Annotated in this window: 54 protein-coding genes and 1 pseudogene (2 of these 55 cut by a window edge); 25 read left to right on the top strand and 30 right to left on the bottom strand. The window is 69.3% G+C overall.

Features of this window, described 5'->3' with window-relative positions; translation table 11 throughout:
* The 9 genes from rnc to rsmD form a co-directional block, all read right to left on the bottom strand.
* A protein-coding gene (rnc, locus tag LCL61_RS33020) for a ribonuclease III (protein ID WP_340683369.1) crosses the window boundary here: on the bottom strand, window positions 1-706 show its 5' portion. 41 nt of this gene lie to the left of the window's left edge; only the first 706 of its 747 coding nucleotides appear in the window; the start codon lies at window positions 704-706; its stop codon lies beyond the left edge, outside the window.
* Between the two features lie 15 nt (window positions 707-721).
* The gene (rpmF, locus tag LCL61_RS33025; protein ID WP_005160412.1) at window positions 722-904 is read right to left on the bottom strand and encodes a 50S ribosomal protein L32; all 183 of its coding nucleotides are present in this window, start codon (window positions 902-904) and stop codon (window positions 722-724) included.
* Window positions 905-976: 72 nt separating this feature from the next.
* The gene (locus tag LCL61_RS33030) at window positions 977-1,594 is read right to left on the bottom strand and encodes a YceD family protein (protein WP_340683370.1); all 618 of its coding nucleotides are present in this window, start codon (window positions 1,592-1,594) and stop codon (window positions 977-979) included.
* Between the two features lie 795 nt (window positions 1,595-2,389).
* Window positions 2,390-3,115, bottom strand: a complete 726-nt coding sequence (locus tag LCL61_RS33035; RefSeq protein WP_034323487.1) for a DivIVA domain-containing protein — start codon at window positions 3,113-3,115, stop codon at window positions 2,390-2,392.
* A 126-nt stretch (window positions 3,116-3,241) separates the two neighbouring features.
* Window positions 3,242-4,012, bottom strand: a complete 771-nt coding sequence (locus tag LCL61_RS33040) for a hypothetical protein (RefSeq protein ID WP_340683371.1) — start codon at window positions 4,010-4,012, stop codon at window positions 3,242-3,244.
* Complete coding sequence (locus tag LCL61_RS33045) at window positions 4,012-4,527, bottom strand: SigE family RNA polymerase sigma factor (RefSeq protein ID WP_340683372.1); 516 nt, start codon at window positions 4,525-4,527, stop codon at window positions 4,012-4,014. Before LCL61_RS33045 ends, LCL61_RS33040 begins: the two co-directional genes overlap by 1 nt.
* Window positions 4,528-4,596: 69 nt before the next feature.
* Window positions 4,597-5,289, bottom strand: a complete 693-nt coding sequence (locus tag LCL61_RS33050) for a ribonuclease domain-containing protein (RefSeq protein WP_340683373.1) — start codon at window positions 5,287-5,289, stop codon at window positions 4,597-4,599.
* Between the two features lie 99 nt (window positions 5,290-5,388).
* Window positions 5,389-5,871, bottom strand: coding sequence for a pantetheine-phosphate adenylyltransferase (gene coaD / locus LCL61_RS33055; protein WP_016336395.1), 483 nt, complete (start codon window positions 5,869-5,871; stop codon window positions 5,389-5,391).
* A gap of 53 nt (window positions 5,872-5,924) precedes the next feature.
* A complete protein-coding gene (gene rsmD / locus LCL61_RS33060; protein WP_034323500.1) occupies window positions 5,925-6,479 on the bottom strand; it encodes a 16S rRNA (guanine(966)-N(2))-methyltransferase RsmD in 555 nt (184 codons plus the stop codon).
* 122 nt (window positions 6,480-6,601) lie between these two features.
* On the opposite strand from rsmD, the gene LCL61_RS33065 reads away from it, so the two are divergent.
* A complete protein-coding gene (locus LCL61_RS33065) occupies window positions 6,602-8,716 on the top strand; it encodes a HelD family protein (protein WP_340683374.1) in 2,115 nt (704 codons plus the stop codon).
* Between the two features lie 291 nt (window positions 8,717-9,007).
* Here the strand turns inward: LCL61_RS33065 and LCL61_RS33070 are convergent, their stop codons facing one another.
* Complete coding sequence (locus LCL61_RS33070) at window positions 9,008-12,802, bottom strand: hypothetical protein (RefSeq protein WP_340688737.1); 3,795 nt, start codon at window positions 12,800-12,802, stop codon at window positions 9,008-9,010.
* A gap of 185 nt (window positions 12,803-12,987) precedes the next feature.
* Between LCL61_RS33070 and LCL61_RS33075 the strand changes: the two genes are divergently transcribed.
* The 12 genes from LCL61_RS33075 to LCL61_RS33130 all read left to right on the top strand — a co-directional run bounded on the left by LCL61_RS33075 (window position 12,988) and on the right by LCL61_RS33130 (window position 24,274).
* Complete coding sequence (locus LCL61_RS33075; RefSeq protein WP_340683375.1) at window positions 12,988-13,983, top strand: LLM class flavin-dependent oxidoreductase; 996 nt, start codon at window positions 12,988-12,990, stop codon at window positions 13,981-13,983.
* Between the two features lie 401 nt (window positions 13,984-14,384).
* Window positions 14,385-15,179 (top strand): ABC transporter permease, encoded by a 795-nt coding sequence (locus tag LCL61_RS33080; protein WP_340683376.1) that lies wholly within the window; start codon window positions 14,385-14,387, stop codon window positions 15,177-15,179.
* Window positions 15,179-16,030, top strand: a complete 852-nt coding sequence (locus tag LCL61_RS33085) for an MlaE family ABC transporter permease (RefSeq protein WP_038509575.1) — start codon at window positions 15,179-15,181, stop codon at window positions 16,028-16,030. Before LCL61_RS33080 ends, LCL61_RS33085 begins: the two co-directional genes overlap by 1 nt.
* Entirely contained in the window at window positions 16,027-17,286 is a 1,260-nt protein-coding gene (locus LCL61_RS33090; RefSeq protein ID WP_340683377.1) for an MCE family protein, read from the top strand. Before LCL61_RS33085 ends, LCL61_RS33090 begins: the two co-directional genes overlap by 4 nt.
* Window positions 17,283-18,290 (top strand): MlaD family protein, encoded by a 1,008-nt coding sequence (locus tag LCL61_RS33095; protein WP_340683378.1) that lies wholly within the window; start codon window positions 17,283-17,285, stop codon window positions 18,288-18,290. Before LCL61_RS33090 ends, LCL61_RS33095 begins: the two co-directional genes overlap by 4 nt.
* Window positions 18,287-19,276, top strand: coding sequence for an MCE family protein (locus LCL61_RS33100; protein WP_340683379.1), 990 nt, complete (start codon window positions 18,287-18,289; stop codon window positions 19,274-19,276). Before LCL61_RS33095 ends, LCL61_RS33100 begins: the two co-directional genes overlap by 4 nt.
* Window positions 19,273-20,265: an MCE family protein gene (locus LCL61_RS33105; protein ID WP_340683380.1), complete on the top strand. Its 993-nt coding sequence runs from the start codon at window positions 19,273-19,275 to the stop codon at window positions 20,263-20,265. Before LCL61_RS33100 ends, LCL61_RS33105 begins: the two co-directional genes overlap by 4 nt.
* Window positions 20,265-21,320, top strand: coding sequence for an MCE family protein (locus tag LCL61_RS33110; RefSeq protein ID WP_340683381.1), 1,056 nt, complete (start codon window positions 20,265-20,267; stop codon window positions 21,318-21,320). Before LCL61_RS33105 ends, LCL61_RS33110 begins: the two co-directional genes overlap by 1 nt.
* Entirely contained in the window at window positions 21,320-22,513 is a 1,194-nt protein-coding gene (locus LCL61_RS33115) for an MlaD family protein (protein WP_340683382.1), read from the top strand. The genes LCL61_RS33110 and LCL61_RS33115 overlap by 1 nt, the downstream gene beginning before the upstream one ends.
* Entirely contained in the window at window positions 22,498-23,001 is a 504-nt protein-coding gene (locus tag LCL61_RS33120) for a hypothetical protein (RefSeq protein WP_340683383.1), read from the top strand. The genes LCL61_RS33115 and LCL61_RS33120 overlap by 16 nt, the downstream gene beginning before the upstream one ends.
* Entirely contained in the window at window positions 22,998-23,564 is a 567-nt protein-coding gene (locus LCL61_RS33125) for a hypothetical protein (protein WP_340683384.1), read from the top strand. Before LCL61_RS33120 ends, LCL61_RS33125 begins: the two co-directional genes overlap by 4 nt.
* A gap of 50 nt (window positions 23,565-23,614) precedes the next feature.
* Complete coding sequence (locus LCL61_RS33130) at window positions 23,615-24,274, top strand: hypothetical protein (RefSeq protein WP_340683385.1); 660 nt, start codon at window positions 23,615-23,617, stop codon at window positions 24,272-24,274.
* A gap of 140 nt (window positions 24,275-24,414) precedes the next feature.
* On the opposite strand, the gene LCL61_RS33135 is transcribed toward LCL61_RS33130, so the two are convergent.
* Complete coding sequence (locus tag LCL61_RS33135; protein WP_340683386.1) at window positions 24,415-25,329, bottom strand: hypothetical protein; 915 nt, start codon at window positions 25,327-25,329, stop codon at window positions 24,415-24,417.
* A 345-nt stretch (window positions 25,330-25,674) separates the two neighbouring features.
* Here LCL61_RS33135 and LCL61_RS33140 point away from each other — a divergent pair, with 345 nt between their 5' ends.
* From LCL61_RS33140 to LCL61_RS33155, 4 genes are all read left to right on the top strand, one after another.
* Window positions 25,675-26,301, top strand: coding sequence for a DUF6801 domain-containing protein (locus LCL61_RS33140; RefSeq protein ID WP_340683387.1), 627 nt, complete (start codon window positions 25,675-25,677; stop codon window positions 26,299-26,301).
* Between the two features lie 73 nt (window positions 26,302-26,374).
* Window positions 26,375-27,751, top strand: coding sequence for a DUF6801 domain-containing protein (locus tag LCL61_RS33145; protein WP_340683388.1), 1,377 nt, complete (start codon window positions 26,375-26,377; stop codon window positions 27,749-27,751).
* 58 nt (window positions 27,752-27,809) lie between these two features.
* Window positions 27,810-28,007 (top strand): hypothetical protein, encoded by a 198-nt coding sequence (locus LCL61_RS33150; RefSeq protein WP_340683389.1) that lies wholly within the window; start codon window positions 27,810-27,812, stop codon window positions 28,005-28,007.
* Between the two features lie 44 nt (window positions 28,008-28,051).
* Window positions 28,052-28,390, top strand: a complete 339-nt coding sequence (locus LCL61_RS33155; protein WP_340683390.1) for a hypothetical protein — start codon at window positions 28,052-28,054, stop codon at window positions 28,388-28,390.
* 293 nt (window positions 28,391-28,683) lie between these two features.
* Here the strand turns inward: LCL61_RS33155 and LCL61_RS33160 are convergent, their stop codons facing one another.
* From LCL61_RS33160 to LCL61_RS33180, 5 genes are all read right to left on the bottom strand, one after another.
* A complete protein-coding gene (locus tag LCL61_RS33160; RefSeq protein WP_340683391.1) occupies window positions 28,684-29,967 on the bottom strand; it encodes a helix-turn-helix domain-containing protein in 1,284 nt (427 codons plus the stop codon).
* A 220-nt stretch (window positions 29,968-30,187) separates the two neighbouring features.
* Entirely contained in the window at window positions 30,188-30,982 is a 795-nt protein-coding gene (locus LCL61_RS33165; RefSeq protein WP_340683392.1) for an arginase family protein, read from the bottom strand.
* Window positions 30,983-31,082: 100 nt separating this feature from the next.
* On the bottom strand, window positions 31,083-34,460 hold the full coding sequence (locus LCL61_RS33170) for a pyruvate carboxylase (protein ID WP_340683393.1): 3,378 nt from the start codon (window positions 34,458-34,460) through the stop codon (window positions 31,083-31,085).
* Window positions 34,461-34,548: 88 nt separating this feature from the next.
* Window positions 34,549-35,448 carry a S8 family peptidase gene (locus LCL61_RS33175; protein WP_425342075.1) on the bottom strand — a complete coding sequence of 300 codons (900 nt, stop codon included), beginning with the start codon at window positions 35,446-35,448 and terminating at the stop codon, window positions 34,549-34,551.
* 70 nt (window positions 35,449-35,518) lie between these two features.
* Window positions 35,519-36,679 carry an erythromycin esterase family protein gene (locus tag LCL61_RS33180; protein ID WP_340683395.1) on the bottom strand — a complete coding sequence of 387 codons (1,161 nt, stop codon included), beginning with the start codon at window positions 36,677-36,679 and terminating at the stop codon, window positions 35,519-35,521.
* 31 nt (window positions 36,680-36,710) lie between these two features.
* Here LCL61_RS33180 and LCL61_RS33185 point away from each other — a divergent pair, with 31 nt between their 5' ends.
* Window positions 36,711-37,319 (top strand): TetR/AcrR family transcriptional regulator, encoded by a 609-nt coding sequence (locus tag LCL61_RS33185; protein ID WP_340683396.1) that lies wholly within the window; start codon window positions 36,711-36,713, stop codon window positions 37,317-37,319.
* A gap of 287 nt (window positions 37,320-37,606) precedes the next feature.
* Here the strand turns inward: LCL61_RS33185 and LCL61_RS33190 are convergent.
* Window positions 37,607-38,733: pseudogene (locus LCL61_RS33190) on the bottom strand (DUF222 domain-containing protein).
* 200 nt (window positions 38,734-38,933) lie between these two features.
* Between LCL61_RS33190 and LCL61_RS33195 the strand changes: the two are divergent.
* Window positions 38,934-39,341 (top strand): hypothetical protein, encoded by a 408-nt coding sequence (locus tag LCL61_RS33195; RefSeq protein ID WP_340683397.1) that lies wholly within the window; start codon window positions 38,934-38,936, stop codon window positions 39,339-39,341.
* Here the strand turns inward: LCL61_RS33195 and LCL61_RS33200 are convergent.
* The 5 genes from LCL61_RS33200 to LCL61_RS33220 all read right to left on the bottom strand — a co-directional run bounded on the left by LCL61_RS33200 (window position 39,331) and on the right by LCL61_RS33220 (window position 46,066).
* A complete protein-coding gene (locus LCL61_RS33200) occupies window positions 39,331-39,834 on the bottom strand; it encodes a GNAT family N-acetyltransferase (RefSeq protein ID WP_340683398.1) in 504 nt (167 codons plus the stop codon). The genes LCL61_RS33195 and LCL61_RS33200 overlap by 11 nt on opposite strands.
* A 2-nt stretch (window positions 39,835-39,836) precedes the next feature.
* Window positions 39,837-41,864 (bottom strand): caspase family protein, encoded by a 2,028-nt coding sequence (locus LCL61_RS33205; protein ID WP_340683399.1) that lies wholly within the window; start codon window positions 41,862-41,864, stop codon window positions 39,837-39,839.
* On the bottom strand, window positions 41,861-42,241 hold the full coding sequence (locus LCL61_RS33210) for a hypothetical protein (protein ID WP_340683400.1): 381 nt from the start codon (window positions 42,239-42,241) through the stop codon (window positions 41,861-41,863). Before LCL61_RS33210 ends, LCL61_RS33205 begins: the two co-directional genes overlap by 4 nt.
* A gap of 83 nt (window positions 42,242-42,324) precedes the next feature.
* Window positions 42,325-44,478: an ATP-dependent DNA helicase RecG gene (gene recG / locus LCL61_RS33215; protein WP_340683401.1), complete on the bottom strand. Its 2,154-nt coding sequence runs from the start codon at window positions 44,476-44,478 to the stop codon at window positions 42,325-42,327.
* 4 nt (window positions 44,479-44,482) lie between these two features.
* Window positions 44,483-46,066, bottom strand: coding sequence for a DAK2 domain-containing protein (locus LCL61_RS33220; protein ID WP_340683402.1), 1,584 nt, complete (start codon window positions 46,064-46,066; stop codon window positions 44,483-44,485).
* Window positions 46,067-46,199: 133 nt separating this feature from the next.
* On the opposite strand from LCL61_RS33220, the gene rpmB reads away from it, so the two are divergent.
* A complete protein-coding gene (gene rpmB / locus LCL61_RS33225; RefSeq protein ID WP_007031450.1) occupies window positions 46,200-46,391 on the top strand; it encodes a 50S ribosomal protein L28 in 192 nt (63 codons plus the stop codon).
* 213 nt (window positions 46,392-46,604) lie between these two features.
* On the opposite strand, the gene LCL61_RS33230 is transcribed toward rpmB, so the two are convergent.
* Genes LCL61_RS33230 through LCL61_RS33240 form a run of 3 tightly spaced genes read right to left on the bottom strand, consistent with a single transcriptional unit; the run spans window position 46,605 to window position 48,303 of the window.
* Window positions 46,605-47,282, bottom strand: coding sequence for a uracil-DNA glycosylase (locus tag LCL61_RS33230; protein ID WP_034320386.1), 678 nt, complete (start codon window positions 47,280-47,282; stop codon window positions 46,605-46,607).
* Between the two features lie 11 nt (window positions 47,283-47,293).
* The gene (locus LCL61_RS33235; RefSeq protein ID WP_340683403.1) at window positions 47,294-47,824 is read right to left on the bottom strand and encodes a gamma carbonic anhydrase family protein; all 531 of its coding nucleotides are present in this window, start codon (window positions 47,822-47,824) and stop codon (window positions 47,294-47,296) included.
* 8 nt (window positions 47,825-47,832) lie between these two features.
* Window positions 47,833-48,303: a GNAT family N-acetyltransferase gene (locus LCL61_RS33240; RefSeq protein WP_340683404.1), complete on the bottom strand. Its 471-nt coding sequence runs from the start codon at window positions 48,301-48,303 to the stop codon at window positions 47,833-47,835.
* Window positions 48,304-48,354: 51 nt separating this feature from the next.
* Between LCL61_RS33240 and LCL61_RS33245 the strand changes: the two genes are divergently transcribed.
* A complete protein-coding gene (locus LCL61_RS33245) occupies window positions 48,355-49,101 on the top strand; it encodes a GNAT family N-acetyltransferase (protein ID WP_340683405.1) in 747 nt (248 codons plus the stop codon).
* Here the strand turns inward: LCL61_RS33245 and LCL61_RS33250 are convergent.
* Window positions 49,098-50,054 carry a thiamine-phosphate kinase gene (locus LCL61_RS33250; protein WP_340683406.1) on the bottom strand — a complete coding sequence of 319 codons (957 nt, stop codon included), beginning with the start codon at window positions 50,052-50,054 and terminating at the stop codon, window positions 49,098-49,100. The two genes, LCL61_RS33245 and LCL61_RS33250, sit on opposite strands and share 4 nt — an antisense overlap.
* Window positions 50,055-50,187: 133 nt before the next feature.
* On the opposite strand from LCL61_RS33250, the gene LCL61_RS33255 reads away from it, so the two are divergent.
* Window positions 50,188-50,421: an Lrp/AsnC family transcriptional regulator gene (locus LCL61_RS33255; RefSeq protein ID WP_007031456.1), complete on the top strand. Its 234-nt coding sequence runs from the start codon at window positions 50,188-50,190 to the stop codon at window positions 50,419-50,421.
* Window positions 50,422-50,440: 19 nt separating this feature from the next.
* Window positions 50,441-50,983, top strand: coding sequence for a DUF3515 domain-containing protein (locus tag LCL61_RS33260; protein WP_340683407.1), 543 nt, complete (start codon window positions 50,441-50,443; stop codon window positions 50,981-50,983).
* 4 nt (window positions 50,984-50,987) lie between these two features.
* Here the strand turns inward: LCL61_RS33260 and LCL61_RS33265 are convergent, their stop codons facing one another.
* Both LCL61_RS33265 and LCL61_RS33270 read right to left on the bottom strand, forming a co-directional pair.
* A complete protein-coding gene (locus tag LCL61_RS33265; protein ID WP_340683408.1) occupies window positions 50,988-51,956 on the bottom strand; it encodes a zinc-binding dehydrogenase in 969 nt (322 codons plus the stop codon).
* A 33-nt stretch (window positions 51,957-51,989) separates the two neighbouring features.
* Complete coding sequence (locus LCL61_RS33270) at window positions 51,990-53,348, bottom strand: PLP-dependent aminotransferase family protein (protein WP_340683409.1); 1,359 nt, start codon at window positions 53,346-53,348, stop codon at window positions 51,990-51,992.
* Window positions 53,349-53,439: 91 nt separating this feature from the next.
* On the opposite strand from LCL61_RS33270, the gene LCL61_RS33275 reads away from it, so the two are divergent.
* Window positions 53,440-54,093: a pyridoxamine 5'-phosphate oxidase family protein gene (locus LCL61_RS33275; protein WP_340683410.1), complete on the top strand. Its 654-nt coding sequence runs from the start codon at window positions 53,440-53,442 to the stop codon at window positions 54,091-54,093.
* Window positions 54,094-54,174: 81 nt separating this feature from the next.
* Here the strand turns inward: LCL61_RS33275 and LCL61_RS33280 are convergent, their stop codons facing one another.
* Window positions 54,175-55,611 carry a HAMP domain-containing sensor histidine kinase gene (locus LCL61_RS33280; protein ID WP_340683411.1) on the bottom strand — a complete coding sequence of 479 codons (1,437 nt, stop codon included), beginning with the start codon at window positions 55,609-55,611 and terminating at the stop codon, window positions 54,175-54,177.
* Window positions 55,608-56,303 carry a response regulator transcription factor gene (locus tag LCL61_RS33285; protein ID WP_340683412.1) on the bottom strand — a complete coding sequence of 232 codons (696 nt, stop codon included), beginning with the start codon at window positions 56,301-56,303 and terminating at the stop codon, window positions 55,608-55,610. The genes LCL61_RS33280 and LCL61_RS33285 overlap by 4 nt, the downstream gene beginning before the upstream one ends.
* A 180-nt stretch (window positions 56,304-56,483) precedes the next feature.
* Between LCL61_RS33285 and LCL61_RS33290 the strand changes: the two genes are divergently transcribed.
* Window positions 56,484-56,709: the 5' end (the start) of a ferredoxin reductase family protein gene (locus LCL61_RS33290; RefSeq protein ID WP_340683413.1), read on the top strand. Its footprint extends 1,121 nt past the window's final position; 226 of the gene's 1,347 nt are visible here — the first part of the coding sequence; its start codon is at window positions 56,484-56,486; its stop codon lies beyond the right edge, outside the window.

Raw genomic sequence — 56,709 nt, forward strand, 5'->3', positions numbered from 1 at the left:
AAAGCTGTCGCCAGGCCGTCTCGGCGGCCTTCTGCTCGGCTTCCTTCTTGGTCGTTCCCGAGCCGTAGCCGAGTTCACGCCCGCCGACGAGGACGGTGGCGCTGAACTCCTTGCGGTGATCGGGCCCGGTGTCCTCGACCTTGTACTCGGGCACGCCGAGCCCGGCCGACGCCGTCAGCTCCTGGAGGCTGGTCTTCCAATCCAGGCCGGCGCCACGCAGCGGCGCCTCGGCAAGCAGGTCGTCGAACAGGTGGTGCACGAGCTTGCGCGCGATGTCGATCCCGTGCTGCTGGTACGCGGCGCCGATGACGGCTTCGAGCCCGTCGGCGAGGATGCTCGCCTTGTCCCGGCCGCCGGTGAGCTCTTCGCCCTTGCCCAGCAACAGGTGCTTGCCCAGCCCGCCCTCACCGAGGCCGCGCGCGACCCTGGCCAGCGCGTGCATGTTGACCACGCTGGCCCGGAGCTTCGCGAGCTGTCCCTCGGCCAGTTCGGGATGGGTGTTGTAGAGGTGGTCGGTGACGACCAGGCCCAGCACCGCGTCGCCGAGGAACTCCAAACGCTCGTTCGGCGGCAACCCACCGTTCTCATAGGCATAAGAACGGTGGGTCAGCGACAGCGTCAGCAGCTCGGGTTCGATCGTGATCCCGAGAGCTTCGAGCAGTGGCGCGGGGTCCGCGGGTGGTCCACCGGCAGATTTGCCCCCCATGTCGTCGGCTGCCGATCAGGCGGGCTCGACGACCTGGCGACCGTTGTGCTGGCCGCAGGCCGGGCACGCGATGTGCTGGAGCTTCGGCTGCTTGCAGGCGCGGTTGGAGCAGGGCACCAGCTGAACCGGAGCCGCCTTCCACTGGCTGCGGCGCGCGCGGGTGTTGGATCGCGACATCTTCCGCTTCGGGACGGCCACGAGTAGATCTCCTTCAGACGGTCTGCCCGCGGTCGCGAGCGAACTTGCTTCTCCGGAACGAGCTGGTGCTCGTCAGGCTTGCTTTCCGGGGCCATCGGCCTGGTCATCGCCCGTTTCGTCATCGAAACGATCGACCAGCGCGGCCCACCGAGGGTCTATCTTCTCATGCCCGTGCCCGGGCTCGAGATCGGCCCACTTGACACCGCATTCGGTGCACAGTCCCCGGCAGTCCTCGGCGCACAGAGGGGCCAGCGGCAGCGCCAGCACCACCGCGTCGCGGACCGTCGGCTCGAGGTCGATCCGGTCGTCCACCAGGCGAGGGATCTCGTCCTCGTCGGTGGTCTCCTCGGTCGCGGAGCCGGGGTAGGCGAAGAGCTCGGTCAGGTCGACCTCGACATCCTCGGTGATCGGGTCGAGGCATCGCGAGCAGTGCCCCGTCGCGACGGCGGACGCCGTGCCGCTGACGAGCACACCCTCGACGACGGACTCGAGCATCAGGTCGAGTCCGAGGGTGGAACCGGCGTCGATGGTGATGACGTCGGGCACACCGAGCGCGGTCTCGATGGGGATCGAGCGTTGGACGGCCTTGCTCAGGCCGGCGTGACGGCCGAGTTCGCGGGTGTCGAGCACCCACGGGTTCCGGTCGTCCAGTTGCGCAGGCCTGGCCTGCGGAGACTTGTTCTCAGACATCGGTCACCAGGGTACGCAGGTACCGCCACTCACTTTCGGGTGGCCGGGACCCGTGAGGTCCGTGAGGCCTCCTTTGGGATCGGACGAGTGCGCCCAATGTGGCATTGGGGACACTGAGCGTCTCCGATGCCACATTGGGCGCACCGGCTGAGGCCTGCGTTGTCTCGGCGCCGGATGGAGCCGCGACTCTGGGAACGCTGGTAGCAGGTAAGTCCGTGAAGGCACCCTTCACTGCGTCTAGCGCCAGGGGCCCGGCAAAGTCTGATCGCTGCGGGGGGGGCGTGAGTGGCGATTCGGGTTCTGACCAAAGGTGTCTCAGGTGCCGACGTGGATTCCGGCTGCGGTTGGCTTCAGACCCGGTCCGTGAAGGCCTCCTTCACTACCTTCAGGGTCAGGGGCCCGGCGAAGTCGCCTAAACGCTGGCCGGTGCCGTTCTTGGTGATTCGAGGTGGACCTCCCGAACGGGGCCGATGACAGAGGCCCTGAACGGACGATGTCCACAAAAGACGCCAGAGGACAGATGAATGTCCGTTTGATATCTATCTGTACGGTTCTGACCGGGGTCGTGAGCGATAAGGACGGCTCTAACCCTCCTTATCGCTCACGACCCTTTCGCAAAACGCCCGAATCGGGCACGGTCACCCCGAAAGCATCCCCTGCGGACAGTCGAGAAGTGTCAGGCCACTGTGATGAGCCCTTCACCACCCACTTGGGCAGCGTGAACACGACTTTGCCGGGACCCTGGCGTCTAGCGCGGCGAAGGGGGCCTTCACGTACGTGAAGGCGCCCAGGCGATCAGGACTGGTAGTCGTACAGCGAGGTCCGGCTGTTGCCCGGCAGGTTGACCGGGGACCGCAGGTGGTTGCGCCCGGAGTCGACCGTCCGCAGCGTGGTCGCCAGCAGTTCGGAGAACTCGGCAAGCTTCCCGTCGACGTAGGCGTCGCAGTCGCCGCGCTGCTTGTCGGCCTCGACGTGCGCCTCGTCGACGATGCGGGCCGCTTCGCCGTGCGCGGCCTGGACGACCTCGGTCTGGGCGACGAGCCGGGCCTGTTCGGCGCGGCCGTCCTCGATGGCGCGCTCGTAGGCGTCGCGGCCCGCCTGGATCATCCGCTCCGACTCGGCGCGGGAGCGGTCGGTGAGGTTCTGGAACTCGGCCTGCCCGGCGGCGACCATGCGCTCGGCCTCGGCGTGCGCGTCGCTCATCATCTGCTCGGCGCGGGCGCGGGCGTCGGCGAGAATGCGCTCGGCCTCGGCCTGCGCGTCGGCGACCGTGCGGTCGGCCTCGGTGTTCGCCGTGGTGATCGTCTCCGCCGCTTCGGTGCGGGCGGTCTGGATCAGCTGGTCACGCTTGTCCAGGACGTCCTGGGCGTCGTCCACCTCGCCCGGCAGCGCGTCGCGGATGTCGTCGAGCAGTTCCAGGGTGTCCCCACGCGGGACGACACAACTGGAGGTCATCGGCACGCCGCGGGCTTCCTCCACGATGGTGACGAGCTCGTCGAGCGCCTCGAAAACCCGGTACACGGCCCACTCCCTACCTACTGCTACAGCGATCCCCACATTCCCTGAGATCAGTTTGCCCTCATCACCGCCGTAAGGGGTGAAAGCGCGCGGTACCGGGCGTGTCCCCGCCGGTACCGCGCGCCATGATCACCGGAAGGTGAAGGCCGGGTCGGTGACGAGCTTGATCAATTGCTCGTCGGTGAGCGCCGGTCCGGCGTCCGGCGAATCCCACGAACCGAGGTCGATCACGTTGACCGAACCTCCCCCCGACGGCCAGGCGATCGCGCTGCGGCCGACCACCTTCCCGGTGGAAAAGCCTTGGCCGACCACGGTCGGCTCCCCCACCTGATCCGGGTTCTTGCGCGTGGTCTCGGAGATGACCACCGGTATCCCGGCCGGGGTCACGAGCTCTTCGCACCGCGTCGGCTTCCGGTCGGGCCCGACGGCATCGGCCCTCTTCCCCAGATCGCAGCGGCCTTCGCGGGGATAGCCCTCCTTTGTGGTCACCGGACCGCTGATGGTCAGGTTGAGCTGCCGTTTCACCCCGGCGGCGTCGGTGTACCTGACCTCCGATGTCATCAGGTCCCAGTCGTTCACCTGCACGAAGTCACGGACGTCGATGTCCTTGGCGTCGACCAGGATGCCCGGCAGCACTTCCTTCAGATGCCGGAGATCACGCGCCTTCTGCTCCGCCCGGCTGAGCGGCGCGGCGGCCGGTGCCACTTCCACCGGCTCGTTCGCCGGCGCCACGAACACCACCGCCGCCGCGATCACCGCCAGCGTCGCGGCCCCGGTGGCGAGGATCCCTCGCCGATTCCGCGCCTTCTTCGCCGCCGTCCCGGCGACCTCGTCCGGGTCGAAACCGAGCGGGGGCTCGGCCAAGGTGATCCCGCGCAGCCTGTTTTCGAGTTCGTCCATCACGCGCTCCTCCCGGAGACAGCCTCGTCGTGCTGTCTCTGCAGGGCCGCGCGGAGGACGTCAAGTCCTCGCGCGGCCTGGCTCCTGACCGTTCCTTCCGAACAGCGCAGCGCGACGGCGACCTCCGCGACCGGGAGATCGGCGCAATAGCGCAGCACGACGGCGACGCGCTGTTTCGGGGGAACTTCGGCGAGGGCGCGAAGCAGCGAATCCGAGATCCCGGTATCAGCCGGGACGGCGGGCTCTTCGGGGACGACGCCGTCGCGGTTCTCTCTGCTCCGCCATGGTCGTCGCCGCTCGTCGAGCCAGCAGCGCATCAGAATCTGCCTCGTGTAGTTGTCGACAGGCCCTTTCCGGCGAACCTTCGGCCAGACCCGGTAAAGGCGGATGAGCGCGGTTTGGACCAGATCCTCCGCGAGATGCCAGTCGCCGCAGAGCAGATACGCCGTCCGCCTGAGCGGTAGCGCCTTGTCCCTGGCGAATTCCCTGAAGCTCGCGTCATCCCCAGACCGCATCGTGCCTCCTCGTCCGTGTTCCGGTGTATCTCACGGACGGGGAGGCACGAAATGTTGCACGGGGGCGGATCAGCCGGCGAGGTTCACCAGTTTGAAGGTCGCGTAGCGGTCCGGCGTGTAGACGATCTCGCCGCCCTTGCCGGAGATCACGCGGTCGCTCGTGCCCACCGGGAACAGCTGGTAGTAGCCGGAAGCGCACGAGGGCAGGACACCTTCGCGGTTCTCGTAGACCGTGCCGGTCGCGCCACCGCGGGCCTTGTCCACCACGGACTTCGCGGCGGAAGACAGCGTCGAGTAGCCGACCTTCGCGAGCTTCGAGGTGTCGCCGCAGGACGGCGCCGGGGTGCCGTCGGCGTCGATCACGGAGAAGGTCTTGTAGTGGTCTGCGGTGTAGAAGTGCTCACCGGCGTTACCGGTGACGATGCGGCGCGCACCGCGATCGGGCGAGCCCGGTGTCGGGACCGTGTACTCGCGGTAGTAGCCCGACGCGCACTTCGGGAGGATGTTCTCGCGGTTGGAGAAGACCGTGCCGTCCTTGTCCGGGTACGGGAACGGGCCACCCTTCTGAATGAGGTTGTAGGTCGTCGTCGCCTCGGCGGGCAGCGACGACAGCGACACGTGCTTGAACCCGGTGAGATCCCCGCACGGGTTCTGCTGGACCGAGACGGGGGCGGCCGTGGCCTGCGCGGCACTCAGCCCACCGAAGAAGGTGACAAGCAGAACGAGCAGCGCGGCGGCGATCCGCGATCGTTTGTTGGTCATTTTCGGACCGTAACCCGATCGTGTATTCACCAGAAGGCGTCGAGATGAACTCTTCATCCCCGCTCACCAGCGCCCGACCAACGGCTTCGGCCGTTCGGGTCAACCTCGTTCGGAGTACTTCTCCGAGAGGCGTTTGAACACTATCGGCGGCACCAGGTGCTCGATGTCGCCGCCGAGCGCGGTGACCTCCTTGACCAGCGAACTCGACACGAATCCGTACGCCGGGTTGTTGGCCATCAGCAGCGTTTCGAGCCCGGTCAGCTCGCGGTTCATCTGCGCCATCTGGAGCTCGTAGTCGAAGTCGCTGACCGATCGCAGCCCCTTCGCGACCGCGATGATGTCGTTCTCGCGGCAGTAGTCGACCAGGAGTCCCTGCCACGAGTCGACGCGGACGTTCGGGAGCTTCGCGGTGATCTCGCGAAGCATGTCCATCCGCTCCTCGGTGGTGAACAGGCCCTTCTTGCTCTTGTTCACCCCCACCGCGACGACGACCTCGTCGAACAGCTTCGCCGCCCGCTCGATGATGTCGAGATGTCCATTGGTGGCCGGGTCGTAGGACCCGGGACAGACCGCACGCCGCATGGCGCGGACGCTACCAAGGCGAGGATCGTCCTGCGCGTTCTGCGCGTTCTGCGTCACACCTGATATTCGGCCCAGTAGAGCGCGGTGTCGCCGTAGCGCTTCGTCCGCATCGGCTCGAAGCCCGGCGGCCAGTCCGGCTCGCCGTCCCTAGCGGCCCGCTCGATCACCACCAGCGCGCCGTCCGTGACCCACCGGCCCGCCGCGAGCGCGGCCATGACCTCCCCCAGACGGGTGGAATCCACAGCGTAGGGCGGATCGGCGAGGACGATGTCGAACGTTTCCGGCGCCGGCGCGGCCACGACGGACTCGACGGCCCCGGCCCGGACCGCGCCGCCGAGCCCCAGCGCGGCGACGTTCCCCTTGAGCACTTCGACCGCGCGCCGGTCCGACTCGACGAACAGTGCGCCGGACGCGCCGCGGGACAACGCCTCCAGCCCGAGCGCGCCCGAACCGGCGTAGAGGTCGAGGACCTGGGCACCCTGGAGCTCGCCTGCGACCTCCAGCGCGTTGAACAGCGCCTCGCGCACGCGTTCCGACGTGGGCCTCGTGCCTTTCGGCGGGACCTTCAGCCGCCTGCCGCCCGCGGTCCCCGCCACGATCCTGGTCATGCGTGCATCGTGCCTCAACGCCTTCCGCCGTGACGTTGGCCGGGACTTGGTGAAGCCGCCGCCCAGCTCGCGTAGAGTCGTCCTTCGCCCTCGGAGGCGATAGAAGCGTTTAGGAGCGTTGCGTGTCCGAACCTCGGGTCAGACGGGCCGAGATCGCCATCGAGCAAGCCCATGTGGACACCGTCTACACCCGGCTCGCCGAATTGCGAGCCCAGGCTGAGGCCATGCGTACCAAGGGCTATGAGATCGGCCATGGCGCCGGGCGGGAAGCCATCTTCGAGCAGGCGTCCATGCTGTTCGAACGGGACATGATGGTGTACCACGCCAATCAGACCCTCCAGACCCTCGACGCGGAGTACGAGGGGCTGGTGTTCGGCAGGCTCGACCACCTCGACAACGACCACATCTACGTGGGCCGCCTCGGCATCCGCGACGCCGAGTTCGACAACCTCGTCACCGACTGGCGCGCGCCCGCGGCCGCGGCGTTCTACCAGGCGACGGCCGAGGAGCCGATGGACGTTGTCCGGCGCCGGGTGATCCGGTGCTCCGGCCAGACCGTGCTCGACGTCGACGACGACGTCCTGATCGCGGACGCGGTCCCCGACGGCATGCAGATCGTCGGCGAAGGCGCGTTGATGGCCGCGCTCGGGCGGTCGCGTGGCGAGAAGATGCGGGACATCGTCGCCACCATCCAGAAGGAGCAGGACGAGGTCATCCGGGCGCCGTGGCGCGGGGTCACGGAGATCACCGGCGGCCCCGGCACCGGCAAGACCGCGGTCGCGCTGCACCGCGCGGCGTACCTGCTCTACCGCCACCGGCGCCAGCTCGGCGGCGCGGGCGTGCTGGTGATCGGCCCGTCCGGGGTGTTCACCAGCTACATCTCGCGGGTGCTGCCGTCGATGGGTGAGACGAACGTCGAACTGCGCGCGCTCGGCGAGGTCCTCGACGGTCTCGAAGCGACCCGCCAGGACCCGGCGCCGCTCGCGGCGATCAAGGGATCGCTGCGGATGCGCAAGATCCTGCTGCGCGCGCTGCGGGACACGCCGGAAGACGCGCCGGAGGACATGAAGATCGTCTACCGCGGCGAGGTGCTGCGGCTCAACGCGCGCGAGCTCGACAAGGTTCGCCGCAAGGTGCACACCGCGGGCGGGCCGCCGAACCGGTCGCGGATCCGCGCCGCCGAACTACTGCTCGACGCGCTCGCCGCGAAGGCCGACCAGCACGCGAAGGACGACGGCCGTCAGATCGACAAGGCCGAGCTGATCACCGAACTCGGTGAGCGCATCGAATTCCACCGGTTCCTGGTGGTCTGGTGGCCGATCCTGTACCCGGCGCAGATCCTGCGGTGGCTCGGCGACGAGAAGCGGCTCGCGTCCGCGGCGAAAGGCCTGCTCAACCGCGGCGAGATCAGCATGCTCGCGGCCGATTTCGCCGATCGCTCGCGCGGCTGGACCATCGCGGACGTCGCGCTCCTCGACGAGCTGCGCGTCCTGATCGGCCCGCCGCCCAAGAGCCGCCGGACCCGCCAGAACGTCGAGGTCAACCCGGAACGCGGCGGCGCCCCGACCCGGCCCGAGCACTACGACGAGTACTCGCACGTGGTCGTCGACGAGTCGCAGGACCTCTCGCCGATGCAGTGGCGGATGGTCGGGCGGCGCGGCAAGTACGCGAGCTGGACCGTGGTCGGCGACCCGGTGCAGAGTTCGTGGCCGGATCCGGCCGAGGCCGCGATGGCGCGGGACCAGGCCTTCGGGCTCAAGACGACGCGGCGCCGGTTCACCCTGCGCACCAACTACCGGAACTCGGCGGAGATCTTCGACCTGGCCGCGAAGGTCGTCGCCGGGCACGCGGAGGCCGACGAGCTCCCGCGCGCGGTGCGGCAGACCGGTATCACGCCGGAGGTCCGGCCCGTCGAGGCCGCCGGGCTGGAGGCGGTGACGCAGACCGCGGTGAAGGAAATGCTGGGTGTCGTCGAAGGCACCGTCGGCGTGATCACCGCCATGGACCGGGTGCCCGAGGTCGAGGGCTGGCTCGACGGGCTGTCGGACGAGCGGCTCAAGGTCGTCGGCAGCCTCGACTCCAAGGGCCTCGAGTACGACGCCGTCGTCCTGGTGGAACCCAACGACCTCATCACGGAGTCGACCACCGGACGCCGGGTGCTGTACGTCGCGCTGACCCGCGCGACCCAGCAGCTGACCGTCCTGGCCTCGAACCCGGATTGGATCCCGGCCGCCTGATCACGCGTGTCGTCCATCTGATCACGTGAGTTCGCCGCCTGATCACGTGAGTTCGCCGTGCCTCGACGGACGACACGCGTGATCGGGCGGCGAACACACGGGGCGAGCGCGAAAAAGCTGAAGGGCTCCTTCAGGACACTGGTGAATGCCCTGAAGGAGCCCTTCAGACCCCCGGTGAGTGAACGATGTGGGGACGCATCGCACGTCCAGGGGTATTTCTAGCGCCTCTTCGTTGTTCGGTGTCACGGCGATCTCACCGAACAACAACGCCGAACAACGAATCGACCGTGGTCACGGGCACGGAGGCCGGTAATCGAGCCCCGGCAGGTGTTGTTCCCACTCGTCCGCCGTGATCCGCGGGTACACGGTCGCGCAGATGCGTTCGGCGGCCCGTTCGGGGCTGGTCTCCCACAACCGCACGCTGCCGTCCGCGACCGAGCCCGCGAGGGTGTGCCCGTCGGGGGCGAACGCCACGGCGTTGACCCGGTCGACGTCGTCGGTCAGGTTCGCCGATTCGCGGACGGATCCCGGATCGGAGACGTCCCATAGTCGCACGGACCGGTCGTAGCTGCCGGTCGCGAAGGTCTTCCCGTCCCCGCTGAAGGCGACCGAGATGACGTTGTCGGTGTGCCCGGCCAGCAGTGCCGCCTCCCGCGGGGCCGCCGGATCCGTCACGTCCCACAGCCTGCCGGTGCGATCCGCGCTGCCGGTGGCGGCGAGTTTGCCGTCCGGGCTGTAGGCGACCGAGAACACCGTGTCGGAATGCCCCTTCAATACCGAAAGCGACTTCGGCGCCTTCGCCATCGAGACGTCCCACAGCCGGGCGGTGTGGTCCCAGCCGCCGCTGAGCAGGGTGCGGCCGTCCGGGCTGAACGCGATCGAATGGACGTCGTCCTCGTGCCCGGTGAGGGTCGCGAGTTCGACCGGCCGCCGGACGTCGGCCACGTCCCACAGCTTCACCGTGTGCCCGGACCCCGCGGTCGCGAGCGTCCGGCCGTCCGGGCTGAACGCGACGGGGTCGATCTCGTCCGACGGGCGGTAGAAGACGCCGGTGTCGACCGGCTTGCGCGGGTCGGTGACGTCGATCAGCCGCATGGTGTGGTCCCAGGAGCCGGCGGCGAGCGTCCGCCCGTCCGGGCTGAAGGCGAGACCGCAGACGCCCTGGCCGAAGCCCGCGACTTTGCCCACCTCACGCGGGTTCCGGGTGTCGGAGACGTCGACCAGGCGCACCACGCCGTCCTGGCTGCCGGTGGCCAGCAGCTTCCCGTCGGAGCTGAACACCGCCCGGCAGGCCGACCTCGCCGGACCGCTGATCGCGGGACCCGGCAGGTCCCACATCCGCACCGTCTGGTCGTCGCTCGCGGTCACGAGCGTGCGGCCGTCCGGGGAGAACACCGCCCAGACCACGGCCGCCGTGTGCCCGACGAGCGCCGGCTTCTCGCGCGGCTTCGCCGGATCGGCGATGTCCCACAGCCGTGCGGCGCGGTCGAAACCGGTCGTGGCCAGCGTCGTCCCGTCGGGGCTGAACGCCACGGACCGCACGATGGTCTTGTGCGCGGCCGTCGTCCCCAGCGGTGACGGCGCCATCGGATCGGCGACGTTCCACAGCCGCGCGGTCTGGTCGATGCTCGCGGTGGCGAGCGTCCGGCCGTCCGGGCTGAACGTCGCCGAGTGGACCCCGGCGGTGTGCCCGTTCACCACGCCGAGGGGCTTGGCCTTCAGCGGGTCGGCGACCTCCCACAACCGCGCGGTCTTGTCGGCGCCGGTCGAGACGAGCGTCCGCCCGTCGGGGGCGTAGGCGAGACCGTTGACGTTGCCGGTGTGCCCGGTGAGGGTGGCCGCGAGCACCGGTTTCGCGGGATCGCGGACGTCGAACAGGCGCACCGTGCCATCGCCGTCCGCGGTGGCGAGCACCGCCGCCTTCGGGCTGAACGCCACCGCGTTGACCCGGCTCGGATGCTCCCCGACCAGGACGCCCGGCCCGGGTTTCGCCGGATCGGCGACGTTCCACAGTCGCGCGGTCTTGTCCCAGCCCGCCGTCGCGACCGTCGCGCCGTCGGCGCTGAAGGACACCGAGTTGACGTTGGCGGTGTGCCCGGAGAGCGTGGCCAGCTCGTTCGGGCGGTGGGGATCCTTGATGTCCCACAACTTGGCCGTCTGGTCCCAGCTGCCGGTGACCATCACCTGGCCGTCGCCGCGCAGGGCGGTCGCGTTGACGCGATGACCGTGCCCGCGGACCCTGGTCGAGTACGGCGACTCGAACATCCCGAGCACGCTGCCGCGGGTGTCCACGCTCGGATCGACGCGGTACGCCGCCAGCGCGAGCTGCGCGGCCAGCGCCGGATTCGTCGTCCGCATCTCGATGGCCTGCCCGGCGACCTTCTGCGCGAGCGCGCTGTTGCGCTGGCCGGTCGCGGTCTGCTCGGCGCGGACCGCGTACACCATCGCCGCCGTCGCCAGCACGAGCAGCACGGCCAGGAGCGCGACCAGCTGACGCAGCCGCCGGGTGCGGCGCCGGGCCACGGCCTGCTCGTGGTTCTCGATCGCGACGCTCGCCTCGAGGAACCGGCGTTCACGCTGGGAAAGCGCGCTGTCGTGCTCCCCCGCCCACTCCCTGGCGATGGCCAGCCGCGCGCCGCGGTAGAGCCAGCCGTCGTCGCGGCCGACGGATTCCCAAGCGTCGGTCGCCTCGGTGAGCTGACGGTGCACGCGCAGGCCCTCACGGTCCTCGGCGAGCCATTCGCGCAGACGCGGCCAGCCCCGGATCAGCGCCTCGTGCGCGATCTCGATGCCGTTGTCGTCGAGCGTGACCAACCGCGAAGACGCCAGCCTGTCCAGCACGACGGCGACGTCCGGGTCGTCGGCGTCCACCTCGTCGCGGGTGATACGGCGTTTGGTGTCCTCGGTGCCTTCACCGAGCGCGGTCATCCGCAGGAAGATCTGGTTCGCCAGCCGCTGCTGGTGCTCGGTCAGCGCGGTGAAGGTGTGCTCGGAGGTCTGCGCGACCGACCGTTCGATCCCGCCGGTGGACTCGTAGCCGGTGAGGGTGAGGGTGTTGCCATGACGGCGGCGCCAGGTCTCCAGCAGCGCGTGGGAGAGCAGCGGCAACACACCGGGCTGCCCGGTCGCGTCGGCGACGAGCCGTGAGACCAGCGCGTTCTCGACGCGGTACCCGGCGTCGATCGCCGGCCGCGAGATGGCCTGCCGCAGCTCCTCGGTGCTCATCGGGCCGACGAGGATCTGCGCGTCCTGCATGGCCTCGACCAGTTCGGGATGCCGCGCGCAGTGGGTGTAGAAGTCGGTGCGGATGCCGAGGACGACCCTGGTCCGGCTCTCCGGCTCGGTCGTCGCGGTGAGCAGCGCCGACAGGAAGGCAGTCCGTTCGTCGGCGTCCTGGCAGAGCGTGAAGACCTCTTCGAACTGGTCGACGACCAGCACGACGTCGCCCTCGCGGTCGGCGACCAGCTGACGGGCGGCGAGGCCGAGGTTGCGGGGATGGTCGGTGAACTCGGTGAGCAGCCCGCCGGGTGCGAGCCCGAGCGCGGCGCCGAACTGGACGGCGCACTCCTGCAACGGCCGTGAACCCGGGGTCATCAGCAGGGTGACGGAGGTCTCGGCGAGCACGGGAAGGAGGCCTGCCCTGAGCAAGGACGACTTACCCGAACCCGAAGCACCCAGAACGGCCAAGAATCGTTGAGCCGAAAGCCTGCTGACGAGTTTTTCGACAAGTCGTTCGCGCCCGAAGAATCGGCTCGTGTCCTCCGGCCCGAATGCGGCCAGACCGATATAAGGGACCGATTCCCCATTCGCCGGGACAACCGGTGAATCACCGACTCCGGCACGCGTCCGCTCGGTCACGTCGTGCCATCGCGCCTCCCACTCCTCCTCGGGGCCGTCGCACGCCCGGACATAGGCCAACGTGACCGCCAAGCTGGGCATCTTCTTCCCGCCGGCGGCCTCGGAGAGGGTGCCGGCGGAGTAGTGGGCGCGCCTGCCCAGCTCCCGGTACGTCGGATTCCCGGCCTTCTCCCGCAGACGCCGGAGATCGGCGGCGAACCCCAGCAACGGATCGTCCCCGGGGTCCAGCGGTCGTTCCGGACGCGGCACCCTTAATCCTTTCTTTTCAGTGGTTTTCCCACGCTCGCATTAGGGGGCAACCGTACCGTGGAAACAGGAAGACTCCGCCGCGTACCGGGTACATCGAGTCGGTTAATTTCGATCGATCGACAGGCAAGGGAAGGGATCGCGGGTCCGCGGCGTTGTACCGACGCGTGACCTCCTTGCCTGACATCCCGCTGTCCGTGCTCGACCTCTCGCCCGTCGTGGCCGGAGGCGGTGTCGCGGACGCGCTGCGCAACACCCTCGACCTCGCGCGCCGGACCGAAGCCCTCGGCTATCACCGGTACTGGCTCGCCGAGCACCACAACATGCCCGGTATCGCGAGCTCCGCGACCGCCGTGATGATCGGCCAGGTCGCGGCCGCCACCGAACGCATCCGGGTCGGCTCCGGCGGGGTCATGCTGCCGAACCACGCGCCGCTGGTGGTGGCCGAGCAGTTCGGCACCCTGGAGGCGTTCCACCCCGGCCGGATCGACCTCGGCATCGGGCGCGCCCCGGGCACCGACCAGCGGACCGCGCTGGCGCTGCGCGGCCCCGGCGGACTCACGGCGGAGAACTTCCCTCAGCAGTTCGCGGAACTGCTGGCCTACTTCGAGCACTCCGACCAGCGCGCCGTCAACGCCGTGACCGCCGAGGGCAACAAGCCGCCGGTGTGGCTGCTCGGGTCGAGCGGCTTCAGCGCGCGGATGGCGGGCGAACTGGGCCTGCCGTTCTCGTTCGCGCACCACTTCAGCGCCGAGAACACGCTCCCTGCCGTGGCGCTCTACCGCGACTCGTTCAAACCGTCGGACGTCCTCGACGAGCCGTACGTGATGCTCGGCGTCTCCGTGGTGGCCGCCGAGACCGACGAGCGCGCCCAGTACCTCGCCGCCCCCAGCGGCCTGACGTTCCTCAGCCTGCGCAAGGGCCGCCCCATCCCGCTGCCGACGCCGGAAGAGGCCGCGGCCTACCCGTACACCGACATCGAGCGCGTGTTCATCGAGGACCGGGCCGCGAGCAGCATCATCGGCTCGCCCGAGACGGTCCACAAGGGACTCGAGACCCTGCTGGCCGACACGGGCGCGAACGAGCTGATGATCACGACCATGGTGCACGACCAGGCGGACCGGGTGCGGTCGTACGAGCTGGTCTCCGAACTGGCGCGCTGAGGCTTCTGTCTCGCGTGAAGGCCTCCTTGCCTACCTTGAGAGTAGGGAAGGAGGCCTTCACGGACTTCCGGCACCCGCGCGCCTCCGCCGCCCTGCCGACGCGGTCACTCGATTACCGCGACACGAATGGACCAGCGCGCCACCGGACACGAAAGAACGGACAAGGCCAGAGCCCGCCTTTGTCAAAAAGGAACAAGAATTCTCCGGTTACCAGGACGTGACGTCTTGATCACACCGAAGTTCTTGTCACCAGGCAGGCGCGTGATTAGCGTACCGACCAGTAGCAAACAGCACGGTAACACCCCGTTGATACTGTTCAACGATTCCGTTCCGCCATTCGGAGCAAAGGAATTGCGCAAGCTGGGGTGTATTCGCCGTGCCCGGAAAACGGGAGGGTCGGCGTGGGCGTCCGGACTAACGCACCCTCATTCCCCGGCGCGGGTGCGATCCGGGAGACCGGCAGGCTCTACTCACTCGGCCTCGACGTCGTCCGCCTGACCTTCCGGCGGCCGTTCCAGACACGCGAGCTGATCCAGCAGTTCTGGTTCATCGCGAGTGTGTCGATCCTGCCGACGGCGCTGGTCGCGATCCCGTTCGGCGCGGTGATCGCGCTGCACATCGGTTCGCTGACCGCGCAGATCGGCGCGCAGTCCTTCACCGGCGCGGCCAGTGTGCTGGCGATCATCCAGCAGGCCAGCCCGATCGTGACCGCGTTGCTGATCGCGGGCGCCGGCGGCTCGGCGATGTGCGCGGACCTCGGATCCCGCACGATCCGCGAGGAGATCGACGCGATGGAGGTGCTCGGGGTCTCCCCCATCCAGCGCCTGATCGTGCCGCGGGTGCTCGCCGCGATGGGGGTCGCCGCATTCCTCAACGGAATGGTCAGCGTGGTCGGCGTCCTCGGCGGCTATTTTTTCAACGTCATCATGCAGAACGGGACACCGGGTGCGTATCTGGCCAGTTTCTCCGCTCTCGCGCAGCTTCCGGACCTCTGGATCAGCGAGATCAAGGCGGTCATCTTCGGTTTCGTCGCGGCGATCGTCGCGTCTTATCGCGGGCTCAATCCGAAAGGCGGCCCGAAAGGCGTCGGTGACGCGGTGAACCAATCCGTGGTCATCACGTTCCTGCTCCTGTTCCTGTTGAACCTCGTGCTGACGACGCTTTACCTGCAGCTCGTCCCGGCGAAGGGCAGCTGATGGTCACGACGACACCCACCCGCGCGACGCGGGTCCGCGAGGCGGTCGATCGCCGGTTCGGGTTCCTGGACACGCTCGGCGACCAGATCCTCTTTTTCCTCAAGGCACTCGCCTGGGTGCCACGCGCGGTGCGCCGCTACCTCCGCGAGATCACCCGCCTGCTGGCCGAAGTCAGCTTCGGCAGCGGCGCGCTCGCGGTCATCGGCGGCACGATCGGCGTGATGATCGGGATGACCGTGTTCACCGGCACGGTCGTCGGGCTCCAGGGGTACTCGGCGCTCAACCAGGTCGGCACGTCGGCGTTCGCCGGGTTCGTCTCCGCGTACTTCAACACCCGCGAGATCGCGCCGCTCGTGGCCGGGCTGGCGTTGTCGGCCACCGTCGGCTGCGGTTTCACCGCGCAACTGGGCGCCATGCGGATCTCCGAGGAGATCGACGCGCTGGAAGTGATGGGCATCCCCAGCGTTCCGTACCTGGTGACCACCCGGATCATCGCGGGTTTCCTCGCGGTCATCCCGTTGTACGCGATCGGCCTGCTGACCTCGTATCTCGCGTCACGCCAGATCACCGTCTGGTTCTACGGCCAGTCCGCGGGCACCTACGACCACTACTTCCTGCTGTTCCTGCCGCCGGGCGACGTGCTCTGGTCCTTCGGCAAGGTGCTGGTGTTCAGCGTCGTGATCGTGCTCGCCCACTGCTACTACGGCTTCCGCGCGAGCGGAGGGCCGGCGGGCGTCGGCGTCGCCGTCGGCCGCGGCGTGCGGACGGCGATCGTGGCGGTCAGCGTGCTGGACTTCTTCCTCAGCCTCGCGATCTGGGGCGCGACCACGACGGTGCAGGTGGCCGGATGAGCCGGCGCGGGCTGCGCAAAGCCGGGGTCAGGACGGCCGGGGTGCTGTTCCTCGTGGTGATGTCCGCCCTCGTGCTGCTGTCGATCAAGATCTACCGGAAGGATTTCGTCGAATCCGTGCCGGTGACGCTGCAGGCGGACCGCGTCGGCAACCAGTTGCGCACGGGCGGGCAGGTCAAGGCCCGCGGCGTGGTGGTCGGCGAGATCCGCGACGTCCGCGCGACGCCGGGCGGCGCGGAGATCGACCTGGCCATGGAACCCGGCAAGGTCTCGAAACTGCCCAAGAACGTGTCCGCGCTGCTCGTGCCGAAGACGCTGTTCGGTGAGCGGTACGTGCAACTGTCCATTCCGGACGGTTCGACCGCGGGACCGCTCGCCTCCGGCGACGTGATCAGTCAGGACCGTTCGGCCAACGCGATCGAACTGGAGCGGGTCTTCGACAACCTGCTGCCCCTGCTCAAGGCGGTCCAGCCGCAGAAGCTCGCGACCACGCTGACCACCGTCGCCACCGCGCTGGAAGGCCGCGGCGACCAGATCGGCGACACGCTCGCCACCGCGGCCGCCTACCTGAAGGACTTCAACCCGAACCTGCCGAAGCTGAACGACAACATCCGTGACCTCGCGGAAGTTTCCAAGCTGTACGGTGACATCGCGCCGGATCTGCTCGACGCCCTGAGCGCCTCGGCCGTCACGCTCGACACGGTCGAGGAGAAACGTGCCGAACTGGCGTCGGTGTACCAGCAGGTGACGTCGTCCTCCCAGCAGGTCACGACGTTCCTCGCCAACAACCGCGCCAACATCATCGCGCTCGCCGCCGACAGCCGCGCACCACTGGAGGTCGCCGCGAAGTACTCGCCCAGTTTCGCCTGCACGCTGGACGCGCTCGCCAAACTGAAGCCGCAGATGGACAAGGTGCTGGGCGCCGGCACCGACGAACCCGGCCTGCACGCGGAGATCACCGTCAGCCAGCCCCGGGCCAAATACGTTCCCGGCAAGGACGATCCGGTCTACGACGCCACCGGTGAACCGCGCTGCTACCCGTCGAACGGCCTGATGAGCCAAGGGATCGAAGCGATCGACACCGTTCCGGCGCTCGGCGCGCAGGGCGACCTCGGCCTGGCGAACTCGCCGCAGGAACGGGAACTGATCTCCACGCTGGTCGCCCCCTCGATCGGCGTCCCGGCCAATCAGGTCCCCGCCTGGGGCAGCGTGCTCGTCGGCCCGCTCTACCGGGGCACGGAGGTGACCCTGCGATGAGGAACTTCGTGAGCCCGCTGATCAAGGGGCTGATCTTCGTCGTCGTCACGACGCTGGCCACGGTGCTGCTGGCGGTGTCCATCACGAACACCGGCCTCGGCGACACCAAGACCTACAGCGCCAAGTTCCTCGACGCCACCTCGCTCAACGTCGGCGACGACGTCCGGATCTCCGGGGTCCGGGTCGGCCAGATCGAGGAACTCGAGATCGCCGACCACAGCCTGGCCCGCGTCCGGTTCTCCCTCGACTCCCAGCGCAGGCTGCCCGCCGACGTGACAGCGGTGATCAAGTACCGCAACATGGTCGGCCAGCGCTACATCGCGCTCGAACGCGGCAAGGGCACGCGCGAGCTCCTGGAGCCCGGCGCGGAGATCCCGCTGGAGCGCACGACGCCCGCGCTGGATCTCACGGAGCTGTTCAACGGCTTCAAACCGCTGTTCCAGGCGTTGTCGCCCAAGGACGTCAACCAGCTCTCCGGCGAGATCGTCCAGGTGCTGCAGGGTGAAGGCGGCACGGTGGAAAGCCTGCTCGCGCACACCGGTTCGCTGACCACCACGCTCGCCGGCCGCGACAAGGTGATCGGCGACGTGATCACGAACCTGGACACGGTGCTGAAGAGCATCAACGGCAAGGGCGACGCACTGTCCACTTTGGTCTCCACGCTGAAGGAGCTGGTGGTGGGGCTCGCCGGTGACCGCACCGAGATCGGGGAGGCCGTCTCCGGGCTGGCGGATCTCACCACCGCCACGGCCGGCCTGCTCGAACAGGGCAGGAAGCCGCTCAAGGACAGCATCGAAGGGCTGGGCCTGCTCGCCGGTCAGCTGACGACGGAGACCGGCAAGGCCGAGGTCGACCGCTTCCTCACCGTTCTCCCGGGGAAGCTGAACGACCTGGGGCGGATCGGCTCCTACGGATCCTGGATGAACTTCTACCTGTGCTCGGCCGTCCTGCAGACCAAGCCTCCGCGCGGGGTCCCGGCGACGGCGGAGAGGTGCACGTCGTGAAACCCTTCAAGGAGCGGAACCCGATCGTCATCGGTCTCGTCGGCAGCGCCGTCGCGGCCGCGCTGCTGACCGCGACGCTCAACTACGAGAACCTCCCGATCATCGGCTCCGGAACCACCTATCTGGCCGAATTCTCCGAAGCCGCCGGGTTGCAGGCGGACGACGAAGTCCGGATCGCCGGGATCAAGGTCGGCGAGGTGAGCGACGTCCGGCTCGCCGAAGATCACGTCGTGGTCAGCTTCCGGGTCAAGGACGCCTGGATCGGCGACAGGACCGCCGCCGAGATCAAGATCAAGACCCTGCTGGGCAGGAAGTTCCTCGCCCTGCGCCCGACCGGCGAGTCGGTGCAGAACCCGAAGCAGGTCATCCCGCGCACCAGGACCGTGACACCGTACGACGTCACCGAGGCGTTCAACGGGCTGGCCGACACCGCGGGCGCCATCGACACCGATCAGCTCGCGGAGAGCTTCACGACACTCAGCGACACGTTCAAGAACTCGCCCGCGCACATCAAGAAGGCGCTCGAAGGGCTGACCTCGCTGTCGAAGACCGTGTCCTCCAGGGACAACGAGCTCGCCAGCCTGCTGTCCAACGCGCACGGCCTCACCACCACGCTCGCGAACTCGAACGACGACTTCGCCAAACTCCTTTCGGACGGCAACCTGCTGCTGACCGAACTGGACAACCGGCGGCAGGCGATCCACGACCTGCTGACCGGTTCGCAGGACCTCGCCGTCCAGCTTTCGGGACTGGTGAAGGACAACAAGGACCAGCTCGGCGGAGCGCTCAGCCAGCTCGGAGAGGTGACCGACATCCTGCAGCGGCAGAACGACAATCTCGCCAAGAGCCTCGAGCTCGCCGCGCCGTACTTCCGCGTGGTGAACAACTCGCTCGGCAACGGACGCTGGGTGGACGGCTATCTGTGCGGGCTCATCCCGGAGAACCGGGATCCCTGCACCCCGCCGATCCCGGGAGGTGGCCGGTGATCAGCAGATTCGTCACCCTCGCGCTCGTGCTCGCGCTGGCCGTCGTCGGCGGGCTCTGGTGGATCTTCTCCGGCACCGGGCTCGACCGCGTCACCGTGTACTTCTCGCGCGCCGTCGGCGTCTACAGCGGATCGGACGTGCGGGTGCTCGGCGTCCGCGTCGGCCAGGTCGAATCGGTGGACCCGGAAGGGGAACGGGTGAAGGTCGTCCTGACCGTCGACGGGTCGGCCCCGATCGCCGCCGACACGAACGTCCTGGTCGTGGCGCCGAGCGTGGTGGCCGACCGCTACGTCCAGTTCACCAAGCTCACCCGCGCCGGGAACCGGCTGGGCGACGGCGCGGTGATCCCGGTCGAGCGCACCGGAACGCCGGTGGAACTCGACCAGCTCTACTCCAGCCTCGACACCCTCGCCAAGGCCCTCGGCCCCAACGGCGCGAACGCCGACGGCGCGCTTTCGGAACTCCTGCGCACCGGCGCGAAGAACCTCCAGGGCAACGGCAAGCCGTTCAACGAGTCGGTGCGCAACTTCGCCGACCTCGCCAGGACCCTCTCCGGGAACTCGCAGAACCTGTTCGCCACCGTCGACGAACTGCAGCGGTTCACCTCGATGCTGGCCACCAACGACCGGAACGTCAGCGAGGTCAACAAGCAGCTCGCCTCGGTGACCGGCACGCTCGCGCGGAACAAGGACGAGCTCGCCCGCGCGCTCAACGGTCTCGGCGGCGCGCTGGCGGAGATCCAGCAGTTCATCAAGGACAACCGCGCGCTGATCAAGTCCAATGTGGACAAGCTCACGGTGACAACCGGGACACTGGTCGACAAGCGCGCCGCGCTGGCCGAAACCCTCGACACGATCCCGCTTGCGGTGACGAACGTCCTCGAAGCCGTCGACCCGAAGACCGGCAAGCTGCAGAGCCGCGGCAACATGCTCGAATACCTCCCGCTCCCGCTGCCGGTCACCGGCGACACCTACACCGGGGGGCGCTGATGGCCGCGAAACGGAAGATCGCCGCGCTCGCCGCGTGCTGTGCCGCGCTCACCGCCTGTTCCTCGGATTTCAAGGGCGTCTACGACCTGCCGCTCCCCGGCGGCGCGGACATCGGCGACCATCCGTACCGGGTGACCGTGCAGTTCGCCGACGTCCTCGACCTGGTCCCCCAGGCCGCGGTGAAGGTCGGCGACGTCCCGGTCGGCCGGGTCGAGACGATCAAGCTCGGCGAAGACGGCTGGACGGCCGAGACCGTCCTGGCGGTCAACGGCGACGTCCACCTGCCCGCCAACGCCATCGCGCGGCTGCGCCAGTCCAGCCTGCTCGGCGAGAAGTTCATCGAACTGGCCCCGAGCGCGGCGAAGGCCGAGGGCAGGCTGGGCGAGGGCGCGGTGATCCCGGTCGCGAACACGAACCGCAACCCGGAGTTCGAGGAGATCTTCGGCGCGCTGTCGCTGCTGCTCAACGGCGGCGGGATCGGCCAGTTGCAGACCATCAACCGGGAACTGTCGAAGGTGATGGACGGCAACGAGGAGGAGATCCGCTCGTTCCTGTCCACTGTGGAGCAGCTGGTGTCCAACCTGGACACGCATCGCTCCGACATCACCTCCGCGCTCGACGGGCTCAACCAGCTCTCGACGACACTGGCGAACCGGAAGCAGCAGGTCGAGGGCGCGCTCACCGATCTCACCCCCGGCCTCCAGAGCCTTTCCGAGCAGCGCACCCAACTCGTGTCGATGTTGCAGTCGCTGGACCGGCTCTCCGACGTCGGTGTCGACGTGATCAAGAAGAGCCGGGCCGATCTCGTCGCCGACCTCACCGCGCTCGCGCCGATCCTCAAGCGGCTGGCCGACGCCGGCGAGAGCCTGCCCAAGTCACTGGAGATCCTGCCGACGTTCCCGTTCACCGACGCCGTCCGCGACGGCATCAAGGGCGATTACCTGAACGTGTACGCCTCGGTGATCCCCGCGCCGGGTGTCGAACTCCCGCCCCCTGGCGAAGGGGTTCCGCCGGGGCTCCCGACCTTGCCGCTGCCGTCCTCCGGAGGTAGCTGATGCTCACCACCCGTGTCCGGATCCAGGTGATCGCGTTCGTCATCCTCGCGCTGGCGACGACGGCGTTCGTCGGGGCCAGCTACGCGGGCCTCGGCCGGCTCTTCGGGGCGGGCGGGTACACCGTGAAGCTTTCGCTGACCGACGGCGGGGGCCTGTTCACCAACGGCGAGGTGACCTATCGAGGCGTCGCCGTCGGCCGGGTCGGCGAACTGCGGCTCACCGACGGTGGCATGGAAGCGGATCTGGTGATCGACGACGACGCGCCCCCGATCCCCGCGAACTCGCGAGCGGTCGTGGCGAACCGGTCCGCGGTGGGCGAGCAGTTCGTCGACCTCCAGCCGCGGACCGGCGACGGGCCGTACCTCGCCGAAGGTTCGGTCATCCCGCGTGAGGCGACGGCCGTTCCACTGCCGGTGCAGCATCTGCTGACCGACCTCGACTCGCTGACCGCGTCCGTGCCGACCGAGGACCTGCGAACCGTGGTCGACGAACTCGACAACGCCCTGCGCGGTTCCGGCGCGAACCTGCAGGTGCTGCTGGACTCGACCACCGACTTCACCAAACAGGCCGCGAACCACCTGCCGCAGACGGAGAAGCTGATCACCGACGGCTCGACCGTGCTGAAGACGCAGGTCGACTCGTCGCAGGCGTGGCGGCAGTTCAGCGGCAACGCCAAGCAGTTCGCCGAGCAACTGTCCCGTTCGGACGGTGACCTGCGGCGGCTGATCGCGACGGCGCCCGACGCGGCGACCCAGCTCTCCGGGCTGCTCCGGGACAACGAACCGGGCCTGCCGATCCTGCTGGCGAACCTGCTCACCACCTCGCACGTGTTCTCCGCCCGCACCGACGGCCTCCGGCAGCTCCTGATCAACACCCCGAAGGCGGTGTCCGCGGTCGACGCCGCCGTCGACGAGCAGTCCGGGAAGATCGGGCTGGTCCTGACGTTCTTCGACCCGATTCCGTGCACCAAGGGCTACGGGGACACGAAGGTCCGCAGCAGCGCGGAACTCTCGGCGCTGCCGTTCAACACCGGTGCCGCGTGCACGCTCGAAAAGGGCAACGCGAGTTCGGTCCGAGGCTCGCAGAACGCGCCGAAGGGCGGCGTCCCGCCGGCCGCGATCCCCGGCGGCTTCGGCGCCGACGGCCAGCCGACGTCCACCAGCCTCGAGGAGATGTTGTGGCTGCGCAACTGAAGATCGCGATCGCCGTGTTCGCCGCGGCCTGCGCGTTCGCGGGATGGGCCGGGTACACCTGGTTCACCGCGACGGGTTCCGAGGCCGTGTCCTACGGCAACTCGCGCGACGAAGCGCTGAAGTCCGGGCGTGAACTCGTCGCCCGGCTCACGAGCCTCGACCACCACCGCGTCGACCAGGGCATCGCCGACTGGCTCGCCGCGTCCACCGGCCCGCTGCGCGAGCAGCTGGGCAAGGCCGACGACGCGACGAAACGGACGCTCACCCAGGACGCGACCGTCTCGACGGGCAAGGTGCTCGACGCGGCGATCAGCGAACTCGACGACCACGCGGGAACGGCCAAGATGCTGGCGTCGGTGGAGATCACGATGGCGAAGGAGGGCGCGGCGCCGACGACGAAGCGCAACCGGTTCGCCGCCGGGCTGACCAGGACGGACGAGGGCTGGAAGCTCAGCGCGCTCGACCAGCTGCCGGTGGGTGCGCGATGACCGCCACGGCCGACACCGAGACCGAGGTCGTCGCAGAAGAGGTCACCCAGACGCCAGCACGCCGGTCGAAGGTGCCGTTGATCCTGTTCGTCGCGGCGGCCGTGCTGGTGGCGGCCGGGGTGTGGTTCACGCTGGAGGCGAGGTCGATCTCGGCGGCGCCGTCGGCGGTCAACACCGCGCTCACCGACGTCGGCGCGACGGCCGAGGTGAACTCCGCGGTGACCGTGGCGCTCGACAAGATCTTCTCCTATTCCTACGACCGGACCGACGCCACCGAAAAGGCGGCCGCGTCGGTGCTCAGAGGCAAGGCACTGGAGTCCTACAACCAGTTGTTCGCCCAGGTCAGGGAAAAGGCTCCGGCACAGAAACTCGTTCTCACCACCCGCGTCTCCTCATCCGCCGTCCAGGAACTCGGCGACGGTAAAGCGAGGCTGCTGGTATTCCTCGATCAAGCGGCCACCCGGGCCGACAACAATTCTTCGACAGCGGCCGCGGCACAGCTTTCGATCACCGCGGAACGTGAAGGCGACAACTGGGTCATCACCGATCTCGTCCCCCGGTGATCCCTCATTCGTCCGCTTTGTAAACCAGGAGAGAAAACGAGGAGAAAACCATGTTCGGTCGAACGCGCCCTAAAACAGCCCGTCGCCGTCTCGGCACGGTCGTCGCGCTCACGTCCGCGCTCGCCGTGGCGGGCAGCCTCGCCGCGACCCCGGCCCTGGCGGACGATCCGGTGGAGATCCCGGTGTCCTACACCGTCACCGGGAAGACCACGGTGAAGAAGACCGGCGGCACCCTCGATCTCGGCCCCGGCCAGCTCGACGGCGCCCTGGTCATCGACGGTGACAACGTCGGCATCCGCGGAAACCTTTCCCTGCCGCCCTCGACGGCGAACATCTCGCTGGTCTCGGGTGTCTTCAAGATCAAGGCCCGCGTGCGGATCGAGCCGACCGGCCCGGTCACCGGCACGCTCGCCAACGGCGACCTGACCACCCACTCGCAGGCGAACATGCTGATCGACAACATCGTGGTCGGCCTGTTCTGGCCGGTCATCCCGCTCCCGACGGTGCCGAACGCCTGCAAGACCGTCAAACCGCTCGACCTGACCCTGGTCTCGAAGAACGTCGACCTGTTCGCGCCGACCATCCCGTCTTCGGGGACGTTCACCATCCCCGAGTTCAAGGACTGCTTCATCAACGACCTCGCGCTGGGGGCGTTGATCTCCGGTCCCGACAACACGATCGACCTGAGCATGAAGTCCAACCTGTCCTGACACCCGTCGGGCCTGCAGTCCGTGAAGGCCTCCTTCCCTACCTTCAGGGTAGGCAAGGAGGCCTTCACGNCGTCGGGCCTGCAGTCCGTGAAGGCCTCCTTCCCTACCTTCAGGGTAGGCAAGGAGGCCTTCACGGACCGTCAGCAGAAATACGGCGCCGTCGGGTCGACCAGCGCGACCCCGGTACTGTCACCTGCGGAAACGGCGTAGACCGGAGCGCAGACCCCGGAGAACTTCCAGAAGTCCGTCGGCGGTTCCGTGCTGGTGTCACGGCTTTCCGACTTCACGTTGCTGCCCCAGGCGAAGACGCTCCCGTCGGCTTTCAGCGCGACATTGTGGTTGAAGCCCGCGTCGATGGCGACCACACCGGACTGCGCCTCCGGCGGAACCGTGGCCTGGCCGTAGAAGTTGTCACCCCACGCGATGACGCCGCCGTTCTTCAGCGCGATGCTGTGCCGGAACCCGGCGGAGACCGCCGACACCCCGGACGTGGCCGCCGCGGGCACGGTGATCTGGCCTTTCCCGTTGCTCCCCCAGGCGACGACGCCGCCGTTCTTGAGCGCCAGCCCGTGATCGCCGCCCGCCGAGATCGCGGTGACCCCGGACGAGACCGTCGTGGGCACGGCCGTCCTCGAACCCCAGCTCAGCACGCTGCCGTTCGTTTTGAGCGCCAGATTGAAGTACGCGCTGGTGGAGATCGCCGTGACCCCCGACGTCGCGGCCGCCGGTACCACGTTCTGACCGTAGAAACCGTTGCCCCAGGCGATAACGCCGCCGTTCTTCAGCGCGAGTTCGTGCGCCCAGCCGGCGGCGATCGCCGAAACCCCGGACGTGGCCGCGGACGGGACGGCCAGCTGGCCGTAGCTGTCGTTCCCCCAGGCGATCACCCCGCCGCCCTTGAGCGCGAGGTGGGTGATCGCGCCCGCGGAGACCGCGCTGGCGCCGAGCGCCGCGGCCGGTATGGTCCCCTGCCCGTAGTCGTTGCTCCCCCATGGCCGCGCTTCGCCGGTCGGCGCGGCGCTTGCCGTACCGGAAAGGGAAACCGTTGCGATCATTACGGTAATCGCGACGCCCGCTACCCGTCGTGATCCCGATCGTCGATTCTCGGAAGACATGCGCGGAATGTTAACCCGGTTCCACCGATCGGCCGCCTCTTTGTCATCCCCGGACAAACTTCATAATCTAATTCAGCGCGCGCTGACAAGAAAGAACGGGCCCATCGCCCACTTCGAAACATGTCGACATGAATCCTTGTTACGTACATAACTCGCGGGTAACCTCGGTTTACCCCACCACCGAGAAAGCCGCTCGAGTCGAGCATATTTGATCAGAAAAATCCGCCGAAAGGCGCATGGGGAAAGCCGCCCGAGACGTAAACTGGATCAAAGGAGATGACAGGTATGTCCCGTAGACTTGGCAAGTTGTCAGCAGGCGTCGCCACCACCGGCATCGTGTTCGGCGCCGTCGCCGTGCTCACCGCCGGCACAGCCGCGGCCGCGACCACCTACGCCACCGGCACCGTCGCCTACATGTGCAACTTCCCCGGCATCGGCCAGCAGCAGCTGGACGTGAAGGCCCAGTTCGACGGCCCGACGTCGATCGCCTCGGGCGGCACCGCCACCCCGACGAACATCTCGGGGACCGCGACGATCAACGCCACCATCAACGCGCTGCTCAACGCCGCCAACTACGACGGCGTCCGCGGCAAGGCCAACATGCCGATCACCATCACCAACGCCACGCCCACTTCGGCGACGGTGACGAACCTGAACGTCCCGACCCAGATCAACCCGTACGTGCCCGGCCCCCGGTCGTTCAACATCGTCCAGGACGCGGGCACCGGTGTCCCGACGTTCACCGCCGGCGCTCCCGGTTCGGCGACCGCCTCGCTCGGCACCACGATCAACGCGCCGCTGGACTTCCACAAGAAGGACGGCACCTGGACGACGTGGAACTTCAACTGCACCGTGAAGAACACCAACCCGGCACAGAACCGCGCGTTCAGCCCGGCGATCCCGATCACCTGATGAACCACCCGTGCGGGGCGGGGACGCCCGCCCCGCACGGTCTCCATCCGCGCAAGGCACGAGAGGAACACCCATGACACAGCAGGTTCGCCGGGCACTCGGGAGGTTTCCCGTTCTGGCGGGCGTCATCCTGCTCGTGGGGGTGAGCGGCGCACTGTCCTCTTCGGCCGCGACCGACCCGGCCACACCACCGCCGGCACCACTGCAAGGCGCCACGTCCGCGCACCAGAGTCTCGCGAACACCTGTGTCTTCCCGGATCCGGCTGGGGAACGACCGGTCACGATGGACGTCCAGGCGACACTGCCGAAGGTCGTCCAGACCGGAAAGCCCGTTCAGGTCAAGGACTTCTCGCTGACCTTCACCATCGGCGAAGGGTCACTCGGAGCCGTCGCCGAGGTCGCGGGCGGTGCGACCGTCGAGCTCACGGCCGCGAACGGGGACAAGAAGACCCCGATCCCGGTGTCACTGACGATCCCGGCGACGAAGGTGCCCGCCACCGGCGAACTGAAGCTGGTCGCGACGGGCACCGTCCCCGACATCCTGCTGAAGGTGCCGTCCGAACTGCGGCTGAGCACGGGCGCGCCGTCGCTCGCGCTGACCGCCGCCGAGACACCGCTGAAACCGATCACCTGCACCCAGGCGCCGGACCAGAACACGCTGCTCGGCAGTGTCGCGCTCCTGCCGCTCGGAAAGCCCAAGCCGGAGTCCGGCAAGCCCGGTGAGCAGAAGAAGCCCGGTGCCGACGCGCGAGCCGCTGATGACGTCCACGCCAACGCCCTCTACCCCATCGCGTTGCAGCCGTTCGAACTGCAGGGCACGTCGTCGATCACGAAACTCGGCGCCTTCGCCCGGCTGAAGCCCGCGTTCATGGTCAACGCGGTGTGGCACGTCGACCTGGAGAACACCGAAGGACCCGGCAAGATCACCGGCTCCGTCATGATGCCGCCGAGCACGATCACCTTCCTCGGTTTCGGCTTCGTCCCGATCACCGCGACCATGGAGCTGTTGCCGGAGGACTACGCGACCGGCAATCACATCATCGACGTCGACGGCGTTTCGATCCCGGAACCGGAGGGCAGCTCGACCGTCCTCACCCCGCTCAAGGTCTACGGGAAACTGAGCGGGGTCACCATCAACGGGGTCGGCCTCGACGTCGGCGACAACTGCCTCACCGCCGAGCCGATCAAGATCAATCTCCGCGGGGAGAAGTACGGGATGTTCACCGGTGGCGTGGTGCGCACCGATCCGAAGTGGACGGATCCCGCCTATCGGGACTTCACGCTGCCCCCGTTCTCGGGCTGTGGTGTGAAGGAGGATCTCGACTCGCTGTTGAGCGGGATGGCGTCGGGGCCGGGGAACCAGGCTTGTGTCGGGGTCAACCAGGTCGGGCTGCCCTGGGACCTGGAGCGCAAGTGCCCCAATGTGGATCCGCCGGTGGCGCGCCGCTGAGGATCGGCGAGGCCACCGATCCGGCGAACGCGCGCCGTCCGCCCGTTCACTTCGGCCAGTGCGGCACGTGTCTCGGCCGAGCGGCGCCGTCCAGGGAGGCCGCCGCGAAGCCGGGGGTTCGTCGAAGTCGCGAATGGCCGGCCCCGGCCGCCGCACCAACGCGGGCAGTGTCGAGGCGCCGGGCGATTCGCGTTACCGCAGCTACTACCGGATCGGCGAGAACGCTTTCGCAGCATTGGGGTACTTCATCTCATGAGGGAAAACCAGACGGTATCGCCCACGTTCTCGGAGGTCCTGTCGATGACCTTCGGGGAACTCACCGACATGCTGGCGGCCGTCGATCCCTCGCGGCTGGCGAGGGCGGATCCGATCGACCTGCTGGAGGCGCCCTGGGCGTTGATGGTTGCGGCACTGCGCCGAGATCGCCGGGACGTTTTTCTCCTGGCTGATGCCCTACGGCGGTTACAGCAGGCAATCCGCGACGGCGAACAGGTTCCATCTGTCCGCCACGCTGATCCTCGCCATCGGCCCGAGGACGGACATCGTTCCTGCACGACTCGCCGCCGGTCGAAACGGCACGCGACCTCCTGGCGGATCCGGCGCCAAGGCCTGAAGCCGGCGCGATCGTCGGACGACTGAGCCTGCTCAGGCAACTCCGGCGGATCGACCATCTCTTTCCCCCGTCCGCGGAAAAGGAGCGCTACGAACTATGGAAAACGCTGTGAGAGCACAGACCCGAAGACCCGCCAGCGTGCGGACGGCGCTCGTCGTCGCGCCCCTCTGCGTGGCCACCGTCCCGACGGCCCCGGCCGGGATCGCCGAGGCCGCACCGGTGACGGCGGCGGTGGGACAGGCGGTCACGCCGCCGGTCTCCTCCGAATCGGAGAAGCTGCGCGCGGCTCACCGGGGTCACCCCGGCGGCAACCAGGCCGCTACGAGCCACTCGGCGTCCACTGTGGACTCTTGCGCGGCGCCGGAAGCACCTCAGGCAGCGCGAACCCCGCTGACGCCGAAGAAGGGCTGACCCCGGCCCGCAGCGCGAGTTCCATCTCGAACCGCGCCCCCGGGTCACGCAGGTGCTCGCCGAAGGTCGCCTGCAACTGCCGCATGCGGTAGCGCACGGTCTGCGGGTGCACCTGGAGGCGCTCGGCGATGTCGACGACGTTGCCCTGGCTGTCGAGCCAGGCTCGCAGGGTTTCGAGCAGTCGCTCCCGCTGTTTCCCGGTCATCTCCGCGAGCGGGGCGAACAGGCGGTCGCGCAGCTGGCAGGTCAGCGCGGCATCGGCGTTCACGAGCAGGGTGGCGAGGTGTTCTTCGGCGCGGATCACCCGGCGGGCCTGGATGATGCCGCGTTCGGACAGGTGCAGGGCCTCGCGCGCCCAGCGGAGGGAATCGGCGACGGAGTCCAGCGGGCGGCACGGGCCGATCGAGAGCCGGTAGTCCGGCAGCGCGGCCTGCAAGGTGGCCAGCCGGGCGACGGAGATCTCGCCGGGGACCAGCACCCTCGGCTCGGCGCAGTCGAGTTCGGCGAGGACGTCTGAATCCACGGCGTTGTGCCGCCGGGGTCTGACGGTTTCGCCGATCGGGTGCAGCACCACCGGCGTCGCGCGCTCGGGCACCGTCCAGCCGGTCAGCTGCGCGAGTTCCGCGATCGCCTTCGCCGGCGCGGGCGGGGTTTCCAGCACCAGGTGCAGCAGTTTGCGGCGCCACGTGTCCAGCGCCCCCGCGGTGCGCGCCTTCGCTTCGAGGTACCCGTCCAGCGCGACGGACGCGAGTTCGTCCATGAACGCGAGCATCGCGTCGGCCAGTTGCGACATCACCGCGGACGAGAGGCCGCTGCGGCGGCCGACCCGCATGATGCGCCGCCACGAGACCCTGGCACCGACCCGGTACGCCGACTGGAGGGTGTCGAGGCTGCGGCCCTCCCGCATCTCGTTCTGCCCGAGGCGGTGGTGGACCTCGTGCGACTGTTCCTTGGAGACGCTCGGATCCGCGATCTGGGCGACGAACAACGTGATCGCGTACTCGACGCCCGCGCGGATCGACTTCCCGTACGGCCCGTCGAGCGGGCGCGCGTACGCGGGGATGGTCGCCCGGATCTCGTCGACGATCTCGTTGGCGAGACTGCCCAGTTCCGGTCGCAAAATGTCGGCGAGCTTGCGGGGAAGTGCCGCAGGGGGCTGCGCAGCGTGTTCGATTCCGCGCTCCACCGACATCGCAGCTCCTTTGCTCCGCCCAGCGTCCCGACCTCCCACGATCGTCGTGGGGTGACAACGAACACATCGCGGAGTCGCTCGTGAATGTGTCACCTTTCGCAGAAGAAACCGATTTCTTGTCATCATCGTGACAAAATCACGGGTCACCCCTGAATTTTGATGACAAGTGCCCGGCAAACGCCTCGCGCGGTACGTACGAACGGCCGATGAATACGGAGCGTCACTGCTTTCCGGTGAGCAATTCCCCGAGTACTTCGAGCACGGGCTCCAGCACGCGGACCTCGGTGCCGGCGCATTCGGTGATCCCCGCGCCCACGACCTCGAACCCGCTCAGCCCGCGAAGCATCGCCACCAGGCGCTCGATCGTCAAGCCACCGGGCTCCGGATAGTTCAGCCCGCCGAACTCCGCCGGGTCGAGCACGTCGAGATCGAGATGGACGTAGACCTTGTCCGCGCCGGCCAGCCCGGCGGCGACGTCGGCCGTCTCGACGACGAGCCCGCGGTCGACCACGGCCCGCTCGGCGTCGTCGAAGGCCCTCGTCCCCGCGAGGACGACGCGTCCGGGTTCGACCGGCGGGTTCGCGGCGAACTCCGGGTCGCCCTCGCCGAGCAGCGACCGCAGCACCATGCCGTGGAACGCGCCGGACGGCGACGTCTCCGCGGTGTTGAGGTCGGAATGCGCGTCGAACCACGCGACGCCGAGCCCCGGCCCGAAGCGGTAGCGCGCGACCCCGATCGGGATCAGCTCGACGCCGCAGTCCCCGCCGATGGTGAGCACCGGACCGCCCGGCGCTTCGAGGGCGGCGAGCTGCGCCGTGCGGTTCGCGCCGGTGAGCACCGCGCGGTTGGCGATGCCGTCGACCACGGGCGACGTCTCGCGCGTCTGGCGGATGTGGTGCACCGGCACGCCCAGCACGTGGCCCGCGAGCTCGGCGAGCGCGACGCAACCTTCGGGCAACTCCGGCGCGCGTTCGGTCAGAGCGCCCTGGAACTGGGGTACGGCATTGATCAGCACCCGGTCCAGGCTAGCGGCCGAAGGGCCCTTTCCCCGCATCAGACGTGACGAAAGGGCCCTTCACCGCGTGGCATGCGGTGAAGGGCCCTTTCAGCCCACATCACTCCAGGACGAGGAGCAGGTCCCCGCCTTCCACTTGCTGGACGGCGTTGATCGCGCGCCGCGACACCTTGCCGCCGCTCGCCGCGGTGATCGACGCCTCCATCTTCATCGCCTCGATGGTCGCGACCGTCGCACCGGCCTCGACCTCGTCGCCCTCGGACACCTGCAACGTGACCACGCCCGCGAACGGCGCGGCGATCTGCTTCGGGTCGCCCTTGTCGGCCTTCTCCGTCGCCGGGATGTCCGACGCGATCGAGGTGTCGCGGACCTGGATCGGGCGCAGCTGGCCGTTGAGCGTGGACATCACCGTGCGCAGCCCGCGCTCGTCCGCCTCGCCGATGGCCTCCAGCTCGATCAGCAGCCGGACACCCTGTTCGAGGTCGACCGAGTACTCCTCGCCCGGCCGCAGGCCGTAGAAGAAGTCCTTGGACGGCAGGACCGAGGTGTCACCGTACTGCTCGCGGTGCGCCTCGAAGTCCTTCGTGGGCCCGGGGAACAGCAGCCGGTTCAGCGTCGCGCGCCGGTTCTCGGCCAGCCCCTTGCGGTCCTCTTCGGACAGTTCCTGTACCGGCTTCGGCCGCGCCCGGCCTTCGAGTGCCTTGGTGCGGAACGGCTCCGGCCAGCCCCCGGGCGGGTCGCCCAGTTCGCCGCGCAGGAAGCCGATCACCGAGTCGGGGATGTCGAACTTGTTCGGCTCCGCCTCGAAGTCGGACGGCGAGACGCCCGCGCCGACGAGGTGCAGCGCGAGGTCACCGACCACTTTGGACGAAGGCGTGACCTTGACCAAGTGCCCGAGGATCTTGTCCGCGGCCGCGTACATCGCTTCGATGTCCTCGAACCGCTCCCCGAGACCGAGCGAAATCGCCTGGGTGCGCAGGTTCGACAGCTGACCGCCCGGGATCTCGTGGTGGTACACCCGCCCGGTCGGCGAGGAGAGCCCCGCCTCGAACGGCGCGTAGATCTTGCGCACGCTCTCCCAGTACGGCTCCAGGTCACCGATCGCCTGCAGGTCGAGCCCGGTCGGCCGGTCCGAGTGGTCGGTGGCGGCGACGAGCGCGGAAAGCGACGGCTGCGACGTCGTGCCCGCCATGGACGCGACGGCACCGTCGACGGCGTCCGCCCCGGCCTGGATCGCGGCCAGGTACGTCGCCAGCTGGCCACCCGCGGTGTCGTGCGTGTGGATATGCACCGGGAGGTCGAACTCCTTGCGCAGCGCGGAAACCAGCCGCGCCGCCGCCGGCGCCCGCAGCAGGCCCGCCATGTCCTTGATGGCCAGGACGTGCGCCCCCGCGCCGACGATCTGCTCCGCCAGCTTGAGGTAGTAGTCCAGCGTGTACAGCTTCTCCGACGGGTCCGACAGATCCGAGGTGTAGCAGAGCGCCACCTCGGCGACGGCGGTCCCGGTCTCGCGGACGGCTTCGATCGCCGGGCGCATCTGCTCGACGTCGTTGAGCGCGTCGAAGATCCGGAAGATGTCGATGCCGGTCGCCGTCGCCTCCTCGACGAAGGCGTTGGTCACCTCGGTGGGGTAGGGCGTGTACCCGACGGTGTTGCGGCCCCGCAGCAGCATCTGCAGGCAGATGTTCGGCACCGCTTCCCGCAGCTTCGCCAGCCGCTCCCACGGGTCCTCCGCCAGGAACCTCAGCGCGACGTCGTAGGTCGCGCCGCCCCAGCATTCCAGCGAAAGCAGCTGCGGCGTGGTCCGCGCGACCACCGGCGCGACCGCGAGGAGGTCCTTCGTCCGCACCCGGGTGGCGAGCAGCGACTGGTGCGCGTCACGGAAGGTGGTGTCGGTGACGCCGATGGTCGGCGACTCCCGCAGCCAGCGGGCGAAACCGTCCGGGCCCAGTTCGGTGAGCTTCTGCTTCGAACCGGGCGCCGGTTCGAGATCCTTGGGCAGCTTCGGCAGCTTGACCTGCGGGTCGAGGGTGCGCGGACGCTCGCCGTGCGGTTTGTTGACCGTCTTGTCGGCGAGGTAGGTCAGCAGCCTGGTCCCGCGGTCGGCCGAATGCCGCGCGGTGAGCAGATGCGGGCGATCTTCGATGAACGACGTCGTGACGCGGCCTTCGCGGAAGTCCGGGTCGTCGAGGACGGCCTGCAGGAACGGGATGTTCGTGGCCACACCGCGGATCCGGAACTCGGCGACCGCGCGGCGGGCACGGCCGACGGCGGTCTTGAAGTCGCGGCCGCGGCAGCTGAGCTTCACCAGCAGTGAGTCGAAGTGCGCGCTGATCTCGGTGCCGGCGAACGCCGTCCCGCCGTCGAGGCGGATACCGGAACCGCCGGGCGAGCGGTACGCGCTGATCATCCCGGTGTCCGGGCGGAAGCCGTTGGCGGGATCCTCGGTGGTGATGCGGCACTGCAGCGCGGCGCCGCGCAGGTACACCTTGTCCTGCGACAACCCCAGGTCGTCGAGCGTCTCGCCGGAGGCGATGCGCAGCTGCGACTGGACGAGGTCGACGTCGGTGACCTCCTCGGTCACGGTGTGCTCGACCTGGATACGCGGGTTCATCTCGATGAAGACGTGGTTGCCGTCCCGGTCGAGCAGGAACTCGACGGTGCCGGCGTTGCGGTAGCCGATCTGGCGGGCGAACTTCACCGCGTCGGCGCAGATCCGGTCCCGCAGTTCGGACGGCAGGTTCGGCGCCGGGGCCAGCTCGACGACCTTCTGGTGCCGCCGCTGGACCGAGCAGTCGCGCTCGAAGAGGTGGATCACGTTGCCCGCGCCGTCGGCGAGGATCTGGACCTCGATATGGCGCGGCTCGACGACGGCCTTCTCGATGAACACCGTCGGGTCGCCGAAGGCCGACTCGGCCTCGCGCGCGGCGGCTTCGATGGACTCGCGCAGCTGCGCGGGCTCCTGGACGCGGCGCATACCGCGCCCGCCACCGCCGGCGACGGCCTTCACGAAGACCGGGAAACCGATCTCCTCGGCGGCGGCGATCAGCGCGTCGACGTCGGAGGACGGTTCGGAAGAACCCAGCACCGGCACCCCGGCTTCGCGCGCGGCCTTGACCGCGCGGGCCTTGTTACCGGTCAATTCGAGGATGTCCGCGCTCGGTCCGACGAAGGTGATGCCTTCGTCCTCGCACGCGCGCGCGAGGTCCGGATTCTCGGAGAGGAAGCCGTAGCCGGGGTAAACGGCGTCCGCGCCCGCCTTCTTGGCGGCCGCGACGATCTCCTCGACCGACAGATAGGCCCGCACCGGGTGACCGGGTTCGCCGATCTCATAGGCCTCGTCGGCCTTCAGCCGGTGGAGCGAATTGCGGTCTTCGTGCGGGAACACAGCCACCGTGCCCGCGCCGAGCTCGAATCCGGCGCGGAACGCGCGGATGGCGATCTCACCCCGGTTGGCGACCAGTACCTTGCGGAACATGCCGGTCCTTCCCATCATCGGATCGGTAGGTGAGGCACGTTACCCGTTCGGTCCCGCAGGGCGGGAGTCGTTGCCCAGGTGATGGACATCATCCCCGCCTGAGTTGCACACCCGGACTCTGGAGCAGCCGGTTCGAGGTGCCCTCGTGGACCCCGGTCAGCACGTCGACCGCGGCGAGGTCCACGAGCGCCTTCGCGACGTCCGGCGCGGAGACGGCGGGATGCAGGGACCGGTACAGCGCGGCCACCCCGGCGACGTGCGCGGCGGCCGACGACGTGCCGCTGAGCACCCTTCCGCCGCTGCCACCGGCGTTGGGTCCCGGCACGTCCACGCCGGGGGCGAACAGGTCGACGACCTCGCCGTGGTTCGACGTCGACCCGACCTGGTCGCTCGCGTCGGTCGAGCCGACGGTGAGCGCTTCGGTGACCCGTCCGGGGGAGAACTTGCCCGCGTCGGTGGCCTCGCCGCCCGCCGGGAGGGCGACCGGGACGACCGCCGCGAGCGCGCGGACGGCGGCGTCGAGCTGGTCGTTGGCCGTGCCGCCGATACCGAGGACGGCCACGGCCGGCTGCTGCGCGTTCTGCGTCACCCAGTCGATACCCGCGATGATCTTGTCCGTCGCGCCGCCGCCCTGTGCGTCGATCACCCGGACCGGGACGATCTGCGCGCCCTTCGCGACCCCGAAGGTCCTCGACGCGGCGACACCGGCCAGGTACGTGCCGTGACCATTGGTGTCGGTGGTGTCCGTGCCGCCGTTGAGGAAGTCCTTACCGGGCTTCACCCGGCCGCCGAAGTCCGGATGCGCCGCGTCGACCCCGCTGTCGATCACGTAGACCGTGACGTCCTTCGCGTCGGTCTCGTAGTGGTAGAGCTGGTCGAGACCCGTTCGCTGGTCGATCCGGTCCAGCCCCCAGTTCGGCGGGTTTTGCTGGACTTCCGTCGCGGAGGCGGGCTGCGCCACCAGCACCAGCAGCGCCAGCGCGGCCATGACCCGTACCAGTCGAATGATCATGCCTTGGCTCTACGCCTGTACCCCGGGGGGCGGCAACCCCGGAGTGTCACCCGTTCGACTGGTCTTGCCCGATATGGCCGCTGACCGTCGATTTCGGGAAGCAGACCAGCGCGTCGAAGGCGTCGGCGACGTCGACGGGGTTAACCAGATGCGCGTGCCGGATGCTCTGGGGTCCCGCGGTTCCCCGTCGTGCGCGGAGGTCCACGAGCCCGGGGCCTTCGGCTTCGACGCTGCCTTCGGCCGGTGCGTCCAGTTCTTGGCGGTACACGGTGAAACCGAGCCGCGCGGCCGGATCGGGCTTGAGCCCGGTGGTCTCGCCCTCGACGGCGGTGAGCCCGAGCGCGAAATAGTCGTCGCCGAACTCGGCGGCCAGATGCGTGCCCGCCGAAGGTGAGGCGAGCCCGGGGAACGGCGAGAACGGGACGCGCTGGAGGTGTCCGTTGTGGAGCATCACGACGATCTTCGTGTCGGCGCCGTGCAGCCGCCGGATCAACCGGACGGTCTCCGCCATGTACGCGTCGCGCGAACCGCTCTGCAGGGCGGGCGCGTCACCGGACATCATCGCGGCGACCTCGGCGAGGTACGCGTCGACGCGCAGTGCGCCTTCGACGTGGTGCTCCGCGACGGCGGTGTCCCCGTAAACGGGACGCAACGAGGTCAGGTGCGTCTTGAGCCGGGTGAGCGCCGCGGTCGCCTTGTCCTTGGCGGCGTCGTCGAGAGCGGCGTACTTGGCGGGCGCCTCCGCGCTGCTGACCGACGCGTACCCCTTGGCCGCCTCGATCGCCGCGTCGACCAGGCTCGTCGCGGCGTCATCCACAGTGGACAGATAGGCGCGGGCCGCGTCGAGCGACGGCACCGGCGAGCCCGCGGAACTCGGCACATCGAGGCCGTAGTACCGGACGTCGCCCCGTTCGCGGAGCCACGTGAGCATTTCGTGGGCCTCAGGCGATTCCCCGAGCGAGAAGGAGAAGCCGTCGCGGCCGATGTCGGCGACGTCGCCCGGGGCGCCGTTCAGCCAGTCTTCGACGAGCTTGCCCTCGGCGAAGCCGGACTCGAAGGCCACGACCCGGAAGCCGTGCTGCTCGACGAGGTGCTGGAGCAAACGCTTGCGCAGGTCGCCGAACTCGTGGATGTGGTGGTTGTTCTCACCGATGGCGACGATCTTCGCGTCACCGATGAGTTCGGCGATCTTCGCTGGGTCTGACATACTGCCCACACTAACGCAACAGGAGTAGCAATTGGCAACCTCCGGTACCCAGCGGCCCGGCGGCCGGACCGAACGCACCCGCCAGGCCGTGCTGCACGCCACCCTCGACCTGCTGGCCGAACGAGGGTTCGGCGAACTGACCGTGGACGCGGTCGCCGAGCGGTCCGGGGTGCACAAGACCACGGTGTACCGGCGCTGGTCCTCGCCGGACGGCCTCGTCGCCGCCGCGCTGCAGATGGGCGCGGAGGACGACTGGACGGCGCCCGACACCGGTTCGCTCGAAGACGATCTGTACGAAGTGGCCGCGGAGGTCGTGCGGTATTTCACCGAGCCCGCGCTGAAGGAACTGCCCACGGCGTCGGTGCTGGCGGCGTTCCAGTCGCCGCAAGCGGCCGAGGCACTGCACGACTTCTACGCCGACCGGCACCTGCGCATGGCACCGATAGCGGAGCGGGCCGTCGCGCGGGGCGAGGCCCCTTCCGGCACGGACGGCGACGAGCTGGTGCGGGCGGTGTGCGGACCGATCTTCTACCGGCTTTTCCTGTCGCGGGAAAGCGTCACGGTGGCGGAGGCGCGGGTCACGGCGCGGGCGGTGGCTGTCGCGGCGCGGGAAGGTGCTTTCGTGCGGTCGCGCGATTAGTCCTGGCCTGGGGGTTCGCGTGGCGTGGGCCGCAGTGGCTACGCATTCAGTCCTCTCGATGCGGGTGCTTCGGGTGAAGTCCTGGGCGCCGTTCCGTGGGGGACTCTCTGTGACACCGCCAGTCGCAATGGAGCGCGTGCAGGCACTTGCCGAGTCCACCGGGAAGAATCGGCAGGTAGTGAAGGGCTCCTTCACTACCCTCAGGGTAGGCAAGGAGTCCTTCACGGAGGTCCGGGCGTGGGCATGGCGAGGGGGCCGTCGCCGGTGCGCGGGTTGGCTCCTCGGGTTCAGCGGTGGTGGAGGGTGTTGCGGCGGGGTTGTCGGAGCGGATCCCGGTATTGGGGTGGGATGAATTCCGGTAGCCCGTCGGCGGCCATGTGGACATCCCAGTCGCCGTGGTGGATCAGCCGATGGTGGAAACCGCACAGCAGCACCAGATTCCGAAGATCCGTCGGGCCACCGTCTGCCCAATGGCGACTGTGATGAGCGTGGCAATTCTTGGGTTTCCGAGGGCAGCCAGGGAACGCGCGGCCACCGTCGCGGATGTTGAGTGCTCGTCGTTGGCCGAGGGTGACGAAGCGTCGTAGCCGTCCCACGTCGAGGGGTTCTCCGGTGGCGCTCATCACCACACGCTGTGCCGAGACCCGACTTGAGTTCGTCGAGTCCGATGGTGACGTTGACGAGGGTCCGGTAGCCGCTGGTGCCGGGCTGGTCGGGGCAGGCGATCGCCAGGTCGAGGATGTCGGCCCAGGCGTTCGCACTTCATCCGCAGATCGGCTTGCCCGAACTCATCGACGGGCCGGGGCTGGGCATAGGCCTCCAACGCGGCGGCGGTGCGGGCCCCGGTCTCGTCATCGAGCAGACCGGTCAGCTTCCAGAACCCATCCTTACGACGCTCCAGCGTGATCTCGCGGCGCGGCTCCTCGGTCTCCGGATCCTTCGGCTCGTTCCCGTCCGGGTCAAGCAACGCCAGCAAATTCGCTTCGGCCTCCGCGAGCTGGCATCAGCGCGGTCCTCAGGAGAGGTGTCGGGCCGGGAGTCTCTTCAAGATCTGATCAATCCGCTCGTCCCCGACCAGGCCCTCGGCGGCGACAGCGGCAGTGGCGGGAGCGACTGCGGGAACTTCGGTGCCATCCAGAGCCCGGGACCGGTTCAACGCGAGCGCGCGTTTCAGCACGGGCTGAGCCTCACCACGGGAAAGCCCCGCCACATCCGCGAACCAGGCGGCCGTCGACCCGTAACCGTACAAGTCTTTCGCGCCCCGAGACTCGATCTTCGCCAGAAACTGCCCCAAACCGGCGGTAGCCATCCGAATCACCCGCACAGACTGCTGCACGCCATGAGCAAGCTCCAGCTTGCCGGCGTGCCACAACTCCTGCGGCAACTCGGGAAGGAAAGTCCCGGAAACCCTCAATAATACCGCAAATAATCGAACACGTGTTCGTAACTTTAAGCGACAATGAAATTGGACTAATAACACTCAAGGGTGATCGAGCCCGCAAGCGCCGCTACACCTTGAAGTCCCAGACACCGAGAACTGAGGACAGTTTTACCGTCAACACCAACGCCTTCCAGACCCCAAACTGGTCTCTCCGCACCAGGAGAGGGGACCACATGACCGAGGAAGTCCGGAACCGGCCGGTGGAGATGCCGGGCAGGCTCAAGATCGTCCGCGGTTTCCTTTGGGCGCAAGCGGTCCTCAACGTCCTCGCGAGCGTGCTCGTGACCGCCCTCGCGGTCAACGAGCTCGAGCACGGCAACGAGGAGGCGGGCCTCGCCTTGGCGCTGGCACTCCTCGGCTTCGTGGTCGCCGTTGTCCTGATCGCTTGCGCGATAAGGATTTCCCGCGGTTCGCCGTGGGTGCGGCCGACGGTCATCGCCGTGGAGGGGCTGGTCGTGGTCATGGGGCTGGTCAGCCTGGTCAACGGCGGGGCGATCACCCAGCTGATCGGGATGGGCATCGCCGTCGGCGTCATCGTCGTCCTCACCAAGCCCGAGGAAAGCGCCTGGTTCAGGCGCTGACGAGGTCGATCCGGTAGCGCACTTCGGAAAGCGGGACGTCCTCGCCGGGCATGGTGTCGGTCTTGGTCGCCCCGTCCGGCGCCCATCCCCCAGCGGCGTAAAAGCGCTGGGCACGCTTGTTGGTGTCGAGCACCCAGAGCGTCGCCTGGCGATGTCCCGAGTCCCGCAGCGCGGCAACGGCGGTGTCGAGCAGCTGTCTGCCCAGACCCGTGCCCCAGCGGCCGGGGTCGAGGTAGATCGCGCGCAGTTCGCCGCGGATGCGGTCGACGGCGGTGAAGCCGAGCAGCGCTCCGTCTTCGACCAGGACCAGGATGTCGCCCTGGTTGGCGGGGTCGGCGAGAGTCCGCTGCCAGCGGGCGGCCCGGCCCTCGACGGAAAGATCGCGTAGGTAGAGCTCGGGCAGGAGGCCCTGGTACGCCGACTGCCACGACCGCACGTTCACCTCGGCGATCGGCCAGGCGTCCTCGACGGTCGCGGGGCGGATCGTGGCCATCGTCAGCCTTTCGCCTTGCGGGCGGAGAAACCGGTCATGATGGCCAGCGCGAGCACCATCGACAGCGCGACCCCCCAGCCGGCACCGGTCACGCTCGAACTGCTCGGCATCGCGTAGAAGAGCGCGCACACCATGACGATGCCGCCGCCGGCCACCCCACCGAGGAAGGCGACCCCGAAGGCCGCCGGCCGCAGCAGCGCGCCGAGCAGCGTCCCGATCAGGAGCACCACCGAGAGCACGAGGTAGATCGCGGCCTCGGCGGCCCGGCTCGACGAGTAGTCCACCAATTCGACGGCCTCCGTCACCAGCCCGGCCGCACCGGCGGTCCCGGCCACGAGGGCCGCGATGGCGAGTCCATCCCTCGGCTTCCCCAGCCCGAGGCGGAAACTCCGGTCACGCCGCACCGCGATCAGCGCGCAGACGGCCCCGGCGAACAGGCAGCCGTCGGAGAGGACGAGGACCACCGGGCCGGACGGGATCGCCGAGAGCAGCGCCAGTCCGCACAGCGCTCCCGGCCCCACCATCCGGCGCGTGTTCGGCAGGAGCATCACGATCCCCGCCGCGATCGCGAAGACGACGAGCGGCGAGAACGTCCAGCCGCCGTCTTCGAAGAAGTCCTCCACGCTGCTGAGCGAGAAGGCGATGGCCACGAGGTACACCGCGGCCGCGAACGCGAGGATCGCGGCGGCGACGGCGAACGGATCGGCCTTCGGCGGTGGAGCCGCGGCTTCGGCGGGCCGTACGGGCTCCGGGGCCTGCTCGGGCCGCGGCCGAGGTGGCGGCGCTGGTTCCGCGACGACCTGGCCCTCGACCCGCACCACCACCTCGCCGGTCGGCCCGGTCACGGTCACCCGCGCCTCGAACGCCCCGAGCTCCGCCCGGTCGAGCACGATCTCGGCCTCGTCGCCGTCTTCGGTCACCCGCAGCCAGGAATGCGAAGACGCGAACCGGCACGCCCGCGCGATCGGCGGTCCCTCCAGCCGGATACGCGCCACCGGCCGCGATCCCCGGACGACCTCACCGAACCGGACCACCTCGGGCTCGGTTCGCACCCGCGCTTCCCGCCGCGCCAGGTCGGCGGCCTCGGCGATATGCCGGATGTCGGTCTGCGCCATCGTGGTGAGCACTTCGTGCGCGCCGATGGCGACGGAGAGGTTCTCGCTCGCCAGCCGCCGCTGGAGTTCGGTCACCGCGCCGAGGCGGGTGAACATGTTCGGATCCTCGCTCGCCGCACGCAGATCGGCCGGGACCGGCGACGGTTTGATCCGGCGGCGCCTGCTCCTGGCCAGGTACAGCTCGCCCTGCATCTCGATGTCGCGGCTGGGGGTCTGGTTCGGGTTCCGCTCCCGGACGCTGTCGAACAGGTAGTCGTACAGTTCGCCGAGCGCGACCCAGCCGTCCTCGTCGCGGTCCGCGTCGCCGGTCCGGAGCCCGTCGACCAGTGCCGACGTGAACACCGACGGGCGGACGTGATCGTCGGCGAGGTGATCGCCTTCGAAGGCGTACTCGATGGAGTTCGACGCGGTGATCACCGCACGGCCGCGGCCGCCGAAACCGCCGACCGGAAACGCGTCGAGCACGTTGGCCTCACCGGTGGCGCGCACGGCGACCCCTTGACCGAAAGCGCCGCCGTAGCAGCAATCCAGCAGGAGGACGATGCTCCGCGACCGGCTCATCCGCATGCAGCGCTGGACGAAATCGGCGGGGACGGCGGTCGACGCGAGCCGCTCCGGCCGGGTGTTACGGGCGGCGAAGAACAGCTCACCCGATTCGCTTTTCAAGCCGTGGCAGGAGAAATGCACCAGCAGGACGTCGTCCGGCGCGCTGTCGGCGAACAGGTCCTCGACCCGGCCCGCGATCACGTGCGCGGTCTCGTCGCGCACCACCTGGACGTCGAATTCGCTGATGGCGCGGTCGGCGAGGACCTCGGCGAGCGCTTCGGCGTCGGCGGCCGGGGACCGCAGCGCGCTCAGCCCGGGGTTGTCGTACTCCCCGTTGGCGATGATCAAGGCACGCCGCTCGCCGGTCATGGCGACGAATGCCTGCTCACGAAGAGATCGACGAGCTTGTCCTGATCGGTGAGCGTCGCTTCGGACAGCTCCAGCACGTCGCCGTCGATCTCCAGCCGCACCGTGCGCTTCACCCGTCCGCCGCGCGAAAGCCACTCCCGCACGGCCGCGACGACCGAACGCAGTCCCTCGGCGGACTGTCCCAGCGTGACCAGCAGTCCGCCCACCGTCGCGACGTCGAATCCCCGCGAGCCGGGCGGCGCCGGACCGGCGGGCAGCGCCTTGACCTCGGCGACCCCGCGCTCGATCAGTTCGCTTCGGAGGTACCCGGTGAGCTGGTCGACCCGTTCCGCGTCGGCCCCGTCCTCACCGAACTGGACCCGCACCGCTGCTGTCATCCCCGGCCTCCCTCGCCCGTACGGAACGAGGAAACCCCGCGGCCCGCCCGGCGGCAAGGTCCGATCGGGCAGAGATGTTCACGTCAGCTTTTTTCCAGGTATTCCACGCGATCTTCGTCGACGACGTCGGCGATCATATGCGCCAGCCCCAAGTAATTCCCCAAGGCCGGGTCCTTTTCGACGATTTCCAACGCGCGGGCCCTCGCCTCGGCGATGACGTCCTCGTCGCGCAGCAGCGACAGCAGTTTCAGGGTCGACTTCTTCCCCGACTGCGCGGCACCGAGGATGTCGCCCTCTCGGCGCAGTTCAAGGTCCATTCTGGACAGTTCGAAACCGTCCGTCGTGGACTCGACGGCGGCCAGCCGCTCGCGGGTGGTCGTCCCGTCCAGGGTTTCGGTGACCAGCAGGCAAAGCCCCGGCACACTGCCCCGGCCGACCCGCCCGCGCAGCTGATGCAGCTGGCTGATGCCGAACCGGTCGGCGTCCATGATCACCATCGCGGTCGCGTTCGGCACGTTCACGCCGACCTCGATCACGGTGGTGGCGACGAGCACGTCCAGGTCACCCCTGGAGAACGCCTGCATCACGGCGTCCTTGTCGTCGGCGGGCATCCGGCCGTGCAGGACCCCGATCTTCAGACCCTTCAACGGTCCTTCGGCCAGCTCGGGCGCCACGTCGAGGACCGCGAGCGCGGGCCGCTTGTCGCCCTTGTCCGACGCCGGTTCGTCGCCGATGCGCGGACAGACGATGTACGCCTGGTGGCCCTTGCCGCATTCCTCGCGGACCCGCTGCCACGCCCTGTCCAGCCAGGCCGGCCGCTCCGCGACCGGCACCACCGACGTCTTGATCGGCGACCGGCCGACCGGCATCTCGCGCAGCGCGGAGATCTCCAGATCACCGTAGACGGTCATCGCGACCGTGCGCGGGATGGGCGTCGCGGTCATGACGAGCACGTGCGGGCTGGTCTCGTCGGAGCCGCGGGAGCGCAGCGCGTCTCGCTGCTCCACCCCGAAGCGGTGCTGCTCGTCGACCACGACCAGGCCGAGATCCGCGAACGACACCGTGTCCTGGATGAGCGCGTGCGTGCCGACGACGATCCCGGCCTCACCGCTGACCGTCTCCAGCAACGCCTTCTTGCGTTCCTTGGCGCCCATCGACCCGGTCAGCAGGGTCACTCGCGTCGCGTTCTCCGCGCCGCCGAGCTCGCCCGCCTGCCCGAGGTCGCCGAGCATCTCGCGCAGCGATCGGGCGTGCTGAGCGGCGAGGACCTCCGTCGGCGCGAGCATCGCCGCCTGCCGCCCGGAATCGACGACCTGCAGCATGGCGCGCAACGCGACCACGGTCTTGCCGGAACCGACCTCTCCCTGCAGCAACCGGTTCATCGGATGCTCGGTGGACAGATCCCTGGCGATCTCATCGCCGATCTCCTGCTGGCCCGAGGTCAGCGCGAACGGGAGCCGTTTGTCGAAGGCGTCGAGGATGCCGTCGTCCTTGTGCGGGCAGGCCTTCGCGGGCCGCGAGACCAGGGAATGCCTGCGCTGCGCGAAAATCAGCTGCACCGCCATGGCTTCGTCCCATTTGAGCCGGTCACGCGCGGAGTTCAGCGCCTGCCAGCTCGACGGGCGGTGGATACCGCGCAGCGCGCTCTCCAGGCTGGGCAGGCCGTATCGGGCGAGCAGCTCGATCGGCATCGGGTCCTCGTCGACCTCCAGCACGTCCAGCACCTGCCGCACGGCCTTGGCGATCACCCAGGTCGGAATCCCCTGCGCCGCCGGGTACACCGGGATGATCTCGGCGAGGAAGTCGTCCATCGCCTCGGCCTGCCGATCGGCGTCGAACAGCTCGTACTCGGGGTTCGCCAGCTGCAGGACGTCGCGGAAAGCGGTGACCTTGCCCGCGAAGAGCCCGTTCTTGCCGGGCACGAGTTCCTTTTCTCGCCAGGCCTGGTTGAAGAAGGTGCACTGAAGACGACGTTTGCCGTCGGTGATCACCATTTCGAGCAGGGTGCCGCTGCGCGCCTTCATCCGGCGCTTGCTGACGCGCTCGATGCGCGCCATCACGGTGGCGTGCTCGCCGAGTTCGAGCCCGGCGATGTCGGTGAGCTGGCCGCGCTCGGCGTACCGGCGCGGGTAGTGGCGCAGGAGGTCGCTGACCGTCTCGATCTTGAGGCCCTTGGCGAGGGCCTTCGCCGTCGCCGCGCCGACGACCAGCTTGAGGTCCGCGCGCAGGTTGGTCATGCGGTCACTCCACCCCCATCAGCAGCACGGCGTCGGTCTGGCCGCCCGCGTAACTCGTCACTTCGACCTCGGGATGCTCCAGGCGCAGCTGATCGGCCAGCTCACCGGGCAGCCGGACCGGCGCGTCGAGCCCGGTCAGCACGGTGACCAGCTCGCCGCCGAGGGCCAGCATCCGGTTCAGCACGCCGACCGCCGCCGCGACCAGGCTCGTCTCCGAGGCGGGCGCGGGCTCGATCAGCACGACCTCGCCGTCGACGAGACCGACGACGTCACCGGCCTGCGCCCGGCCCACCCAGGTTAGCGACTCCTCCTGCGCGATCCTCAGTTCGCCACGCCTGGTGGCGGCGGCCGCTTCGGCCATCGCGACCACGTCGTCGTTGGTGCGGCGGCCCTGGTCGTGGACGGCCAGCGCGGCGAGCACCTGGACGGGTGACACGCACGGGATGACGACGACGTCGCGATCCGCGGCCATCGCGTGACCCGCCGCCGCGTCGGCCGCCGCGGTCAGCTCCTGACCGCCGGGAAGGAGGGTGACGTGATGCCCGGCGGCCTCGTTGATCAGGCCCAGCATCTCCTCGACCGTCGGCTCGACCCCGTGCGGCACCGAAAGCACCGCGACCCCCTCCGCGCGGAGGAGTTCGGCCAGCGGCCCGCCGTGGACCACGGCGACCACCGAACGGTCGATCCCGCCGCCGACCTCGACCGGGGTGGGCGTGATCAGCGGCTCGACCCGGACCCGGCGCGGGCGGCCGAGCTCGATCCCGGCCTCCAGCGCCGCGCCGATGTCCGCGCAATGGACGTGGACGGCATACGCGCCGGCGCCGTCCCCGGCGACCGTCACGCTGTCGCCGAGGCCGCTGAGGGTCTTGCGAAGCCCGGGGAGACTGGTTTCGTCGACGCCGTCGAGCAGGTACATGACCTCCCAGGCCGTCGGCGCCTCGATCGTGTGATGGTGATGCGCCTCGAGCGGGTGCTCCGGCTCGGTGAGGCCGCCGGAGATCACGCCGGAAAGAGCGTCGAGGACCGCGACGAGGCCGCGGGCGCCCGCGTCGACCACACCGGCCACCGCCAGGACTGGCAGCTGCTTCGGGGTCTCTTCGAGGGCTTCGGCGGCGACGCTCGCCGCCGAAGCGGCCACCTCTTCGAGTGACCCTGTCGCGTCACGGACGGCGGCGGCGACGGTGTGGAGGACGGTCAGGATGGTCCCCGCCACCGGACGGCTCACCGCGCCCGTGGCGGCCCTGTCCGCGCAGCCGAGCGCCTCCGCGAGCCCCGGCCCGTCGAGTTCCCTCACGGCCGCCGACTCGGCGATCCCGCGCACGACCTGCGACATGATCACGCCCGAGTTGCCCTTGGCCGCCGCGACCGCGCCCTTGGCGAACACCGACAGCGCCTCGGCGGCCGTCGCGGGCTCGGCCTCGGCCAGCGCGTCACGGGCCGCGGTCATGGTGAACAGCAGGTTGGAGCCGGTGTCGGAGTCGGCGACCGGGTAGACGTTGATGCCGTCGATCGCCGGCCGGAGCACCGCCAAGCTGTGCACACAGGCCGCCGACCAGGCCGACACCGCCGCCACGTCCAGCACCCGCACCGCGTAACCTCCTAGCTGTTCCAGCGAGGGTATCGACCCGGTGCCGGAGGGCTCTGAGCCACTGGTTACTATGGTCGAGTTGCCCAGCATGCTGGGCGCGTCATTCTTTGTCCCAGATCCAGAGGAGTTCGACGTGGCTGCCGTGTGCGACGTCTGTGGCAAGGGACCGGGCTTTGGCAAGTCGGTCTCGCACTCCCACCGGCGTACCAACCGCCGGTGGAACCCGAACATCCAGACCGTTCACGCCAAGATCGGTCTGTCCCAGCGCAAGCGCCTGAACGCCTGCACCTCGTGCATCAAGGCGGGCAAGGTCGTTCGCGGCTGAGCCGGGTTTTGGGGAATGGCGGGTGCTCTTCGGAGCACCCGCCATTTTTTGGGTGCGGACAAGCCCGTCGACGCGCGGAAGCTGCCGGACGACGCGGAGAAGCTGNTAGGGCGGCAACTGCTCCGAGCCCCGCCTGCTCTCGAGGAGGCCTTCACGGACTTCGGCAAAACCTCAGGAGTCACAGCGGTCACTGCTGTCACGGAAGCGCGTGAGTCAGGGGAGCTTCCAGTCCACGGGACCGGCGCCCTGCTGCTCCAGCAGCTGGTTCGCCCGGCTGAAGGGTCGCGAACCGAAGAAACCGGCGTGCGCGGAAAGCGGGCTCGGGTGCGCCGACTCGATGCACGGCACCTTCCCCAGCATCGGCTTCAGGTTCCGCGCGTTGCGGCCCCACAGGATCGCCACCATCGGCTCGTCCCGGGCGGCGAGGGCCTTGATGGCCTGCTCGGTGACCGCTTCCCAGCCCTTGCCCTGGTGCGAGTTCGACTTCCCGGGCTGCACCGTCAGCGACCTGTTGAGCAGGAGGACACCCTGGTCGGCCCACGGCGTCAGGTCGCCGTTCGACGGCAACGGGTGCCCGAGGTCCTCGCAGTACTCCTTGTAGATGTTGATCAGGCTCTTCGGGATCGGCCGGACGTCCGGCGCCACCGAAAAGCTCAGCCCGACGGCGTGCCCGGGCGTGGGGTACGGGTCCTGGCCGACGATCAGCACCCGCACGTCGTGGAACGGCTGCTGGAAAGCCCGCAGCACGTGTTCACCCGCCGGGAGATAGGTCCGGCCCGCGGCGATCTCCGCGCGGAGGAACTCCCCCATCGCGGCGACCTGCGGCGCCACCGGTTCGAGGGCCTGCGCCCAGCCTGCTTCGACGATGTCCTGCAGCGGTCGTGCGGTCACGGCGTGCGAGCTTACTCACGTCCGTCGAGGCGCCGGAGTTCGACCCGGAACCTCGCCGCACGCTCGACATACCCGTCGACGACCAGCTTGATCTTGTCCGGCCCGAACGAAGTGTTCGGCCGTGTCTTCGCCGGGACGCCGAGCGCGATGTGCCCACTGTCCACATAGGACCCATAGGAGAGAATCGCGCCGGCGCCGACCATCCCGCCGTCCTCGACGACGGTTCCGTTCAGCACCACCGATCCCGACGCGATCAGGCAGCCCTCGCCGATCCGCGCGCCCTCGATGTGCACCGAGTGCCCGACGGCGGAGGACTTACCGATGATCGTCGGCTCCTTGCGGGTGCAGTGCAGCACGCAGCCGTCCTGGACGTTGGACCGCTCGCCGATCTCGATGTAACCGTGGTCGCCGCGCAGCACGGTCTGCGGCCACACCGACGCGAACGCCGCGATCCGGACGTCGCCGATCACCGTCGCGTCGGGGTGGACGTAGGCGTCCGGGTGGATCGACGGTTCGAGGTCGCCCAGTGCGTAGATCGGCATGCGTTCTCCTAGCCCAGCGGCTTGCCGTAGCAGATGCTTTCCGGCTCGTCCTTGTAGTACCCGAAACCCGGTATCTCCCGGTAACCGGCCGACTCGTACAGCGCGATGGCCTCCGGCTGTTTGTCGCCGGTCTCGAGCACCATGCGCCGCCGTCCGGCCTCGGCGGCAGTCCGCTCCAGGTCGGCGAGGATCGCCCTCGCGAACCCGCGGCCCCGCGCCGAAGCCATCACGAACATGCGCTTGATCTCGGCATCGCCCGGCAGCAAGGGTTCCGGCCCGTCGTGCGCCCGCCAGGCACCGCACGCGACCGGGACGTCGTCGAGGTAGGCGGCCAAGAACAGCCCCTTCGGCGGGGCGAACTGCGCCGCGTCCATCGGTGTCTCGTCTTCGCTGCCGTACCGGGCGGCCAGCTCGAGCTGCGCTTCGGCCAGCAGTTTCACCGCGTCGGGGTGGTCGTAGGCCAGCACGCGAAGGTCCATGGGCGCGACATTAGCGAGAAGACTTGCCATTCCCCAAAGTAGATTGCGTTCATGTCGATCGAGACGTCCATCACCGGACTCGCCGAGGCTCCGCTGCGCCAGGCACGCAATTCCGCCGCGTTCTGGGCCGCGACCGGCCGGTCCCGCGGCCACGAAGTGATCCGCCGTCGCGGCTTTCTCGCCGTCGACGGCGACGAGCGCGCGGGGCTGCGCGTCCTGATCCAGGAGCCCGGCCTCACCGACGGCGAGCTGGCGGAAATCACCGAGCTCGCCGCACGGGCGACGGGGCCGGTGGAGGCCGAGGATCCCTTCAGCGCCACCGATCTGAACCATCTCGGGGATATGCGCAGCTGGCGGATGCCCGTCATGCTGCGCCCACCCGCACCGGTCGCCGAACCCGCGATGGAGGTGGTCCGGGTGCGCGAGGACGCGGACCTGAGGGCGGCCGAACGCGTGGTGATCGAAGCCTTCGAACTCGCGCGCTTCCGGCCGGGTGAGATGTTCCCCACGGCCATCCTCGACCAGCCGGGCGTCGAGGTGTTCATCGCGCGGCTCGACGGCGAGGTCGCCGGGGCGTGCGTCACCGTCGCCGACAACGGATTCGGCAGCCACTACTGGGTCGGCACGCCGGACGCCTTCCGCTCGCGGGGTGTGGGACGAGCCGTGATGCTCGGCTCCCTCGCCCCGCTGGCGGGGCTGCCGGTCACCCTCACCGCGTCCCGGCTGGGCAAGCCGCTGTACGAATCGCTCGGCTTCACCGCCGCCGCGGAGTCGACCTGGTGGGCCTCACGCTCCTAGCGCCAGTGCTGCCAGCCGCTGTCGTGCCCGTACCGCTTCCCGTCCACCGTCACCCCCGAATCCGGCATGGTGACGACGCCGATCTCGGTCCAGCCTTCCGGCAGTTCGGCGAAGGAAGGGAAGGTCGCCGCGAACGCGTGGTCCTCGCCGCCGGTGAGCACCCATTTCAGCGGGTCGGCGCCGAGCGCGGTGCCGACCTCGGTCAGCCTGCTCGACACGTCGAGGTCCGCCGTCCGGACGTCGATCCCGACGCCGGAGGCCTCGGCGATGTGGCCGAGGTCGGACAGGAGCCCGTCGGACACGTCGATCATCGACGTCGCGCCGCCGTCGGCCGCGCGGATCCCCGCCTCGTAGTCCGGCTCGGGGCAGCGCTGCGCGTTGACCACGCTGACCGGTGAGCGGAACCCCCGCCCGAGCACGGCGAGCCCGGCGGCCGCCCAGCCGAGCCGCCCGCAGACCGCGACGACGTCGCCGGGACGCGCGCCGGACCGGGTCACGGGTTCCCTGCCGCCGAGGTCGCCGAGCGCGGTGACACTGATCACGATCTGGTCGGCGCGCACCATGTCGCCGCCGACGATCCCGATCCCCGCGCGGTCGGCTTCGAGCCACATGCCCTGGGTGAGTTCGGTGACGAGTGACGTCGGGGTGTCCGAGGGGCACGCGAATCCCATGAGGACGGACGTCGGGCGCGCGCCCATGGCGGCGATGTCGGTGAGGTTCACCGCGACCGCCTTGCGCCCCACCTGCTCGGCGCTGGACCAGTCGAGCCGGAAATGAACGCCCTGAACGAGGACGTCGGTGGAGACCACCGTCCGCCCGTCCGGGGTGGCCACGACGGCCGCGTCGTCCCCCGGTCCGAGCAGTGTCGTCTCCGGCTGTTTCCGGCCGGCGGTCACCGCCTCGATCAACCGGAATTCACCGGTCCCGGCGACCGTGCCGTCGTTCGGTGACACCCGTCACCTCCACTTTCCCTTGTCCGGACAAATATCGATCACCGATAGTCGGAAGCCCTAGGTTTTTCCCGGGGCTGGCGATACGTTGCTACAACGTTCCTACCTTGAGCCGACTTTTACGAAGGGGCGCGCCGTGGTCCACGCATACATCCTCATCCAGACCGAGGTCGGCAAAGCCGCCGCGGTCGCCGCGGAGATCTCCACCATCCCCGGTGTCACCAGTTCGGAGGATGTCACCGGCCCGTACGACGTCATCGTCAAGGCCGCGGCCGACACCGTCGATCAGCTGGGTCAGCTCGTGGTCGCCAAGGTGCAGAACGTGGAGGGCATCACGCGGACGCTGACCTGCCCGGTCGTGCATCTCTGACAAGTGGTGTAGTTGTCCGGTGGCTGACACGGACACCGGCGCACCGCCGAAACCCCTGCTGATCGCGGCCGCCTGCCTGGCGATCCTGCTCGTCGCGGGCGTGGCCGTCTTCGGACTGACCCGCGGCGCGGAATCCGACGCCCCGGCCGCCGACGGTCCGCTCCCGCTCGTCCCGGTCCCGGCACCGCAGTCGGGGTCACCCGAATGCGCGAAACTCATCGGCGCGCTCCCGCACGAGCTCACGTCGTCCGGGAACACGCTGGTCCGGCGGAAGCTGGCCGATCCCGCCCCCGAGGCGACGATCGGCTGGGGCACCGGCGACCCGGTCGTCCTGCGGTGCGGTCTCGGCAAGCCGCCGGAACTCACCCGGACCTCGCAGCTGCGGACGATCAACGGCGTCCAGTGGCTGCAGGTCGAGGGTGAGGGCACCGCGACGTGGTTCGTGGTGGACCGTCCCGTCTACACGGCGCTCACCGTGCCGGACACCGCGGGGACCGGGCCGCTCCAGACCGTTTCCGAGGTCGTCGCCGCCAATCTCCCCGCGGTGCCGCTGCGGTTCTGAGCGCTCAGGGCAGGAGCAGGCTCTTGCCGGTGTACCGCCGCGCTTCGATGTCCGAATGCGCGGCGGCCGCCTCCGCCAGCGGGTACGTCCGGCCGATGATCGGCGTCAGCTTCCCGTCGGCCGCCTGCCGCAGCACTTCCCGCACCCGGCGCGGGTTGTCGGGCCAGAACCCGACCAGCTGCGCCATGTCCACAACGGACAGCCGGGCGCGGTCGGCGTCGCCGATCACGGTCTCCGCACCACTGGACATGCCGTAGCCGGAGAAGCGGCCGCCGTTCCTCAGCAACGCCAGGGAGGCCGCGCCGAGTTCGCCGCCGACGCCGTCGAAGACCACGTCCAGACGGTGGCCGCCGGTGAGGGCGAGGACCTCTCCCGTCCAGTCCGCCACCGAGTAGTCGACCGGCTCGGCCCCCAGTTTCCGCGCGATCGCCGCCTTTTCGTCGCCGCGGACCGCCGCGAAGACGGTCGCGCCCGCCGCGCGGGCGAGCTGCACCAGCACGCTGCCGAGCCCGCCGACGCCGGGCGCCACCAGGATTCGCTCCCCGGCCGTGACCGGGGTCTTCTCCAGCAACGCCAGCGCGGTACTGCCGTCGTCGAACAGGGCGACCGCGTGCCGGGGATCCAGCCCGTCCGGAATCGGGAACGTGTCGTCCGGCAGCGCGACGACCGTGTCCGCGTATCCCCCGCCGTACCCGCCGGGCGCGTGGGTGAGGACCTGCTTTCCCAGCCAGGTTTCGTCGACTCCGGCTCCCACCGCGTCGACGGTGCCCGCCACCGACCCGCCCGGCACGTACGGCGGCTCGACCGCGAACACGTCGGGACCGTCGCCTCGCCGGATGAGGGCGTCGAGCCAGCCGACGCCTGCCGCCGTCACCGCGACGCGAAGCTCACCCTCCGCCGGTTCGGGGGTCGGCACTTCGACCTGCTCCAGGACTCCGGGATCGCCGAACCGGGACACTCTGATCTCACGCATGAGCGCAAGCTATGACCTCCAGTTCGCTGGAGGTCAAGCGAGGACGGCGATCAGCGGTTTGAGCGCGGTGTGCAGCGCCTCGCGCGAACAGCCCGCGTAGCCGATGAGATTCCCGAACACCGTCGGCGTCCCGGCGAAATGCCGGGCCAGCCCGTCGAGCCGGATCCCGGCGCGTTCCGCCGCCGCCATCCGCACCGCCTCGTCGGCCGCCGATCCGCACGGGACGACCAGATGCGCGCCCGCGTCGTCGCCGAGCACCGGGATCCCCGCCGACGTCAGCGCGGCCGAAACCAGGGACCGGCGCTCCGACAGTTCCCGCCGGAGCTTCCGCAGATGCCGCCCCAGATCGCCGTGCCGCGCCAGTTCGGCGAGCACCCGCTGTCCCGCGGGCGAAGGACGCGTCCCGGTCGCTTCGCGGTACTCCAGCACCGCGGCCGCGACCTGGGACGGCGCGACCATCCAGCCCGCGCCCAGCGCCGGCGTGAGGATCTTGCTCGTGGTCCCGAGATGCGCGACGACGTCGGGCGCGAGCGCGGCCAGCAGCGGCAGCGGCGCGACGTCGAACCGCAGCTCGCCGTCGTAGTCGTCCTCGATCACCAGCATGCCGTTGTCGCGCGCGAGTTCGACCAGGTCGACGCGGCGGGAAGCACTCATCCGGCTGCCGAGCGGATACTGGTGCGCGGGCGAGCAGTACACCGCGCGAACGTCGGCGGGAACGGCGTCCGGGCGCAGCCCCTCCTCGTCGACCGGGACGGGCACGACCTCCATCCCCGCCCGCCGGAACGCCTGCACCGCGCGCTGGTAACCCGGCTCCTCGATCGCGACCCGGTCGCCGCGCGAGAGCACCGCGCCCGCGAGTTCGATCACCGCGGCCGTCGTCCCGCCGGTCGCGAGCACCGTTCCGGCCGCGAGGCCGCGGTGCCGCAGCAGATGCTCGGACACGGCGTCCCGGTACGCGGGCAGACCTGCCCTGTCCTCGCGATAGGTCGGGCGGGGGTCGGCGGCGGCCCGCCACGCGCGGCGCCAGGCTGCTTTCTCGATGCCGTCGGCCCACGGGACGCCCGGGGTGAGGTCGACCAGCGTCGGGGGCGCGGCCGGTGCGCCCGGCGCCGGGCCTTTCGACGGCCTGTCCGCGGGCGGTGTGGTGGTGACGTACGTGCCGGAGCCGTGGCGGCCGGCGATCCAGCCCTCCGCGTGAAGCTGTTCGTACGCCGCCGACGTCACCGTGCGGCTGACGCCGAGACGGCTCGCGAGCGCCCTGGTCGAGGGCAGCCTGTCGCCGCCGCGCAGATGCCCGTCGCCCGCGGCCGCGCGCAACGCGTCGGCCAGCTGGACCGCGAGCGGGACGAGCGAATCGCGGTCGAGACTGACCGGCAGAGCGGTGTCGGACATGGTGTTCTCCACACTTTTCCCGAAGTGGCCTTCTCAAGTATAGGAGAATTGGACATTATTACAGGCCACTCTCCGGGGTGAGACTACTCGCATGTCCACCCCGCTCTCACCCACCGACCGGACCACTCTCGGCCGCAAGAAGAACCGCGCCCTCACCGACCGCTCGGCGCTGTACTCGGTGCTCGACGAAGCCCTGATCTGCCACCTCGGTGTGGTGCGCGACGGCGTCCCGCTGGTCATCCCGACCGGCTACGGACGCGACGGCAACACGCTCTACCTGCACGGATCGACCGGCGCGAGGAGTATGCGCGACTCCGACGGCGCCGAGGTCTGTGTCACGGTGACCCTGCTCGACGGCATCGTCTACGCGCGCTCGGTCAACAACCACTCGATGAACTACCGCAGCGCGGTCATCCTGGGCAAGGCGGCCGCGGTGACCGATCGCGAACGCAAGATGCACGGCCTCCACGTGCTGACCGACCACCTCGCGCCCGGTTCGTGGGAGCACGCGAGGGATATCAACGCGAAGGAGTTCGCGTCCGTTTCGGTGCTGGAACTGGACCTCACCGAGGCTTCGGTGAAGATGCGCGGCGAGGGTCCCGACGATCCCGAAGACGAGGTCGCGGCCGATCTCTCCTGGGCCGGGGTACTGCCGGTGCGGACCGTGTTCGGTGAGCCGGAGCCGTCGGCGGATCTCGTCGGTGACTGGACGGTGCCGGACCACGTGAAGCGGCGGGTCGGGTAGCCGCCGCCAGCCTGCGATGAAGGACGCTTTCCTAGCAAATTTTGCCAGGAAAGCGTCCTTCATTGCACGCGCGAGAGGGGGTCACGAGCGGTGGCGCGGCAGCCGCACGGTGAACGTCGTCGCCCCCGGCACGCTCTCGACCTCGATCGTCCCGCCGTGCGCCGAAACCAGCGACAGCACCACCGAAAGCCCGAGCCCGGTCCCGCCGTTGCCGCGCGTGCGGGCGGTGTCGACCCGGTAGAACCGGTCGAAGATCCGCTCCCGCGCCTCCGGCGGGATCCCGGGCCCGGCGTCGCTCACCCGCAGGACGACCTCCGAGTCCGACGCCTCCGCGAACAGCGTCACCGGCGTCCCTGGCGGCGTGTGCACCGCGGCGTTGGCGAGCAGATTGTCCAGCACCTGCCGCAGCCGGACCGGATCCGCTTGCAGGACAACACCTTCCGGGAGCGCGCCGACGCTCAGCGGATGTTCCGGGCGGCCGGCGGCGAAGGCCTCCCCCGCGTCGGTGATCAGCTCGGCGACGTCGACGTCGACCAGCCGCAGCGGCGCCTCGGTCTCCGGCGCGTCGAGGCGCGCGAGCAGCAGGAGGTCGTCGACGAGCACGCTCATCCGCTGCGTCTCCTCCCGGATCTTCGACAGGTGTGCGTCGCGTTCGGCGGGTTCGTTCGCCGCGGCGTAGCGGAAAAGCTCGGCGTAGCCCCGGATCGAGGTCAGCGGCGTGCGCAGTTCGTGGGAGGCGTCGGCGATGAACCGCCGGAGCCGCTCGTTCGCCTCCCGGCGCGCTACCAGTGAGGAATCGAGGTGCGCCAGCATCACGTTGAACGCCGTCCGCAGTTCCTCGACCTCGGCACCGCCGCCGCTCGCCTGCGCGCGGACCGGGAGATCGGCGTTCGCGGTGAGGTCGTGCGAAGCGATGTCGTGCGCGGTCCCGGCCATGTCGCTCAGCGGCCGCAGCCCGCGCCGCAGCACCAGCCGTCCCGCGATCACCAGCACCGCCAGCGCCAGCAGGAACGCGACGACCTCGACCATGATCAGCTGGCTGACCGTCCGGTCCAGATCGGCTTGCGGAGCGGCGCTGACCAGCACGATGTTCCGCGCCGGTTCGATCGGGCAGGCCCGGACGCGGTAGGTGCCCTTGTCCTCGATGTAGACGGTGCGCAGGACCTCGGTCCGCGTCGCGTCCTCGGCGACCTTTTCGAGCGCCTTCGTGTCCGGCGGCAGGGAGCCGCCCGCCTGCGGCAGCGCGTCGCCGTCCCGCACGGCGAAAACGGCGGAAAACCAGCCGTAGGCCTGCTGTGGTTTCCCGCCGTGCGTGGTGCGCAGCGACGGCACCTGGCTGATCTGGGTCTTGGCGAGCTGCTCGTCGAGCCGGTCGTTCAGGTAGCCCTTCATGATGCCGACCATCACGGTCCCGACGACGGCGAACACGACCAGCGCCAGCGCGCCGAGCCCGAGCGCCAGCCTCGTGCCGAGCCTCGACCGGCGCCAGGCGTCGAACCACCGGCGCAGTATCTTCATCTCGCCGCCTGCCGGACGACGTAGCCGACACCGCGCACGGTGTGGATCAACGGCTCGTTCCCCGCGTCGAGTTTGCGGCGCAGATGCGAGATGACGAGTTCGACCACATTGGACCGGCCGCCGAAATCGTATTCCCAGACGTGGTCGAGGATCTGCGCCTTGGTCAGCACCGAAGGCGAACGCCGCATGAGGTAGCGCAGCAGTTCGTACTCGGTCGGGGTCAGCTCGGCGGGTTCGCCGCCGCGGGCGACCTCGCGGGTGTCCTCGTTCAGGGTCAGGTCACCGACCCGCAGCACCGCGGCCTTGGCCTGGTTGGTGCTCCGCCGCAGAACGGCGCGCAGCCGTGCCATCAGTTCCTCGACGGAGAACGGCTTCACGAGGTAGTCGTCGCCGCCGCGGGTGAGCCCGGCGACCCGGTCCGCGGTCGCGTCCTTCGCGGTGAGGAAGACCACGGGCACCGCCGTCCCGGACTCGCGGAGCTTGTCCAGCACGGTGAACCCGTCGATCCCGGGCAGCATCAGGTCGAGCACGACGATGTCGGGCCCGAATTCGGCGGCACGCTCGAGCGCGGCCTCCCCCGATCCGGCGGTGACGGCCTGCCAGCCCTCGTAGCGGGCGACGGTGGCCACCAGGTCGGCGATATGCGGCTCGTCGTCCACCACCAGCAGACGGACGGGGTTCTCGGTGTTCACAAAGCCATCCTCCGTGAACGCGCGCGCGAGGGCGAGGCGGGAGCGCACACGACAGGAAGCCGACAGGTTCCGCCAAGAAAGGTCACAGGTTGGCACAGCAGGCTCGGCAGTGCTCTCAAAGAGGGCCATCGAGTTCCCGCATCGTTCCAGGCGGCTGAACCGGACCGGAAGGAACCACGTGTGACCACCATGACGCAGACCGCCGCGAGACCGCGCCCGGCGATCCGTCCCAGGATCGCCGCGCGCGCCGGGCTCTTCCTCTTCCTCGGGGCCAACGTGGCCGCCGTGACCACCCTCTTCTTCGCCGCCGGGCCGTCGGACAACGTGCTCATCAGCATCGGCAGGCTCGCCGGGCTGTACGGGGCACTGGCGATGGCGTTCCAGCTGCTGCTGGTCGCCCGGCTGC

Origin of the sequence: Amycolatopsis coloradensis, assembly GCF_037997115.1 — a bacterium.
GTDB lineage: Bacteria > Actinomycetota > Actinomycetes > Mycobacteriales > Pseudonocardiaceae > Amycolatopsis > Amycolatopsis coloradensis_A.

Excerpts from the sequence above, each read along its gene's own strand:
- LCL61_RS33030 (WP_340683370.1), bottom strand. The coding sequence starts at position 1,594 with ATGTCTGAGAACAAGTCTCCGCAGGCCAGGCCTGCGCAACTGGACGAC.
- LCL61_RS33040 (WP_340683371.1), bottom strand. The coding sequence starts at position 4,012 with ATGGACGAACTCGAAAACAGGCTGCGCGGGATCACCTTGGCCGAGCCC.
- LCL61_RS33045 (WP_340683372.1), bottom strand. The coding sequence starts at position 4,527 with ATGCGGTCTGGGGATGACGCGAGCTTCAGGGAATTCGCCAGGGACAAG.
- LCL61_RS33050 (WP_340683373.1), bottom strand. The coding sequence starts at position 5,289 with ATGACCAACAAACGATCGCGGATCGCCGCCGCGCTGCTCGTTCTGCTT.
- coaD (WP_016336395.1), bottom strand. The coding sequence starts at position 5,871 with ATGCGGCGTGCGGTCTGTCCCGGGTCCTACGACCCGGCCACCAATGGA.
- rsmD (WP_034323500.1), bottom strand. The coding sequence starts at position 6,479 with ATGACCAGGATCGTGGCGGGGACCGCGGGCGGCAGGCGGCTGAAGGTC.
- LCL61_RS33085 (WP_038509575.1), top strand. The coding sequence starts at position 15,179 with ATGGTCACGACGACACCCACCCGCGCGACGCGGGTCCGCGAGGCGGTC.
- LCL61_RS33090 (WP_340683377.1), top strand. The coding sequence starts at position 16,027 with ATGAGCCGGCGCGGGCTGCGCAAAGCCGGGGTCAGGACGGCCGGGGTG.
- LCL61_RS33095 (WP_340683378.1), top strand. The coding sequence starts at position 17,283 with ATGAGGAACTTCGTGAGCCCGCTGATCAAGGGGCTGATCTTCGTCGTC.
- LCL61_RS33110 (WP_340683381.1), top strand. The coding sequence starts at position 20,265 with ATGGCCGCGAAACGGAAGATCGCCGCGCTCGCCGCGTGCTGTGCCGCG.
- LCL61_RS33115 (WP_340683382.1), top strand. The coding sequence starts at position 21,320 with ATGCTCACCACCCGTGTCCGGATCCAGGTGATCGCGTTCGTCATCCTC.
- LCL61_RS33125 (WP_340683384.1), top strand. The coding sequence starts at position 22,998 with ATGACCGCCACGGCCGACACCGAGACCGAGGTCGTCGCAGAAGAGGTC.
- LCL61_RS33130 (WP_340683385.1), top strand. The coding sequence starts at position 23,615 with ATGTTCGGTCGAACGCGCCCTAAAACAGCCCGTCGCCGTCTCGGCACG.
- LCL61_RS33135 (WP_340683386.1), bottom strand. The coding sequence starts at position 25,329 with ATGATCGCAACGGTTTCCCTTTCCGGTACGGCAAGCGCCGCGCCGACC.
- LCL61_RS33140 (WP_340683387.1), top strand. The coding sequence starts at position 25,675 with ATGTCCCGTAGACTTGGCAAGTTGTCAGCAGGCGTCGCCACCACCGGC.
- LCL61_RS33145 (WP_340683388.1), top strand. The coding sequence starts at position 26,375 with ATGACACAGCAGGTTCGCCGGGCACTCGGGAGGTTTCCCGTTCTGGCG.
- LCL61_RS33155 (WP_340683390.1), top strand. The coding sequence starts at position 28,052 with ATGACCTTCGGGGAACTCACCGACATGCTGGCGGCCGTCGATCCCTCG.
- LCL61_RS33160 (WP_340683391.1), bottom strand. The coding sequence starts at position 29,967 with ATGTCGGTGGAGCGCGGAATCGAACACGCTGCGCAGCCCCCTGCGGCA.
- LCL61_RS33170 (WP_340683393.1), bottom strand. The coding sequence starts at position 34,460 with ATGTTCCGCAAGGTACTGGTCGCCAACCGGGGTGAGATCGCCATCCGC.
- LCL61_RS33175 (WP_425342075.1), bottom strand. The coding sequence starts at position 35,448 with ATGGCCGCGCTGGCGCTGCTGGTGCTGGTGGCGCAGCCCGCCTCCGCG.
- LCL61_RS33180 (WP_340683395.1), bottom strand. The coding sequence starts at position 36,679 with ATGTCAGACCCAGCGAAGATCGCCGAACTCATCGGTGACGCGAAGATC.
- LCL61_RS33195 (WP_340683397.1), top strand. The coding sequence starts at position 38,934 with ATGACCGAGGAAGTCCGGAACCGGCCGGTGGAGATGCCGGGCAGGCTC.
- LCL61_RS33200 (WP_340683398.1), bottom strand. The coding sequence starts at position 39,834 with ATGGCCACGATCCGCCCCGCGACCGTCGAGGACGCCTGGCCGATCGCC.
- LCL61_RS33205 (WP_340683399.1), bottom strand. The coding sequence starts at position 41,864 with ATGACCGGCGAGCGGCGTGCCTTGATCATCGCCAACGGGGAGTACGAC.
- LCL61_RS33210 (WP_340683400.1), bottom strand. The coding sequence starts at position 42,241 with ATGACAGCAGCGGTGCGGGTCCAGTTCGGTGAGGACGGGGCCGACGCG.
- recG (WP_340683401.1), bottom strand. The coding sequence starts at position 44,478 with ATGACCAACCTGCGCGCGGACCTCAAGCTGGTCGTCGGCGCGGCGACG.
- LCL61_RS33235 (WP_340683403.1), bottom strand. The coding sequence starts at position 47,824 with ATGCCGATCTACGCACTGGGCGACCTCGAACCGTCGATCCACCCGGAC.
- LCL61_RS33240 (WP_340683404.1), bottom strand. The coding sequence starts at position 48,303 with ATGGACCTTCGCGTGCTGGCCTACGACCACCCCGACGCGGTGAAACTG.
- LCL61_RS33245 (WP_340683405.1), top strand. The coding sequence starts at position 48,355 with ATGTCGATCGAGACGTCCATCACCGGACTCGCCGAGGCTCCGCTGCGC.
- LCL61_RS33265 (WP_340683408.1), bottom strand. The coding sequence starts at position 51,956 with ATGCGTGAGATCAGAGTGTCCCGGTTCGGCGATCCCGGAGTCCTGGAG.
- LCL61_RS33270 (WP_340683409.1), bottom strand. The coding sequence starts at position 53,348 with ATGTCCGACACCGCTCTGCCGGTCAGTCTCGACCGCGATTCGCTCGTC.
- LCL61_RS33275 (WP_340683410.1), top strand. The coding sequence starts at position 53,440 with ATGTCCACCCCGCTCTCACCCACCGACCGGACCACTCTCGGCCGCAAG.
- LCL61_RS33280 (WP_340683411.1), bottom strand. The coding sequence starts at position 55,611 with ATGAAGATACTGCGCCGGTGGTTCGACGCCTGGCGCCGGTCGAGGCTC.